The sequence below is a fragment of the Streptomyces sp. NPDC051183 genome (genome assembly GCF_040682455.1).
In the GTDB taxonomy this organism is placed as follows: Bacteria; Actinomycetota; Actinomycetes; order Streptomycetales; family Streptomycetaceae; genus Streptomyces.
This window is the reverse complement of record NZ_JBFBBA010000017.1, coordinates 1-55,865: the sequence shown is the minus strand read 5'-3', so window position 1 is coordinate 55,865 and position 55,865 is coordinate 1. Positions and strand designations below refer to the sequence as shown.

The following is a 55,865-nucleotide window of genomic DNA, read 5'->3' as shown; positions in this document are numbered from 1 at the left end:
ACAACGTGATCCCCACCCTGGTCTCGATCGTCGGCACCAGCCTGCTGCACGGCGACATGAAGCCGTACGACCGGTGCCTGATCAACCACTTCTACCAGCTGGCCGGGCGGAAGTTCTCCACCAGCGCCCGGCACGCCATCTGGGCGGCGGACATCGCCGCGTCGCCCGCGATCGGCGTGGACACCGTCCGGTACTACCTCGCCGGGGCCGATCTGGAGTCCGGGGCGGCGAGCTTCGAGACGGCGGACTTCCTTCACACGGCGAACGCCACGCTCGCCGACGGCCTCGGCAAGCGGATCGACGCCGCCTGGAGCCGGCTGCCCGAGGGGCCGCCGCAGGCGCCCGCCCCGGCCGTCGCCGACCTCCTGGAATCCCTGCTCGCCGAGCAGTCCGCGGCGCTCGACGGCACCCGTGTCTCGACCCGGCGCGCGGTCCGGGCGCTCGACCGCTGGTGCGCCGACGACGCGGTCGCCCACGCGGCCGAGGACGGCGCCTACTGGTGGCTCAAGGGCCTGTCCCTGCTGGCGTTCCCGGTGATGCCGGACCTCGCCGAGCTCGTCTGGCAGCGCCTCGGCGGCGCCGGAGAGCCCCGCGCGGCGGCCTTCCTCGCCAGGACCCCGGCCCACCGGGACCTGCCCGCGCCCGGCTTCGGCCGGGTGAGCGCCGCCGATCTCGACGCCTGCCTGCCCGACACCCTGCGACCGGGAGCGGACTCGTGACCGACCCGACCACACCGCTGTACGTCGTCCTCAACCGCTCCGGCGACGAGTTCGGCGAATACCACCGCTTCCTCGACGGCCACCCCTGCCGGACGGTGTACCTCACCACGCCCGGAGGGCTGCCCGCGCTCGACCAGGACGGGGCGACCGAGGTCCATGTGTGCGACAGCCTCGCCCACGACGACCTGCTGCCCCTCGTACGGGAGATCGCGGACCGGCACGGCACGCCCGAGGCCGTCTTCGGCCAGTCCGAGTACGACATCCTGACGGCCGCCCGGCTCTCGGCCGCACTCGGCGTCCCCGGCGGCTACGGTCTCGACCTCGTCGAGCGGTTCAAGGACAAGCCCGCCATGAAGAGCGCGGTGGGCGCGGCCGGACTGCGGGTTCCCCGGTTCCTGCGCCTCGACGACGCGCCCTCGGCGGAGGCGGTCGCGGGCGCGCTCGGCGGTCTGCCGCTGGTCCTCAAGCCGCGCGCCGCGGCGGGCTCCCAGGGAGTCACGGTCGTCCACAGCACCGACGAACTGCGCGACGCACTGGGGGGCGTCGACCCCGAGGCGTACGAGTGCGAGGAGTACGTCGAGGGGGACATTTTCCACGTCGACGGCGTCCGCCGCTCGGGCCGCCTCCACTTCGTCACCGCTTCCCAGTACGTCCACACCTGCCTGGACTACGCACACGGCCGCCCGCTCGGCTCGGTCCTGCTCGACCCGGGCCCCGAGCGCGACGAGCTCACCACGTTCGCCGACCGCTGTCTGAGGGCGCTCGGGCTGCGCGACGGCGCGTTCCATCTGGAGGCGATCCGGCGTCCGGGAGGCGAGCTGGTGTTCCTGGAGGTCGGGCTGCGGCCGGGCGGCGCGCAGGTGCCGTTCCTGCACGTCGACCTCTACGGCATCGACCTGTTCGCCGAGGCGTTCCGGGCGGCCCTGGACCTGCCCCCGCTGTGGCAGCCGTCCGAACCGGCCGAGCCCCGGGCCGGCGGCTGGCTCATCTACCCCGCTCCGCGCGAGCTGCCCGGACGGGTCGTCGCGCGCACCTCGCCCGGGCCGGCCGTCCCCGAGGTCTACCACGAGGAACTGCCCGAGATCGGCCAGGTCATGACCGGGCCCGGCAGCTACGACGAGGGCTGCGGGATCTTCCGGTTCCGGGGGCGGAGCGCCGCCGCGGTGCGCGCCGCCGTGCACACCGCGATGGAGGTGTACGGGCTGCGGACCGAGCGGGCCGAGCGGGCCGAGGGGGCCGAGGGAGCTGAGCCGCGTGGCTGAGGCGCGCCGGTACGGCGCCGTGCTGCGCGCGTGGTTCCGGGAGACCCTTCCGGCCGCCGGGAACGCGCGCAGACTCGGCGTTCTCACGCTCATCCAGTCCCTGGGGCTCGGGGTGTTCCTCACCTCCAGCGCCGTGTTCTTCACCCGGACCATCGGCATCCCCGCCCAGCGCGTGGGCCTCGCCCTGTCGGTCGCCGGGCTCTGCGGCCTGGTCTGCACCGTGCCCATCGGCCGTCTCGCGGACCGGCTCGGCGCGGGCCGGGTGCTCACCGCCAACTTCCTGCTCGCGGCCGTCGGCTTCACCGCGTACTGCCTGGTGGACGGCTTCGCCGCGTTCCTCGTGGTCGCCTGCGCCATCGCGGTCCTGGAGACCTCGGCGGGCGCGCTCCAGGCGTCGCTCACCGACGCGCTGGTGGGCGAGGCGGATCGGGTCAAGGTGAGCGCGCAGATGCGCAGCCTGTTCAACCTGGGCTTCCTCGGCGGCGCCGCACTGGCCGGAGCCGCCATCGCGGCCGGCACCTCGACCGCCCTGTACGCCACGGTGCTCGCCAACGCCGCCCTCCAGTTGGTCTCCGTCGCCGTGCTGCTCGGGATGCGGCTGCCCGGGGGCGCCGGGCCCCGTGCCACCGCCGCCGAGGCGCCGGGCGGGGTGCTGCGCAGCGCCGCGCTGCGGGACGTGCGCTATGTGGCGGTCGCGCTGGTGTGCGGCGCCCTGGAGCTGTACCACCCGCTGCTGACGGTCGGTCTGCCGCTGTGGATCGTCACCGGCACCGACGCGCCCGCGATCCTGGTGTCGGGACTGCTGATCCTGGACACCGTCCTGGTGCTGTTGTTCCAGGTCGTGGTCAGCAAGGGCGCGCGCACCCCGGCGGGAGCGGCACGTATGCTGCGCTGGGCGGGGTGGGCACTGGGGGCGTCCTGCCTGGTCTTCGCGGTGAGCGGGGGGCACGGCGCGCTCCTGGACAGCGCGGCCCTGCTGGGCGGCACGCTGGTGCTCGTCCTCGGCGAGCTGTACCAGGCGTCGGCGAGCTGGGGCCTGTCCTTCGGGCTCGCCCCGGCGGGCCGGCAGGGGGAGTACCAGGCGGTGTTCTCCCTGGGGCGCGGGCTCCAGCAGTTCGCCGGGCCGTGGCTGATGACCTCCCTGGTCGTCGGCGCGGCGGCAACCGGCTGGCTGGTCATCGCGGCGCTCTTCGCCCTGCTCGGGCTCGCCGCGCCGCCGTTGGTGCGCGGCCTGGAGAAGGCCCGCGCGCGGACGGAGCCGGCGCCGGTCTGAGCGGACCGGCCGGCGCCCGTCCGGATCACATGTGTCACACCCATACGACAGAAACAAGTAAGCGAGCACCATGACCGTACAGCGACGACACGACCCGGACGAGCGCGGCTTCGCCAGCGACAACTACGCGGGTGCGCACCCCGAGATCCTTGCGGCGATCGCCCTGGCCAACGGCGGCCACCAGGTCAGCTACGGCGCCGACGTCTACACCGAGCGCCTCCAGGAAGTGGTGCGCGGCCACTTCGGCCCCACCGCGCACGCGTACCCGGTCTTCAACGGCACCGGCGCGAACGTGGTCGCCCTCCAGACCATGCTCGACCGCTGGGAGGCCGTGGTCTGCGCCGAGTCGGCCCACGTCAACGTCGACGAGGGCGGGGCGCCCGAGAAGGTCGCCGGGATCAAGCTGCTGACGGTGCCCGCATGGGACGGCAAGCTCACCCCCGAGCTGATCGACCGTCAGGCATGGGGCTTCGAGGACGAGCACCGGGCCCGCCCCAAGGTCGTCTCGATCGCCCAGTCCACCGAGCTCGGCACCTGCTACACGCCGGACGAGATCCGTGCGATCTGCGACCACGCGCACGACCTCGGCATGCTCGTCTACCTGGACGGCGCCCGGCTCGCCAACGCCGCCGCCACCCTGGGCGTGTCCCTGCGCGAGATGACCACCGACGTCGGCGTGGACGTCCTCTCGCTCGGCGGCACCAAGAACGGGCTGCTCTTCGGCGAGGCGGTGATCGTGCTCAACGAGGACGCGGTGCGCGGCATGGCCCACCTGCGCAAGACGAGCATGCAGCTGGGCTCCAAGATGCGTTTCATGTCGGTGCAGTTCGAGGCGCTGCTCGGCGGCGACCTCTGGCTGCGCTCGGCGGCCCGCTCCAACGCGATGACCCAGCGGCTGTACGAGGCGGTGCGCGACCTTCCGGGCCTGGAGATCGCCCGCCCGGTGCAGGCCAACCAGATCTTCGCCGTCCTGCCTCCGGCCGTCACCGAGCGCCTCCAGAAGCGTTTCCGCTTCTACACCTGGGACGAGCAGGTCGGCGAGGTCCGCTGGATGACCTCCTTCGACACCACCGAGGACGACGTGGACGCGTTCGCGGCGGCGATAGCGGAGGAGCTGGCGGCGGAGCGGGGCGAGGGGCCGGCGGGCGCGCTGACCACGGCCGAGCGCGAGGAGCTGGTGCAACTGCGCCGCAAGGTCCGCGAGATGGAAGAGACGATCGAAGCGCTGGGGAAGGCACCCGCCTTCTCCGCGAACCGCAAGACGAAGTAGCCGCCGGCGGAAGCCCGGGGGGTCGGGCGAGCGCCCCGACCCCCCGGGCGGTTCCGGTTCCCACTGCCCGGCAGCACGCTGCGGGCGTCACACCCGGCCCGGGCCCGCACCGAGCAGCAGGTCAGCGCACCCTCCCCCGCGGCTTCAGGTGCGTCGGTGGCAGCTCCGGGGCGGGGATCGGGGGGCCGTCGTAGCCCTTGACCTCGCCGTAGCGGGTGCCGCTCGTCCAGTCCGCGCGGAACTGCTCGATCTCCTCGTGGGAGCGCCCGATCCAGTTCCAGAACATGACGATCTCCTCCTCGAACGGCTCGCCGCCCAGGAGCATCAGGCCCGCGTCCGAAGCCGCGCGCAGCGGGAGGTCGGTGCGGCCGCAGCCGAGGTAGAGCATCGAGCCCGGGAGGACCGGGACGCCGTCGACGTGGGCCTCGCCCGACATCGACAGGACCGCGTACTCGAAGTCCGGGTCGAGCGGGAGCCGGGTCTCGGTGCCCGCCGCGAGGGCGAGGTCCGCGCCGACGATGGGGCTGTACGCCGTACCGGGCGAGGTGGCCGTGTCCAGGGTGCCCAGGATCACGGTGGCGGTCAGGCCGGGGGCCGTGACCTGCGGCAGCTCGGCGTGGTGCTGGAAGTGCGGCTCCACGTCGCGGTGCGCGTCGGGGAGGGCGACCCACAGCTGGGCGCCGTGCAGGAAGCGGGCGTGCGTGCGCGGGCTCTCCTCGGAGTGGCTGATCCCTCGCCCGGAGGTCATCAGGCCGAGCTCGCGCGGGCGGACCGTCGCCAGGCTGCCCACGCTGTCGCGGTGCAGGACCTCGCCCTCGTGCAGCCAGCTCACCGTCTGGAGGCCGGAGTGCGGATGCGGGGCGACCTGCATGCCGGGCTCTCCGGCGATGTCGTCCGGGCCGTAGTGGTCGACGAAGCACCAGGCGCCCACCATGCGGCGGCCCAGGTTCGGCAGGAGTCGGCGGACCTCGGTGGATTCCCCCAGCTTGACCGTGCGCGGGCTGAGGAGCTCCCGTACGGGTTCGGCCACGACGAAACCGCGGCCGCCGCAGGCGGAGAGAGCGGGCTGGCGATCGAGATTGCTCATGGCGCCCAACTTAGCCCCGCCACCGCCCCCGCGTTCCGTGGAATGTTCAGCCCGACCGGCGTGTTGGAGCGAGCGGACAGCACCGGACGCACCGTCCGGGCGCGCCACCCGAACGGCGGAAGGGACGCGATGAGCACGCCGACGACCTACTTCGAGCACGGGACGGCGGCCGAGCGCTGGGCGCGGGCCCTGCTCTTCTTCGACGCGAAGGAGTACACGACGGCCGCCCGCATCCTCGACCCGCTGGCCGACGAGGTCCCGGAGCAGCTCGCGACACGGCTGCTGCTGGCCCGCGCCTACTACCACTCCGCCCAGCTCACCCGCGCCGAGCGCGAGCTGCGCGCCATCCTGGAGCGCTGGCCGGTGGAGGACTACGCACAGCTGATGCTCGGCCGCACGCTGCAGCGCCGGGGCCGCGCGGCCGAGGCCGGCCCGTACCTGCGGATGGCCGCCGCCATGGTCGGCGAGTTCCAGGACTGAACCGGTGGGCGGTCCCCGGCCCCGCTCATGCGGGACCGGGGCACCCGCTCGGTTAGCCTGGGGGCAATATGAACCGTCTGACCACGCCCTTCGGCTCCTACGAGCTCACCCGCTTCCCCCAGGACCCGCGCGACCGGCTCCGCGCCTGGGACGCCGCCGACGAGTACCTGCTGCGCCATCTCGAATCCGGTACGGGAGACCGCGGCCCGGTGGACCTGGCCGGCGCCGGGCAGATCACCGTGGTCGGGGACCGCTGGGGGGCGCTGACGACTGCGTTGTCCGCGTACCACCCGACGCAGATCACCGACTCCTCGCTGAGCCGCTCCGCCACCGCCGCGAACCTGGACCGTGCCGGGATCGGGACCGCCAAGGACACGGTGACGCTGCTCACCACGCAGGACGCGCCGCCCGAGCGGATCGACGTACTCCTCGTCCGGGTGCCCAAGAGCCTGGCGCTGCTGGAGGACCAGCTGTACCGGCTGGCCCCGCACGTGCACGCCGGGACCGTCGTCGTGGGCACGGGCATGGTCAAGGAGATCCACACCTCCACTCTGCGGCTCTTCGAGAAGATCCTGGGCCCCACCAAGACCTCGCTCGCCGAGAAGAAGGCCCGGCTGATCTTCTGCACGCCCGGGAACCCCGGGGCCGTGCACCCCACGACCCCCGGGCCGTGGCCGGTGACGTACACGGTGGACCAGGAGGCGGGGTCGGGATCCGGCCTGACGGTCGTCAACCACGCCGGGATCTTCTGCGCCGACCGCCTCGACGTCGGCACCCGCTTCTTCCTGCAGAGCATCCCGACCAACACCGATGGGGCCCGGGTCGTGGACCTGGGCTGCGGCAACGGCATCGTCGGCACGGCCGTCGCGGTGGCGGACCCGGACGCCGAGGTCATCTTCACGGACGAGTCGTACCAGGCGGTGGCCTCGGCCGAGGCCACGTACCGCGCCAACGTCCAAGGACGCCTGGACCGTGCGGAGTTCCACGTCGGAGACGGCGTGGCGATGCTCCCGCCGGGTTCGGTGGACCTGATCCTGTGCAACCCGCCGTTCCATTCCCATCAGGCGACCACCGACGCGACGGCGCTGCGGATGTTCGCGCAGTCGCGCAAGGCGCTGCGGCCGGGCGGCGAGCTGTGGGTGGTAGCGAACCGCCACATGGGCTATCACACCCACCTGAGGCGCCTCTACGGCAACAGTGAAGTCGTCGCGAGCGAGCCGAAGTTCGTGGTCCTGCGCGCGGTCAAGCGCCGGGAGCAGCAGCGCCCCATGTGACCTGCCAGTACGTCCTACACTCGGCCGGATGAGCAACAGCACTGACAGTCCTGGTCGCTACCGCCGGGAGGACGTGGCCCGGGCGGCCGGGGTGAAGGTGCGCAACCTGCGCTACTACCAGGAGCGCGGGCTGCTGCCGCCGCCCCGGCGCGAGGGCCGGATCGCCTGGTACTCCGACGACCACCTGGTCCGGCTCCGGCTGATCAGCGACCTTTTGGGCCGCGGCTACACGGTCAACGGCATCGCGGAGCTGCTCGCCGCCTGGGAGCAGGGTGGCGGGATCTCCCAACTCCTGGGGCTGGAGCGGGAGATGACCCGGGACTGGGAGCACGAGGAGCCGGTCACGATGACCCGGGCCGAACTGCGCGAGCTGTTCGGCCCGACGGTCACCGCCGATGACACCCGGCGCGCGGCCGAGCTGGGCTACGTACTGGTCGACGGGGACCGGGTCACGCATCGGAGCCGGCGGCTGCTGGAGGCGACGCTCGCGCTGGTACGGGCGGGCGTGCCGCTCGCGGCGATCCTGGACGCGGGGGACTTCGTACAGACTCAGGCGGCCGCGCTCGCGGACCGGTTCGTGGCGCTGTTCCGGCTGCACGTGATCGGCCCGGAGGGGCTGGAGCGACTTTCGGCCGCGCAGCTTCGGCACATCACGGAGGCGGTGGCGGCGCTGCGCCCGGTGGCGGGCGAGGTCGTGGCCACGGAGTTCGCGCGGGCCATGGCCCGGCGGGTGGACGCGGAGGTCGCCGAACTCCTGCGTACGGAGCAGTAGGAGTCGGCCGAAAGGGCACGCTCGAACAACCTTGCCAACCCCCATTGGCACTCTTACATTCAACTCGTCGGTAACAACGGTGCACAGCCGATTAAAGGGTTGATCTCGTGACAGATGCCCCGAACCCGAACTTACCCGATTCCACCGAGCCTTCCGGGCCCCCCGGCGGCACGGGCCGCGTCCGCTGGCGCAGGTTCGCCGTCCTGACCGTGCCCGCCGTCGCCGTGACCGCGGGTCTCGGCATCGCCCTCGCCCAGGGCGCGCTCGCCGCCTCCTTCGCCGTCTCGGGCCAGCAGTTCAAGGTGTCGGCGAAGAGCCTGGAGGGCGAGGGCTTCGCCCAGTACGGCAGCGTCGACGTCAACGCCCGCGAGGAGCTCATCCCCGTGGCCGTCACCGCCATCCGCGAGGCGAAGCTCAACAGCCTCTGCCAGTCGGTGGTCACCACCCTGCCCATCATCGGCGACATCTCGCTCAACCTCACCGCGGGCAACAAGAGTCCCGTCGAGGCGAGCAACCTGTTCGTCGACGCGACGCAGCTCTCCGGCGACGCGGTCTTCACCAACATCGAGATCGGGCGCGACGCCTCCACCCTCGACAAGGGCCCGACTGAAGCCGTGGGCATGCAGGACCTGTTCGCCCAGCAGGCGGACACCGTCAGCATCACCGATCTCCGCCAGACGGCCTGGGCGACCAACGCCGGCACCTTCAAGCTCTCCGGGCTGAGCATGAACATAGCCAAGGGCAAGAAGGAATGCTTCTGAGCCGCTGGCGGCGGTGGCGGCGCAGCAGGCCGTTCTGGGGCGGGCTCCTGGCCATCCTCGCCGGGGCCGAGATCTGCGCCCTGCCGCTGGCGCCGCTGAAGATCATGCTCCAGCAGGGAGTGGCCGGGATCCCGTCCGTCCTGATGGGCATCGTCATGATCGTGCTCGGTCTCACCGCCTGGTTCTCGCCCCAGCAGCGCAGCCTGGCCGGGGTCCTCACCACGCTGATCGCCACCGCCGCGCTGGTCCTGTCGAACCTCGGCGGGTTCCTGATCGGCACCCTGCTCGGCATCCTCGGCGGCGGCCTGATGTTCGCCTGGCAGCCGTACGCCACCCCGCGCGCCTCCGCCGAGCGGGACCCGGAAGCGCCCCCGACCACCGCACCCGCCACGCTCACCGCCACACCCGCCGCACCGCCCGCATCCGCCACACCCGCCTCCCCCACCCCGCACCACGATCCCCAAGGAGCACAGCCATGAGCCGTTCGCGCACCGCGCTCGCCCTCGGGATGGCCGCCGCCGGAGCCCTGACGCTGGCCTCGGTCTCCGCCACCGCGGCGCCGTTACCCCAGGCCGGGTCGACCACCGTCACCCCGGCCGGGCACGCCTTCAGCGCCACCCTCAGCGGGAAGGCCACTCTCAAGGCCGGATCGGTCACGGTGACCTGCTCGGTCTCCGTCGCCACCGGCACGGTGCCGGCCGCCCCGGGCAACCAGAACGCGTCCGGGCCGGTCTCCTCGCCGATCTCGCCGCCGACGTTCAGTTCCTGTACGGCCAGCCTGCCCGGCGTGACCCCCACGGTCACCACCAGCGGCCCCTGGACGGTGTCGATGCAGAACGGCTCCCCCATCGCCGCCACCATGGGCGTGCCGGTCGGCGGGCTCGTACTGAAGACGTCCGGGCTGGCCAGCTGTACCGTCGTCGCCGCGCCCACGGCCCCGGCCGGTGTCGGCGGGACCTGGACGAACGGCGCCCCGCCGAGCCTGGCCTTCACCAACGCCTCCGTGCCGGTCAAGGTCACCGGTGGTTTCGGCTGCCCGACGAGCGCGACCTCGTCCACCTTCAACGCCGTGTACAAGGTCACCGACACCACCGACCCGGCGCAGCAGATCACCGTCGGCCCCTGAGGCCCTCCCCCGCACGGCGGGGCCCGCCGGCCCCGGAGCGATCCGGGGCCGGCGGGCCCTTGCGCGCCCGAAGCCTCAGCGGTGTGCCGGGAACTCCACCACCTGCTGGTAGGTGGGCCGGTTCTGCCAGTTGACCAGCGGGTGCCCCAACCCGCCGACCGGACGCTGGACGATCGCGTCCGCGCACCACTGGTTGCCTGCCGCGCAGGTCCCGTCGGCCGGGTATACGGCCGCGGGGGTGGCGGCCGCCGCCTGCTTCAGCGTGGCGGCCATCGCGTCACGGCACGCGGAGAGCGAGCCGCCACCGCAGTAGACCTGGGACGGCGGCTCGGCCACCGGGCGGCCGAGCACCATGCGCAGGTCCTCGTCGGCGTAGCTCCACCAGCCGTACTGGAAGGCCGAGCCGGCATGCGAACCGGTGGGCCCGTGGCCCGCGTTGGGTGCCTCGTCGACGGTCAGCGAGGCGCGCAGGGCGTCGTAGAGCGGAGCTCCGAGACCCGGCTTGAACTCCGCCTCGATCAGCAGCGGCCACCAGGCGTCCATGATCCGGATGGCGTCCGCGTGGGCGTAGGTCTTCGAGCCCTGCGAGGTCTCCTTGCGCTTGGCGCCGGCCGCCTGCCACGCGGCGAGCTTGTCGATCGCCGCGGTCACCGCCGGGTCCCCGCCCGGGGCGCTGCGCAGCACCGCGAGCAGTTCGGGCAGCAGGTTCTCGGCGCGCAGGTCGGTGACGGCCGCTTCCGCCATGGCCCGGGTGAGCGAGGCGCGGGTGACCCCGCCCGCCGCGACGAGGGGCCGCACTCTCTTGTCGAGGAGGTCGCCGCGGTGGACGGCGCCCATCCCGAAGCCGGCCGCGCCGTAGCCCTTGGCCTGCTTGTTGTTCCAACTGATGTAGTAGTCCTGCCCGATGGACTGCGGGTGCTCGGCGGGCGGGGTGTAGTCGGCGGTGTTCGCGGCGGGGTCGAAGCCCTGCCACTCGTACTGCCGCTCGGCCCGCACCGGGAGGGCGGGGTCGACGCCGGCAGGGCGGACCGGGTTCGACCCGCTGTTGTAGTACGCCGCTTCGCGAGAGTCGGCGTAGAACCAGTTGAAGGCGTAGCCGATGTGCTGGGTCGCCTGCTGGAAGGTGCGGGCGTCCTTGACGTACGAGGGGTCGTTCAGCATCTGGAAGCCGATGATCGAGTCGGCTTCGTGGCGGTACGTGGAGCGCAGCGAGGTGTAGGCGACGGGCTTGGCGGCGACGGTGGCGCGGTGCGTGACGATGCCGTAGTTCGTGCGCCAGACCTGCATCCGGTAGGAGCCGTCGGGGGTGGGGTCTGCGACGGAGGACTTCCAGGCGTTGGTGTGCTCCAGCTTCTCCATGGGGGTGCAGGCGCCGCGGTACACGTACGAGGTGCTCGCCCTGGTGGGGGCGCCCCCGCCGGGCTCGCACAGTTCCACGGCGAAGGTGTCGGTGATGTCCTGGCCCGCGGAAGTGGCGCTCCAGGCGTAGTCCTGGCCGCGGCCGAGCTGGACGTACATGCTCACGCCCGCGAAGGAGGCGCCGCGGGCGCTGATGCCGGGGCCCTGGAGCTCCTGGAGCATAAGGAGTTGGGGCGCGAGGTAGCCGGTCTGCGGGCCGAACACGGCCACGGGGTGGCCGCTCGCGGTCTTCGCTCCGGAGACGAGCAGGGCGTTGGACATGCTCTGCTTGACGGGCTTCGGCGGGTTGGCGGCGGCCGCGGTGGCCGCCGCGCCGGTACGGTCGTACACGAGCGGCTCGGCGGTGACCGATCCGGCGTCGGGCAGCGCCGCGCCCTGCGGGTTCGCGGGCTTCTGGGCGTAGGGGAAGCTCGTGCCGTCGTGGACGGTCAGGACGGCCTCGGGGTCCTCGCGCTGGCGGAAGGACTCCCAGACACGGGTCCCCTCCTCCAGCCCGTACTTCTGCTGCGCGGCGAGCAGGGAGAGCGCGGCCTGCACCTCGCCGCCCCCGCCGCCGCCGAACAGGCCTCCGACGACGGAGGCGAGGGCGATCAGGTCGGTGATCTTGAAGGGCTGGATCTCACCCGCGTTGGTGATGGAGTTGATGTGGCCGGTGAGCACGTACTCGCCGGGGAAGTAGCGGCCGTTCTTGGACTGGGTGCGGTAGGTGTTGATGCCGTCGATGTAGGCCTGCGCGTCCTCCATCGCGAGGCGCCCGCGCTCGCCCTCGGTGGTGCGGATCCGGTCGACCTGGGCCTGGAGATCGGCCTCGGTGTACGGGGCCTGCGGCCAGAACTGCTGCTCCAGGCCCTGGTTGGCGAGGGCCCCGCCGGCGAAGGGGGTGAGGTCGCCGCGTCCGACGTGGCGGAAGAGGTCCATCTGCCAGAGCCGGTCCTGGGCCGCGGCGTAGCCCGCGCCGAAGGAAGTGCCGTAGCGGGTGGTGCCCTTGATGTGCGGGACGCCCGTCTTCTTGTCGCGGGTGATGGTCACGTCCGGGCGCGGACTGGCGGTGGACTCGACCTGGTCGCCCGGGACGCCGAAGGAGGCGTCGTTGAAGAAGTCGTTCACCTTGGCGTCGGTGAGGCCGGGGTAGCTCGCCACCAGGGAGTCGTAGCGGGCGAGTTGGTCGGAGGCATGGCCGGGCATCGTGCCGAAGGCCTGGTGCAGGAGGATCTGCGCGAGGGTGGCGTTGCCGTTCTGGCCGGGCGGCAGGATGTCGCTGCACCGGTTGCCGCAGTAGTCGGCGACGGGGAGCGGCACCGGGGTGTCGCCCGGGGCGGCGGAAGCGGGCGCGAGGGGGGAGAGCAGGGCGGCGCCGAGGGCGACCAGTGCGGTGGCCACGGCTGTTCCGAGGCGGGCGGTGGGACGTCGCATACGTGCTCCTCCGTGGGGCAGGAACCGGGTCACGGGGAGGGTACTGGCACGACTACCACTCAGTAAGGTGAGCGACCGTCACTTTTCGGGGTCCCTGGAAATTCCGTTGCCCTGGGCGAGGCCGCCGGGTGAAGCTCGCAGGCATGTCACAGAGCACCGATCACCATCAGCCGTCCGAATCCTGCGTGAACGTCACCGCGGAACGCCCCGCCACCTCCCGCGGCGTGTCCGACCTCTTCTCCGGCGGCCGCCTCATCGCGATCCCGCGCAAGGCCGCCCGGCGCGAGCAGTTGCTCGCCCACCTCACGCATACCCTCTTCGCGACCGACCGCGACTACTCGGAGCCCGAGGTGAACGACGCCCTGCGCACGGTGCACGAGGACTGCTCGGCACTGCGCCGCTATCTGATCACCTCGGGCCACCTCACCCGGACCCGGGACGGCAGCAGCTACCGGCGGGCGACGACCACCCGGTAGTGCGTGGTCAACCTCCCGTCGTCGCCCAGTACGTGGAAGGCGACCACCGGCGGCTCGTCGAGGTGCACGTACTCGCTCGCACCGGCCGCCGCCTCCCAGGGCAGCTTGCACGTGGACACCACACCCGGCGCCACGAGCAGCGGCCGCCCGGCGAAAGTGGTCGCCGCACCCGTGTGGGCGTGCCCGCACAGGAACGCGGTCAGGTGCGGGTGCCGCTCGGCCAGCGCCGCCAGCCGCTCCTCGCCGAACTGCCGGACCCTGTCGACGTACGGGATGTGCAGCGGAACCGGCGGGTGGTGGAAGGCCACCAGGACCGGCACGTCGCGCGGCGTCCCCTCCAGTACCGCGTCCAGCCGGCTCAGCGTGGAGTCCTCCAGGAAGCCCCGGTGCTCGCCGGGCACGGAGGAGTCGCACGCCGCGAGTACGAAGCCGTTCCCGCGCAGCACCCGGTCGACCGGGGCCCGGGACGCCTCCCGCTCCCCCAGCAGGCCCCGCCGGAAGGCCGCGCGGTCGTCGTGGTTGCCGGGGCACAGGGCCAGGGGATGGCGGGAGTCGAGGATCTTGCGGGCCTCCTCGTACTCGGCGGCGGTCGCGTGGTCGGTTATGTCGCCGCTGACCAGCACGGCGTCGAGGTCGTACGGGAGCCCGTCCAGGTACTCCATGACGGCGCGGGTGCGCCCGGCGGCCCGGCTACCGCCGTCGAGATGGGTGTCACTGAGGTGGGCGATCACGATCACGAGTGGTGACTCCGTTCATCACTGTCGGTGTGTCACTGGTCCTACTGGTCCTGCCAGTAGAACAGCAGCGAGTGAACGTCCAACGGGTCGCGCCTGCCGAAGCAGTAGACCCCCAGCCCGGTGACATGGACCGCGCCGAGCTCGGCGTCGATCCAGCGGAAGCCGGCCGACTCGAGGGCGCGGCGGACGGCCGGATTCTCGTCGTGATCGGCGGCGAACCGGCCGAGGGTGCTGATCCACACCTCACCCTCACCCTCGCTCTCGCTCTCGCTCTCGCTCTCGCCGTAGCCGATCACGTCGTACGTACCGTCCCCCTGCCGGTCGGCCTCTCCGCAGGAGACCGGCGCCTTCGGAGCGAGCCCCGCGGCGGTGAGCGCGGCCACGGCCCGCAGTAGCTGCTCGGCGTGGTCGAAGGCCGGCGGCGCCTCGGCGACACAGTCGCGCAGCCGCTCTGGATCGGTCAGGAGCGTGTGGGCGAGGTGGGCGACGCCCCGGTCGGGGTCCGCGAGCGCGTCGGCCACGTCCTCGCCGGCGCGGTGGCGCATCCGGACGCCGAAGGCGCGGCAGGCGTGCATGGTGCGGTTGTGCTCTACGGGGAGCGGTGGACGCGGGCGAGGACGAGAACCGTGTCGTCGGTCGGCGGGGTGGGCAGCAGGCTCGCCAGGATGCGGTCCGCCATTTCTTCCAACGGCCCCGGGGATCCACCCAGTTCGGCGCGCAATGCTTCCAGGCCGGCCTCGATGTCCCGGCCGCGCGCCTCGATGAGGCCGTCGGTGTACAGGGCGAGGGTCGCGTTCCCGGGGAGTTCGATCTCGGTCGTCCTGAAAGGGAAGCCACCGACGCCGAGGGGAACTCCCAGGACTTCGTCGATGGTCTCCACCGTGCCGTCCGGCCGGAGTATCAGGGGCGGGGGGTGGCCGGCGCCGGCGATGCGGGCGCGGCCGGTCTTCGGGTCGTAGACGATGTACAGGCACGTCGCCAGCTCGATGCCGGCCTCCTGTGCGCATGCGTCGAGCTCGGTGAGCAGGTCGGCGGGCTCGCTGTCGTGCCTGGCCAGGGCCTTGGTGGTGATGCGGAGACGGCCCATGGAGGCGGCAGCCGACACTCCGTGCCCCATCACGTCGCCCACCACGAGAACGACCCGGCCGTCGGGCAAGTTGATCACGTCGTACCAGTCGCCGCCGACCTCGGTGATCCGGCTGCCGGGCACGTACCGGTGGGCCACGTCCACGTACGGGCTGGTCGCCAACGCGCTGGGCAGCAGGGCCCGCTGCAGGGTGAGGGCGATGTCCTGGACGCGGCTGTACAGACGGGCGTTGTCCAGGCAGATCGCAGCGCGTGAGGCGAGCTCACCGGCAAGGCTGACATCGTCCCGGGTGAAGGCCGGCCGGTCCCGGGACCGGCCGAACATGGCGATTCCCTGGACGGTGCCCCTGGCGACGAGCGGGGCGACGAGGACGCAGGCCAACCCGCTCTCGGCGAAGAGTCGTGCGCGTGACTCGATGAGCACGGTCCGGGCCAGGAACTCCTCGTTCACCACGGCGGAGATGGCACGGCCGGTCCTCAGCATGTCGTGGATGACGGAGCCGGGCGGATACCGCACTTTCTCCACTCCGCTCACGAGCTCGGTGGCCGGCGGGGGCAGGATCGTCCCGGAGGCGATCCGGCGGGTGAACAGCGGCCGCGCCGGGTCAAAGACCTCCGCCTCGTCCATCCATTCCACGACTTCGACCACGGCGCCGTCGCAGAAGTCCGGCATCGACGCGTCGACCAGCTCCTGAGCCGTGAGGTTCACGTCCAGCGTGGTCCCGATGCGAGTGGAGGCCCCGTCCAGCAGAGCCAGCCGCCGACGGCTGGCGGTGGCCTCCAGGATGGCCTGTTCCCGGTCCGTCACGTCCACCATCAGCCCGCCCACTCCGGGGCGCGAGCCGACCGCCTGGCTCAGGGGGAAGAAGCTCACCGACCGTACTTGGTCACGGTCCGGATGCCCGCGCGGGCGCATACCCACCAGCGCCCCCACAACCGGTGCTCCGCCCAGGGCGACGGCCCGGAGCATGCGCTGGTACTCACCGCCGTCGGACATGACCATGACTTCGTCCATGCGCCGCCCGAGGTGCGCCTCGATCGCAAGGCCGTCCATGTCGGCGAGTGCCTGGTTGAGGTGGACGTACCGCAGGTCCGGGTCGAGCATCACCAGGCCGATGGGGCAGGTCGCGAAGAGGGCATCGAGGAAGGCGAGGTTGGTCTTGACCCGATCGAGCTCGCCGCTGCGGCTCGCCAGGATCATCACCACCGGGGGCCCGCCGGCTCCGGTCACGGAAAAGACCCGAAAACCGCATTCGAAGAATGTTCCGTCACGATGCCGTGCCGTCAGCCGCCCCCTCCAGTACCCGAGGGTCCGGCCCCGCTCCGTCAGCCGGGCGCAGGATTCGGAGCTGCTCCGATCGCCGTCGGCGAAGAGAACGGCGCCGGGCTTCGACAGGACGGCAGTGGAGTCGTACCCGAAGAGGTCCCGCGCGCCGGGCCCCCAGTAACAGATCGTGTCCCCGTCGTCGACACCGAAGACGGCCACGGGCACGTGCTCCAGCAGCGTCCCCGGCTCGGACCAGAACGGGCCGTGAACATTCTCGCCCCCCGGCAGAGCCGATGGCACGAGACGTCCCCTTCCACCCGCCGGTCCATCCATTATGCGGGCACCATCGGCGGCGCGCGGCGGAAGCGTGCCGTGGCGAAGACGGACCGTCGGCGGCGAGCAGCCTGATGCGCTGCGGCGCAGGTGAGCCGAGCGAGCAGGCCGCCTACCGGCGTGCCAGCGGTCGATGACGCGGGAGAGTTGCCGGAGGGGCTCTCGGCCGTCGCCACGGCGATGCCCGGGGAGCGCTCGCGGAGCCCGCCGCCGTGTCCGCGCCCACGAGCAGCATCGGGAAGCCGCGCGCGATGCCGGCTGGAGGCCGTCGGAGCCGCGGGCGGTGTCCACGAGGGCCGCGCCCGGTGCCACTCGTACGGTCAGGCCCGCGAGGGTCATAGCTGTCCCCGGTAGGCCTCCAGCAGCCTCAGCCAGACCTCGCTGATGGTCGGAAAGGCCGGGACCGCGTGCCAGAGCCGCTCGATCGGCACCTCCCCCGCGACCGCGATGGTGGCCGCGTGCAGGAGTTCGGCCGCGCCCGGGCCGACGAAGGTGGCGCCGAGCAGGATCTCTCGGTCGAGGTCCACGACCATGCGGGCCCGGCCGCGGTACCCGTCGGCGTACAGCCCGGCGCCCGAGACCTTGCCGAGGTCGTGGTCCACGGCGCGGACCCGGTGGCCCGCCAGCTCGGCCTCCGCGAGGGTCAGGCCCACGGCCGCGGCCTCCGGGTCGGTGAAGACCGCCTGCGGGAGGGCCTGCGCATCGGCGGTCGCCGCGTGGGCGCCCCAGGGGGCCGTGTCGAGCGGTGTACCGGCGGCGCGAGCGGCGATGGCGGCGCCCGCGATGCGGGCCTGGTACTTGCCCTGGTGGGTGAGGAGTGCCCGGTGGTTGACGTCACCGACCGCGTAGAGCCAGTCGTGTCCGGGGACGCGGCATCCGTCGTCCACCGCGATCCAGTCTCCGGGGGTCAGCCCGACGGTGTCCAGCCCGATGTCCTCGGTCCGCGGCGAGCGGCCGGTGGCCATCAGCAGTTCGTCGCCCTCCAGGCTCTCGCCGCCGGCCAGCACCACCGTGACCGGCCCGGTCGGCCCGTCCCGCACGACGGCCTCGACCTCGACCCCGGTACGGACCACCGCGCCGGCCTCGCGCAGGGCCTCGGCGACCAGTTCCCCGGCGAAGGGCTCCATGCGCGGCAGCAGCCGGGGGCCCCGTACGAGCACGGTGACCTCGGAGCCCAGGGCCTGCCAGGCCGTGGCCATCTCGGCGGCCACGACCGAACCGCCGACGATCAGCAGCCGGCCGGGCGACGCCTGCGCGGAGGTGGCCTCGCGGCTGGTCCACGGCCGAGCCCCGGAGATGCCGGGCAGCTCGGGGACCACGGCCCGGGTGCCGGTGGCGACGACCACGGCGTGCCGGGCGGAGAGCACGTGGTGCTCCCCCTCGGGGCTGGTGACGGCGACCTTGCGGACCCCGTACAGCCGGCCGTGGCCGCGGTAGACGTGCGCCCCGATGGAGTCCAGCCAGTCGACCTGACCTTCGTCCTTCCAACTGCCGGTCCAGTAGTCCCGGTGCGCGAACACCGCAGCCGTGTCCAGCGCCCCGCCGACGGCCCCGGCGAGGCCGGGCACCCGGCGCGCGTCGGCCCTGGCCAGGGCGGGGCGCAGCAACGCCTTGCTCGGCACGCAGGCCCAGTACGAGCACTCACCGCCGATGAGCTCGCTCTCGACCAGGGCCGTACTCAGCCCCGCGGCGCGGGTCCGGTCGACGACGTTCTCGCCGGCCGGCCCCCCGCCGAGCACCACCACGTCGTACTCCACGGCTCCAGTCATACGGGCCAGTGTCACCGGCGGCCGGGGGCCCGTCACGTACTCAGGCGTCCGGCGTGCCGGGGCCGGGGTCCTCGGGCTGCTGCTGCGCGGCGATCTTGGTTCGCACCTCGTCCATGTCCAGGGCGCGGGCCTGTGCGATCAGGTCCGTGAGCGCCGCCTCGGGCAGCGCGCCGGGCTGGGAGAAGATGGCCACCTGGTCCCGGACGATCATCAGCGTCGGGATCGAGCTGATCTGGAAGGCGCCGGCCAGCTCCTGCTGGGCCTCGGTGTCCACCTTGGCGAAGACCAGGTCCGGATTCGCCTCGGCGGCCTTTTCGTACACCGGGGCGAACTGCAGGCAGGGGCGGCACCAGCCCGCCCAGAAATCGATCAGAACGAACGGGTTTTCGCTCACCGTCTGATCGAAGTTCTCCTTGGTGAGTTCGACAGTAGCCACGGTTCTCCAGACCTCCTGAAATGCTGCTTGTGCTCCTTGAACGAACGACCCGCCCGCAGCATTCCTGGCGGGTCAGAACGGGTGACCGCCCGGCGCGGCGCGCACCGTGGTCCAGCGCAGCTCCGTGAAGGCGTCGAGGTTCGCCTCGCCGCCGAAGCGGGCGCCGGTGCCCGAGGCGCCGACCCCGCCGAAGGGGGCCACCGCCTCGTCGTTCACCGTCTGGTCGTTGATGTGGACCATGCCCGTCGGGATACGGCCCGCCAGATCCAGCCCGCGCGCCGCGTCCCGGGTCACGATCCCGAGCGCGAGACCGTACGGGCCGGCCGCGGCCAGCGCCGCCGCCTCCTCCTCCGTCGCGAAGGACCGTACGGGCGCCACCGGGCCGAAGACCTCCTCGGCGTAGGCGGGGGTGTCGTCCCCGACGCCCGCGAGCACCGTCGGACGGTAGAACAGGTCCCGGTGCGTGCCGCCCGCGACGAGCTTGGCGCCCTGCTCGGTACTGGCCTCCACCAGCGCGTGCACCCGCTCCAGCTGACCGGCGTCGATCAGCGGCCCCAGGTGCACCTGCTCGCGGTGCGGGTCCCCCACCGCCAGGGCCTCGGCCCGCGCGGCGAGCCGCTCGACGTACTCGTCGTACAGCGAGGCGTGCACGAGGTGACGGCCCGCCGTCATGCACACCTGGCCCTGGTGGAAGAAGGAGCCCCAGGAGGCCTGCGCCACGGCGGCCTCGACATCGGCGTCCCGGAGTACGACGAGCGCCGAGTTCCCGCCCAACTCCAGGTGCGCGCGGGTGAGGTGACGGCCCGCCAGCTCGGCCACGGAGCGGCCGCTCGCAGTGGATCCGGTGAACGAGACCACCCGGACCAGGGGGTCGGCGACGATCGCGGCCCCCGTCTCGGCCCCGCCGGGCAGCACCTGGAGCAGCCCGGCCGGCAGGCCGGCCGCCGCGAGAACGGCGGCGAGGGCGAGGCCGCCGCACACCGCGGTACGAGGGTCCGGCTTGAGCAGCACCGCGTTGCCGAGCGCCAGCGCCGGCGCGACCGAGCGGACCGCGAGGACCAGCGGGACGTTGAACGGGGCCACGACCCCGACCACCCCGGCGGGCACGCGCCGGGTGAAGGAGAGCCGGGGCTCCTCGCTCGGCAGCACCTGCCCGGCCGGGCGCGAGGCCAGTGCGGCGGCCTCGTAGCACTCCTGCGCGGCGACGTGGAGCTCGAAGGCGGCCTTGCCGGGGATCGACCCGGACTCCCGCACCAGCCAGTCCCGCAGCTCGTCGGCGTGTACGGAGAACAGGTCCCCGGCGCGGCGCAGCACGGCGGCGCGCTCCAGGTGGGTGGCCCGCGCCCAGTCCCGCTGCGCGGCCCGGGCCCGTACGGCGGCCTCCGCGACGTCGGCGGGGGCGGCCAGGTCGATGGTGGCCAGGGTGCGGCCGGTGGCGGGTTCGACGACCGGGGCGGTGCCGCCGGTGAGGGTGGGTCCGTCCTGCCAGAGCGTCGGATCGAGGAGTGGCATGGCGCGGGGCCTCCGGGTGGGGATGGGCGGGCATGGGGCGGGGGCGGCACGCGCCATCGTGCCAGACCGGAGGCGCCACTTCTGTTCAGTTATTGGGCAGTTGACGGTTCATCATGACTGGAAACGATCGACCGGGCGTGCGGATGCGCCCGGCCGTGCGGATGCGCCCGGCACGGACCGCACGCGCCCTGGACGGCCTTCAGCGTTCGAGAACCAGGGCGATGCCCTGTCCGACGCCGATGCACAGCGCCGCCATGCCCGTTCCGGAGCCCGCCGCCGCCAGCTGGTGCGCCACCGATCCGGCCAGCCGGGCACCCGAGGCGCCGAGCGGGTGGCCGATCGCGATGGCCCCGCCGCGCGGGTTGACGACCTTCGGGTCCAGCTCCGGCCACGCCGCGAGGCAGCCCAACGCCTGGGCCGCGAAAGCCTCGTTGAGCTCGAAGGCCGTCAGGTCGGCCAGACCTCGGCCGGCCTTGGCCAGCGCCCGGCCGACGGCCTCCACCGGGCCCAACCCGAAGAGCTGCGGCTCGATGCCGGTGACGGCCGACGCGCTGATCCGGGCCAGCGGCTCCCGGCCGGTGGCCGCCAGCCCCGCCTCGTCGGTCAACAGCAGCGCGGCGGCGCCGTCGTTGAGCGGGGAGGCGTTGGCGGCCGTGACCGTGCCGCTGCCGTCCGTCCGGAAGGCCGGCTTGAGGCGGGCCAGCGCCTCGGGCGTGGACCCCTCCCGGATGGACTCGTCCCGTACGAGGTCCACACCGGGGTACGCGACGACCTCGTCGTCGTACAGCCCGGCGGCCCAGGCGGCCGCGGCCTTGTGGTGGCTCTCCAGCGCGAAGGCGTCCTGCGCCTCGCGGGTGATGCCGTGCTTGTCCGCGATGAGCTCGGCACCCTCACCGAGGGAGCCGGTCCACTCGGCGGGCATGCGCGGGTTGGTCATCCGCCAGCCGAGGGTGGTGGACCACATCTGCTGGTGACCGGCCGGGAAGGCCCGTTCCGGCTTCTGGACCACCCAGGGGGCGCGGGTCATCGACTCGACCCCGCCCGCGATGGCGACGGAGGCGTCCCCGAGCGCGATGGCCCGGGCGGCCTGGATCACGGCCTCCAGGCCGGACCCGCAGAGCCGGTTGACGGTGACGCCGGGCACGGTCGCCGGCAGGCCGGCCAGCAGCACCGCCATCCGGGCCACGTCCCGGTTGTCCTCGCCCGCGCCGTTGGCGTCGCCGAAGACGACGTCGTCGATGCGGGCCGGGTCCAGTTCGGGCGTACGGTCCACGAGCGCGCGCACCACGTGGGCGGCCAGGTCGTCGGGCCGGACCCCGGCGAAGGCGCCGCCGAACTTCCCGATCGGGGTGCGGACTGCGTCGACCACGTAGACGTCGCGGACGGTGCGGACGTCGTGGACGGTGCGGATGCTCATGGGGGCTCTCCTGGGCGGATCCGTACGAGCGGCGGCGCCTCGGTACCGGTGTCGGCACCGGCAGACGCCCCCGGGCACGCCCGGTGGGGCGCGCCCGCAGTCTCCGTCCGGCCGTCACCCGCTGTCAACGGGCTCCTGCGGCGCCGGGTGGGGGCGGGGCAGCCGACCGGGTCAGGTCGATTCGCGGTGGAGGGCGACCGCCGCCATCAGGTCGTGGCGTTCGGTGACCTCGCCCGGCTCCCGGACCGCCTGGTCCACGAGGGACGCCAGGTGGTCACCGGTCGGCAGCTCGATCTGCACCGTGCTGAGCCGCGGCCGGAGCAAACGACCGATGAGCAGGTCGTCGGCCCCGATGACGGCGACGCCCTCGGGGATGCGCAGTCCCGCGTCGAGGAAGGCCCGCATCAGCAGCATCGCGTACTCGTCGTTGTACGCGAACACCGCGTCCAGGCCGAGCGAGCTCCAACGGGCCGCGAGCGCCGCCGCCGACTCCTCCGAGTACGCCATCGGGGGCGCCACCACCCCGGCTCCCGCGGCGGACCGGGCTCCCGCCAGCCGGGGCACGGAGAACAGCTCCAGGCCCTCCTCCTCGGGGACCACCACACCGATCCGCCGCCGGCCCCGCTCCACCAGGTGCGCGGCGGCCCGGACGCCGACCTCCGTCTGGTCCATGACCAGGGCGTGTGCCCCGGGGACGCTGGCCGGACCCATCGTTATCACCGCCCGGGCGCCTGCCCGCTTGAGCGTGGCGACGTTGTGCGCGGAGAGGGTGATCTCGCCGAGGGAGATCACCGCGACCGGCCGCAACTCGGCCCAGGCGCGCGCCGCCTCGTCACCGCTGAGGCCGAGGCTGCCGTACTGGACCACGGTGTAGTCGAGGCGGCGCAGGGCCCACTGGAGCTCGTTGAGGAAGGCGCTGTACAGCGGCCCGATGGGCACGTGGGAGGTGGGCAGCAGCACGATCCGGGTGTGCCCGGCGCGCAGGCTGCGGGCGGCGGCGTGCGGAACGTACCCGAGCTCCTCGGCGGCCTGGCGCACCTTGCGGCGGGTGGGCTCGCTGATGCGTACGGCCTCGGCGTTGTTCAGGACGTAACTGACCGTCGCGCGCGAGACGCCCGCCAGTCGGGCCACGTCGGCGCTGGTCGGCACGGGGGGCGGGGTGAGGGGCTGTGTTGGCCCCGCGGGCTGCTTCGGCGGCTTCGGCGGCTTCGATGACTGTGACATTGCGGTGGCATCTTTCCAGACCGGTTGCGCCCAGGGGCTAGCGGATGGCCGGAAACGAATGCTACACAGTGGTTACACGAGCCATTGACACGTGTAACCACTGGTCGTCACGGCGTCAGACCTCCCATCGGAGGTGCCTGCGCACGTGTCCAGCCGTGCCGCCGCCCCGTCGCGTTCCGTCGCACCCCCGCCGTCGCGACGGGGTGGCGCGCACCTCTTTCCTCTTTCCTCCCTCCTCCTGCCGCCCTTCCGCCCTCCTCCTTCCGCCCTTCCGCCCTTCCGCCCTTCCGCCCTTCCGCCCTTCCGCCCTTCCGCCCTTCCGCCCTTCCCCCATTCCGCCTCCCGCCTCTCCCGTCTCCCGTCTCCCGCCTTCGTCTCTGGCCTTCGTCGCCCGTCGCTCGCTCCCGCTCCCGCTCCCGCTCCCGCTCCCGCCGTAAGCGGTCGTACCGCTCGTCCTCGCCGTGCATCCGCCATGTCACCCGCACGAGAACATGCCCAGGAGGGCACCGTGCACCCGCGAGCGGCGGCTCCCGGCCCGCCCACCGATGCCCGTGAAGGCGCAGCTCGCCGCCTTCACCAGCGCCCTCAAGGACCACGACTTCCGCTGGGCGTTCATCGGACGGGCCCTGCTGATCCTCGGATACTTCGCGGTGACCGGCTACCAGCTCTACATCCTCCAGGACCACACCGTGCTGCCTGACGGCATGAAGCCGGAGGAGGCGGTGGCCGTGATGATGCCGCTGACCAGCGTGGCGATGGTCCTCTCCACCGTGGTCGGCGGGTACCTCTCCGACCGGTTCGACCGCCGCAAGCTCTTCGTCGGCGCCTCGGCCCTGCTGTCGGCCGTGGCGCTGGTGATTCCGGCGGTGTCGACCAGTTGGAGCGCGATGCTGGCCTTCGCCGTCGTCAACGGGCTCGCCTTCGGCTGCTACATGGCCGTGGACACCGCCCTCGTGACGATGGTGCTCCCCAAGGCGGAGGACGCGGCGCGCGACATGGGCGTGCTCAACATCGCCAACGCCGGTCCGCAGATCGTCGCGCCGTTCATCGCCTCGGTGATCGTCTCCCTCAGCGGCGGGTACACCGCGCTGTTCGTCGTCGCGGCCGTCCTGGCGGTGGCGGGGGCGCTGGCGGTGAAGCCGATCAGGAGCGTGCGGTAGGGCCGCCTCGGCGGCCGGGCATACCGCTACCGGCCGCCCGTCAATCCCGTCTGCGGCAGATCTTGAGTGAACTTCCCTCCGGCTCCGGGTACTTGTCCTGCGATTCCCTTCCGATCTTGTAGAGAAAGGCACCACCGTGCAGCTCCACACCGAGACCTGGGGCGAGGGCGACCGCGTCGCCCTCCTGATCCACGGCATCATGGCCGACCACCGGACCTGGCGCCGGGTGGGTCCCGCACTCGCCGACCGCGGCTACCGCGTCATCGCCGTCGACCTGCGCGGCCACGGGGCGAGCGGCCGCGGCGAGTACAGCCCCGAGCTGTACGCCGACGACGTGGTCGAGACCCTGCCGGTCGGCGCCGAACTCGCCATCGGGCACTCCTTGGGCGGCCTGACGCTCTCGCTCGCGGTGGCGCGCCTGCGGCCGGAGCGGGCGGTCTTCTCGGACCCCGGGTGGTACCTGACCAGCCCCGATCCCGATTTCGGGCTGGAGGCGCTGGCCCGGTTCAAGGCGGCGCCCAAGGAGCAGATCCGTGCGATGAACCCGCGCTGGGAGGAGGCCGACGTGGACATCGAGTTGGAGACCCTCGCGGTGTGGGACGAGAGCACCGCGCTGAGCCTCGCCCCGCTGATCGGCGTGGACCTGATGCCGACCGCGCCGGTCGTGCCCTCGCTGGTACAGCTCGCCGACCCCAGCTTCCTGATCACCGAGGAGCGGGCGGCGCTCCTCAAGGAGCGAGGCTTCGAGGTCCGTTCGGTTGCCGGGGCCGGTCACACCATTCACCGGGACGACTTCAGCGGCTTTATGGCGTCCTTGGAGGGATGGATCTAGTAGGTCTCGACCGGGCCCCTTTAGCGTCTCTTTCTACCGAGCGGTAATGGGGAGGTTCCGGTGTCGGTTACTTCGATTTCTACTGTTTCTGTTGGCTCTACTGATTCCGTTGGTTCCGTTGGTTCCGTTGGCTCCGTTGGCTCCGTTGGTTCCGTTGGTTCCGGTTCAACGGGCTTGGTTCCTTCTAGTCCATTCGTTTCGAGGCCCTCGTCCGCCTCCATGCCGTCCGGGCTGGTGGAGATGGCGGCCGCACTCGCCGAAGGCAGCGTCACCGCACGGCAGTTGACCGAGCGGGCGCTGCGCCGGATCGCCGCCGCGCAGCCGGAGCTCAATGCCTTCCGGATCATCCGCACCGAGGCTGCTCTCGCCGAGGCCGATGCGGCGGACCGACGGCTCGCGGCCGGTGAGCGGCTGCCTCTGCTGGGCGTGCCGATCGCCGTCAAGGACGACATGGACGTGGCCGGGGAGCCGACCGCGTTCGGCTGCGGCGGAGAGTTCGAGCCGAAGGCCGAGGACAGCGAGGCGGTACGAAGGCTGCGCGCGGCCGGGGCGGTCATCATCGGCAAGACCCAGACCCCGGAACTGGGCCAGTGGCCGATCACCGAGAGCCGCGCCTTCGGCGAGACCCGCAACCCCTGGAACCCCGGCTACACGCCCGGCGGTTCCTCGGGCGGCTCGGCCGCAGCCGTGGCCGCCGGACTGGTCCCGGCCGCACTGGGCTCCGACGGAGCGGGGTCGATCCGGATCCCCGCGGCCTGGACGCACCTGATCGGGGTGAAGCCGCAGCGCGGACGCATCTCCACCTGGCCCGAGCCCGAGGCCTTCCACGGCCTCACGGTCAACGGTGTGCTGGCCCGGACCGTCGCCGACGCGGCGCTCCTGCTCGACGCCGCGAGCGGCCCCCACGCGGGCGACCTGCACCGCCCGCCGAGCATCTCGGCGGTGGAGGCGACCCGCCGCGCACCGCGCCGGCTGCGGATCGCGCTGTCGTTCGGCATGCCGTTCACGGCTACGCCCAAGTTCCTCGATCCCGAGGTCCGTTCGGCGGTGGAGCGGCTGGCCGGATGCCTGGAGTCCCTGGGCCACGAAGTCGTCACCGAGGACCCCCGGTACGGCCTGATCGGCCTGAGCTTCGTGCCCCGCGGAACCGGGGGCGTACGCGAGTGGGCCTCCCGGGTCCCGGACCCCGCCCTGCTGGACCCCCGCACCCGGGAGTCGGCGCGCACGGGCCGACTGCTGGGCGGCCTGCCGCTACGGCTGTCCCGCCGGGCGGAGGAGGGCCTGCGCAAGCGGGTGGGCCGGATCTTCGGACGGTTCGACGTGGTGCTCACCCCGACCACGGCCACACCCCCGCTGCGGATCGGGGCCCTGGCGGGGCTGGGAGCCATGGCCACGGACCGGGCGACGATCGCCGCGGCCCCGTACGCCTGGACCTGGAACGTCCTGGGCTGGCCGGGAGTCAACGTCCCGGCGGGCTTCACCACGGACGGCCTCCCCCTCGGGGCCCAACTCCTGGGCGGCTACGGCTCGGAACCCCGCCTGCTGAGCCTGGCCGCGGAGCTGGAGGCCGCGGAGGGCTGGGCCACCAGGTGGCCGGGGGTGGGGGTGGGGTGATGTCCGGTGCCTCGCCTGCTCGGTGGCGTTGACGGGGTCCGGGGGCGTCCCGTCAGTCCACTGTCCTTCCGGGCCGGGCCGGTCCCTCAAGGGCGCTCCCTGCGGTCGCGTCGCTTCGCGATGGCCTTCGGCCACCCTTGACCGACCGACCCGTCCCGGAATGCCAGAAGCCTGCCGGGAAGCCCCCGAAGGAATGGCCGGGTTCCATCGAGTTCAGGGACGGCCCCCGCCAGGGACCCGCGAGTTGGCTCTCGGGGCGGCCTGACCCCTCCCCGGGCCGACCAGATCAGCCTGGCGGGAGGTCAGGCGCCCCAGATCGCTACGCGCTCCTCCCGGCCAAGCGTCTGCGACCCGTCTGAGGCTGGGAATTGGCCACCGACTCCGCGTCACGGGCCGTTCAGGGTCTGCCTCACCTCGTCGAGGGTTCTGGTGAACCGCCCGCCGTACGCCTGCGCCTGCTGGCTCTGCCAGTGCGGGCCGCCGTTGTATCGGGCCGCCAGCTCCTGGTACTGCTCGGGGGTCATCTGTTCCGTCGGGACCAGCGCGAACTCGCTCTCCGCCTTCAACTGCGCCAGGTACTCCGCCGCGATGTAGATGTTGGTGCTCGGATCCAGGGTCGCGTTCTTGATTTCGATCCGCTGCTCCCTTGTCAGGTTCAGCGGGTCGTAGCCGAGCACCTCTGCCGAACGCCGGATCTGGATCGCGATCGGCCCCATCGAAGTCGCGTCGGGCTCCCCGCTCAGTCCGTAGTGGTCGGCCACCGCGTCGACCACCGGCCAGGCCCAGGCGGGAATCTGGTCCTGGGTCTGCCGATAGTCGTCGACGAACCTGTCCACGATCTTGGGAGCGCCCTCGACCTCCTGCCATGCGATGCCCGCCAGCACATCCGGCGGAATCCCGGTGGATGCGGCCGCGTCCAGCAGGTAGCCCCGGTTGGCCAGGATCCATTCCCGCCGCTTCTGATCCGAGTCGGATCGCGTCCACTGATTGTGGTCGTTGTCCATGGCCGGGGGCAGTCCCAGTCCTTCGATCCGGGCCCTGATCTGAGCGAGTTTCGGAGAGACCTTGTCGTCGTACGGGCGCTCCAGGAAGACGTCCGCCTTCGGCCCGGTCCCGGGCAGCTGAACGTTCGGGTCCATCCATGCCTGCACCGCCTCGTCGCGGGCGGCCGGGAAGCCGGCGAGGAGGGTGGCCGGGTCCTGGATGTTCCCCCTGTACACGGGAACCGACCGCTGCGCTTGTGTCAGACCGGACTTGCACACCGCCCGCGCGTCCTGCTCGATGCGTTTGGCGTCCCCGTACGCTTGCCGGGTCTGCGTGTAGTAGCTCTCCGCCTCGTCCCGGATCGAGTCCACGTCTATGGTGGCTTCGGCGATGGAATCGAAGAGGCCGGTCTTCTTCCGCAGGTCTTCCCACTGCCGCAGTGGCTCGGCCGCGCGCGCTTGCTGCGTGATGGCGCTCGCCACCCGGGCCATCGTCTGGGACAGCCGCCCCTCGGTGTACAGCCCGTCCTCGTACCGGCGCTTCGCGACCGACAGGGTGTCGGAGTACGCCACGAGCGCCTGCCAGGCCGTCTTGTAGGCGTCGGCGAGGCTGGTGATCATGTCGTGGGCCTGTTCGAGGAACCGCCCGTACGCGTCCGCGGCCCGGCTGTCCCAGTCGTTGCCCGACGCCGCGGTCATGCTGCCGTCCACGGAGGCGAGCAGCCTGTGCATCCGGCAGAACTCCTCGCCGTTCTGCTCGACGAGCCCCGGATTGCAGAACTCGAGGTACTCCACGTCCTCCCGGTACGTCACGGCCTCGGCGCCCATCTCTCGTGGGCGGGGACGTACGTGCCGTGCGTCACGACGGCATCCAGGGCGGCCGCGACCTGTGCGTCGACCGCCGCGTAGTCACCCCCGGCGGTGCGGAGCTTGGTGGAGAGGGCCGCGATCAGCGAAACGGCGTTCAGGAACTGGTCCCTGCTGTCGCGCGCGAACATCTGCACGGCGGACCCGACCTCGTAATGGGCTCTGGGCGGGCGGGCCAGGACGGAGAGTTCCGTGTCGGGCCGGCCCCGGTGCAGCAGCACCGCGACCTCCAGAAGGAGGTGGGAACTTCCGTCCAGTGAGGCGGGGGTGACCCCGTACCAGTCACTGTTGACCGTCATGCTGCCCTCCAGCCGATCGAGGATGCGTACGGAGCGGCCGAGCACTTCGTAGTGACGCACGGGGCGGGCTCGGTTGCACCGTGCGGGGCGCTCCATCGACCGGTTTCCGGTGCTGTTCCGCGCCTGTTGGCCGGAAGTCCTCCGTAGGTGGACCGCGCGGGTGTCTCCCGGCCCGGTAGCCTCGGGCGGATGACGGCACTTTCACACCACGGTTCCGGTCCCATCGAGCAGCCCGGGCGGGACGGTAGCGGCGCGACCGCCGAGGCCGATCCGCATGCCATCGGGCCCGTGCAGACCTCGTACGCCCCCGATCGCGACGGGGATCCCGACCCGGGCGAGATCGTGTGGACCTGGGTTCCCTTCGAGGAGAACGACGGGCGGGGGAAGGACCGGCCCGTGCTCGTCGTCGCCCGGGAGGCGGGCGGGACGCTGCTCGCCGTACAGCTCTCCAGCAAGCGGCACGACCACGACCGGGAGTGGGTCCCCATCGGGACCGGGCCCTGGGACGGTGCGGGCCGGGAGTCCTGGGTGGACGTGGACCGGGTGCTGAGGGTCCACGAGACGGGCATGCGGCGCGAGGCGTGCGCGCTGGACCGCGGACGGTTCGATCTGGTCGTGGGGCGGCTGCGGGAGCGCTACGGCTGGCGGTAGCCCGCGGCGAACGCGTGCTCGAACGCCTCCCGCGTCCGCGGGTTGCGGTCGAGCACGCCGAACACCACCCGCTCGAACAAGCCCGCGAAGCGCCCCGCCAGCAGGGACCGGAAGGCCTCCGCCACCTCGGCCGGGTCGTTCTGGAAGACGCCGCACCCCCAGGCGCCCAGCACCAGCCGCCGGTACCCGTGCAGCGCCGCCACCTCCAGGACGAGTCCCGCGCGGCGGGCCAGGGCGGCCGGGATCTCGGCCACCCGTTCCGGTTCCTGGCGCCGGATCGTGCCCGCGTTCGGCGCCGGGGAGGTGAGGAAGCCGACGCGGAACGGCGCCTCCAGCAGTTCGCCCCGGTCGTCACGGAAGACGGGTACCCCGGGCGAGTGAATCACCCGGTCGGTGTAGAAGGTGCTGCGCTCCGCGCGGTGGGTCTCGTAGTACTCCGGAGCCTCCAGCAGGGTCTCGTACAGGGCCGAGGCGCGGCAGAGCGCCTCCTCCTGAGCCTTGGCCCCGCGGACGTAGCCGCCCCCGGGATTGCGGGCCGAGGCGAAGTTCAGCACCGCCACCGGGGAGGCCTCGGGCCAGTCGGCGGCGAGCCTACGGGCTGCGACCGTGCTGCTCTCGTCCGTGACCTCGACGGCCGTCGTTCCGTGCGCCGCAGGTAGGTTTTCGCCTGGAATAGGTTGGTTTGGTCCATATATTCTGGTTCCTGCCTTGGCTTCCGCCACGGCGCCGGCGAGCGACAGCTGCCGTCCCGACCGCGTCCGGTACCCCCCGGCCGCCACGATCTCCGCGTTGTCCCGCGCGATCTCGCGCAATCTGCTGCTCATACCGTGATCTTCCGCACCATCGGCGGGCGGCAGCAAGGGAATTTGTGCCTGAAGGGACGGGTAGGCACGGGTGATGTCACGGCCGACGACGGAAGACGAGGACCCGGTCATGTCCCACGACCCACCCGCGCCCCACGCACCGCCGCGCACCGACCACACACTGCTCACCGAGACCACCGCCGAGGACCTGATCCACGGCATCTGCTTCAAGACGGGCCCGCCCCGCCTCCTCGGTGCCGAGCTCGAATGGATCGTGCTCGACGCCGAGCAGCCCGGGCACCCCCTGCCCCATGAGCGGCTCGCCGCCGCGCACGACGCGGCCCGCGCCCTGCCGCTGCGCTCCCGGGTCACCGTCGAGCCGGGCGGCCAGCTGGAGCTCAGCTCGGCCCCCGCCGCCTCCCTCACCGAGTGCGTGGACGCACTCCAGGCCGACCTCACCGCCGTACGGGCCACCCTGCGCGCGCAGGGCCTGATCCTGCGCGGCCTCGGCCAGGACCTGCGCCGCCCCTACCGCCGGATGCTGACCAGCAGCCCGCGCTACGAGGCCATGGAGGCCTACTTCGACCGCACCGGCCCGGCGGGACGGGCCATGATGTGCGCCACCGCGTCCGTGCAGGTCTGCGTGGACGCCGGCCAGGAGGAGCCGGGCCCGCTCGGCCACGGCCCGCGCTGGCGGCTCGCGCACCTCCTGGGCGCGGTCCTCGTCGCCGCCTTCGCCAACTCCCCCGCGTACGAGGGCCCGTACGCCGGCTGGCGCTGCGCCCGCCAGGGGATCTGGAGCGACCTCGACACCCGGCGCGCGCTCGCCCCGCCGCTCGACGCGGAGCCGCGGGCCGCGTGGACCCGGCAGGTGCTGGACACCGAGGTGATGTGCATACGGGCCCCCGACGACCGGCCCTGGACGGCGCCCCCGGGGCTGACCTTCCGCGACTGGCTCCGTACGGGCCGACCGCGCCCGGCCACCGCCGAGGACCTGGACTACCACCTGACCACGCTGTTCCCTCCCGTGCGCCCCCGCGGCCACCTCGAACTGCGCATGATCGACGCGCAGCCCGGCGACGACGGCTGGCTGGTCCCGGTGGCCGTCGTGCACGCGCTCTTCGACGACCCGGAGGCCGCCGAGGCCGCGTACCGCGCCGCGAAGGCACTGGCCGACACCTACGGGCCGCACCCCGCGCCGCGCAATCCGCTGTGGCGCTCGGCCGCCCGCCACGGCCTGGCCGATCCGGAGCTGCGCGCGGCCGCCAGGGTCTGCTTCCGGGCCGCGGCCGAGGCGCTGCCCCGGCTGGGCGCGAGCGTTCATGTCCGGGACACCGTCGCGGAGTTCGCCGCCCGCTACGTACTGCGCGGCCGATGTCCGGCCGACGACCCGCCCCCGTACCGGCCGGCCGGCGAGGAGGCGCTCGCATGACCACCGAACCGGAACCGCTGCGCGAGCGCGCCGTGCGGGCCCTGACCGAGGCGCGGGCCCGGACCGCCGGGCTCACCGACCCCGTGTCCGACCAGGACCTGACCGCCCAGCACTCCCCCCTCATGTCGCCGCTGGTCTGGGACCTGGCGCACATCGGGAACATGGAGGAGCTGTGGCTGCTGCGCCACGTAGCCGGGCGCGAGTCGATGCACCCGGAGATCGATCCGCTCTACGACGCCTTCGAGCATCCCCGTGCCGAGCGGCCGAAGCTGCCCCTGCTGGGGCCCGAGGAGGCCCGCCGGTACGCAGCCGAGGTGCGCGGCAGGGTCTTCGACCTGTTGGAGCGGACTCCGCTGGAGGGCACGGAGCTGCTGGCCGACGGCTACGTCTTCGGGATGATCGCGCAACACGAACAGCAGCACGACGAGACCATGTTGATCACCCATCAGCTGCGGCAGGGCGCGGCGGTGCTGACGGCCCCGGATCCCGATCCCCCGCAGGGTCCCGGGGTGTCGGCGCCCGAAGTGCTGGTGCCGGGAGGCCCGTTCACGATGGGGACCTCGGCCGAGCCGTGGTCCCTGGACAACGAACGCCCCGCCCACATCCGGGAGATCGGGCCATTCTGGATCGACACGACGCCGGTGACGAACGCGGCGTACCAGGGGTTCATCGCGGACGGCGGCTACCGCGAGGAGCGCTGGTGGGCCGCGGAGGGCTGGCAGCAGATCCGCCGGGGCGGGATCGAGGCCCCGCTGTTCTGGCGCCGCGAGGCGGGCGAGTGGCTGCGCCGCCGCTTCGGGGTCAGCGAGCCGGTGCCGGGCGACGAGCCGGTGCTGCACGTCAGCTGGTACGAGGCGGACGCCTATGCGCGCTGGGCGGGGCGCCGGCTGCCGACGGAGGCGGAGTGGGAGAAGGCCGCGCGGTTCGATCCGGCGACCGGGCGCTCCAGGCGCTACCCGTGGGGCGACGCCGATCCCACCCCCGCGCACGCCAATCTGGGCCAGCGCCATCTGCGCCCGGCCCGTGCGGGCAGCTATCCGGCCGGGGCCTCCCCGCTCGGGGTGCGCCAGCTGATCGGCGACGTGTGGGAGTGGACCTCCTCCGATTTCCTGCCCTATCCCGGGTTCCGGGCGTTCCCGTACCGCGAGTACTCGGAGGTGTTCTTCGGCCCCGAGCACAAGGTGCTGCGCGGCGGCTCCTTCGCGGTGGACCCGGTGGCCTGCCGGGGCACGTTCCGCAACTGGGACCTGCCGGTGCGCCGGCAGATCTTCTCTGGGTTCCGGACCGCGCGGGACGGTGGTGCCTGATGTGCCGTCACCTCGCCTATCTGGGGCCGGTGGTGCCGCTCGGCCGGCTGCTGAGCGATCCCGAGCATTCGCTGGTGCGGCAGTCCTGGGAGCCGCGCCGGCAGCGGTACGGCACCGTCAACGCCGACGGCTTCGGCATCGGCTGGTACGCGGAGGGCGATCCGGTGCCCGCTCGCTACCGGCGGGCCGGGCCGGTCTGGGGAGACCTCACCTTCGCCGACCTCGCCCGGGTGGTGCGCAGCGGCGCGCTGCTGGGGGCCGTACGGGACGCCACGCTCGCGGGGGCGGACGGGGAGGCGGCAGCGGCGCCCTTCGCGTCCGGGCAGTGGCTGTTCAGCCACAACGGGGCGGTGCGGGACTGGCCGGACGCGGCGGCCCGGGTGGCGGCCGCGCTGCCGCCCGAGGAGTTGCTGGCGCTGGCCGCCCGGACGGATTCGGCGCTGATCTGGGCGCTGGTCCTGCACCGGCTCCGGGGTGGCGACGATCTCGGTCGGGCACTCGCCGGGCCCGTGGCGGAGCTGGCCGGGGCCTCGCCCGGCTCGCGGCTCAATCTGCTGCTGACCGATGGCACGGCCGTCGCCGCCACCGCCTGGGGGGACTCGCTCTGGTACCTGGCCGACGTACCGGGGCAGCGCACGGTGGTGGCGTCCGAGCCGTACGACGACGACCCGCGCTGGTGCGAAGTACCCGACAGGACTCTGCTGACCGCCACCCGGACGAGGGTCGAACTGACCCCCCTCAAGGAGGCCGCATCGAAGGAGAAGAAGCCCCGTGAGTGACTTTCTGCTGACCCGGACCCTCGACGAGCGCGCCGCGGACACGGCTCTGCGCCACGACGTGCTGACCGGGCTGACCCGGTCCCCCAAGGAGCTGCCGCCGAAGTGGTTCTACGACGCCCGGGGCAGTGAACTCTTCGAGGAGATAACCCGGTTGCCCGAGTACTATCCGACGCGCGCGGAGCGGGAGATCCTGCTGGAGCGGGCCCGGGAGATCGCCTCGGTGAGCGGTGCGCGCACGCTGGTGGAGCTGGGCTCCGGTTCCTCGGAGAAGACCCGGCACCTGATCGAGGCGATGCCCGCGCTGGACACGTACGTGCCCGTCGATGTGAGCGAGAGCGCGCTGAAGGGTGCGGCGCAGACGCTGATGGCGGAGCATTCGGGGCTGCGGGTGCACGCGCTGCTGGCCGATTTCACCAAGCCGTTGCGGCTGCCGGACTCCCCCGGGCCGCGGCTGGTGGTGTTCCTGGGCGGCACGATCGGCAATCTGCTGCCGGCGGAGCGTGCCGTGTTCCTGGCCGACGTACGGGCGATGCTCGCGCCCGGGGACGCGCTGCTGATGGGTACGGACCTGGTGAAGGACGAGGCCGTGCTGGTGGCGGCGTACGACGATGCGCAGGGGGTTACGGCCGAGTTCAACAAGAACGTACTGGCCGTCATCGACCGGGAGTTGGGGGCGGACTTCCACACCGCCGACTTCGCGCACGTGGCGGTGTGGAATCGGGAGCGGGAGTGGATCGAGATGCGGTTGCGGGCCCGGTCGCAGCTGCTGGTGAAGGTCCGGGCGCTGGATCTGGAGGTGCCCTTCGCTGCGGGTGAGGAGATCCTGACGGAGATCTCCGCGAAGTTCCGTCAGGAAGGCGTACGGAGGGAACTGGCTGCGGCTGGGCTGGAGTTGACCCAGTGGTGGACCGACGCGGCCGGGCGCTTCGCGCTGTCCCTGTCGGTCGTGGACGGTGCGGGCGGCTCGCCGCACACGGCCGCCTGAGCCGCGGCCGCGAGGTCCCGCCGGTCGGCGTGGCGCCCCGGCGGGATCCGCGGCAGCAGCCGGACCTCGGCCCGTATCCCGCGGGCCCGGGCGATCCGCCACAGCGAGGCGGTCAGCGGATCGTCCCCGACGAAGGCGGGCGCCCCGGCGAGGCGGCCGCAGCCCGGCCCGTCCCCGTACGGCCCGTCCCCGTCGGCGCCGCCCCCGCCCCCGTCCAGCCGGTACGCGAGCCGTACGGGCTGTACGGGGACCCGCGCGTCCAGCGCCGACTGGAAGGCGGCCCGCCGGAAGGTCCCCTGGGCGCGCCCGCACCAGGTGGAGCCCTCGGGGTAGACGGTGATCCGGTCGCCGTCCAGCAGCGCGCGGGTGAGGGTCTCGACGGTGGCGGGCAGGGCCCGGATCCGGTCGCGTTCGATGAAGAGGGTCCCGGCCCGCCCGGCGAGCCGCCCGAGCACCGGCCAGCCGCGGATGTCGCTCTTGGCCAGCATCCGGCAGGGCAGCACGGCGGCGACGAGCGGGATGTCGAGCCAGGAGATGTGGTTGGCGACGATCAGGCGGGCGCCGTCCGGCCCGGGGCTCCCGTGCACGGTGATCCGTATCCCGAAGGCGCCCAGCAGCGCGGCGGCCCAGGCCCGTACCACGGCGTGCCGGGGGCGTCGGGGCAGGAGCCGGACGGGCGGGGCGCCCAGGATCCCGAGCAGGATCAGGGCGACGGCGGCGGTGAGCCGGAGCACCGCGCGCGGTACGCCCGCCGTGCGCCCCTCGTGGCCGGTGCAGGCCTCGGGGGTGCAGGGCGAGGTGGGCAGCCAGGTGCTCATGCGCCCGGGACGAGCGAGAGGAAGTGCTTGAGGTAGCGCGGGTTGGTGCGGCGCAGGGAGAGCAGGACGTACAGGTCGGCGCAGCCGAACTCGGCGTCGAGGGCGGGCTCCCCGCAGACCCAGGCGCCCAGGCGCAGGTACCCGCGCAGCAGCGGGGGCAGCTCCATGCGGTCGGGGAAGGTGATGCCCTCGGGGCTCCAGGGGAGGTGCGGGGTGACACGGTACTCGGCGGGGGCGAGGCTGCGGGTGAGGACGTTCTCGCGGGTGGCGGCCGCGAGGACACCTCCGTCGGCGAGCGGTATCGAGCAGCAGCCCGCGAGCCAGTTGTGTCCGGAGCGGTCCATGTAGCGGGCGAGGCCGGCCCAGATCAGGGCGATGACGGCGCCGTTGCGGTGGTCGGGGTGGACGCAGGAACGGCCGACCTCGACGAGGTCGGGGCGGATCGGGGCGAGGGCGGAGATGTCGAACTCGCCCTCGGAGTAGAGCCGTCCGGCGACGGCGGCGCGCTCGGGGGGCAGGATCCGGTAGGTGCCGACGACCTGCTCGGTCTCCTCGTCGAGGACGAGGAGGTGGTCGCAGTACGCGTCGAAGGCGTCGGAGTCGAGGCCGGGCTCGGGTCCGTCGAGGCGTGCGCCGAGCTCGCCGGCGAAGACCTGGTGGCGCAGTCGCTGGGCGGCGCGGACCTCGTCCTCGTCGCGGGCCAGCCGCACGGCGTAGCGGGGAGCCGGGGCGGTGGCGCCGGACGCGGAGGAGGAGAGGGACGCGGAGGAGAGGGACGGGGAGGCGGAAGAGGCGGTGACGATGGCCTGAACCGGCCGCAGGGGGGATTCTGCGGCCGGCGACAGGGGGGCGATGGTCATGACGGCTCCTGATCCGGGCACGGAGTGCCGGGCCAGCAGGTGTGCGGCCCGGCTCCTTTACTTCTTCCGTGACTGGCTGGATTCGACATGGCCGCTTTGCGGCCCTCGGATGTGCGGACGCTGAACTCGGCGGACGCCCCGGCGGGCCGTGGAGGTCAGCGGTCGGCGCTGAGGACCGCGCTGATCGTGTCCGAGGCCGTCTGTGCGGCCTGCTTGGGGTCCTGGCCGGTGAGCACGGCCGTCATGAACGGCTTGATCGGGTTCTTGGCCTCGACCTCGGCCCAGCGGGCGGACTTCGGGGTGGCCCGGCCCTGGGCGGCGCCGGGGGCCATGATGGCGGCGCCCTCGTTGCCCTCGACGACGTGCGCGAGGGTGGTCTTGTTCGGTACGTAGCTCATCGTGCGGGCGAGCTCGGTCTGCCACCGCTCGCTGACCAGGGCCGTGATCAGGTTGACGGCGCTCTTCCGCTGCTTCGTCCGCGCGGGGATGATCAGGTCGGAGCCGCCGGTGAAGACGGAGCCGACCTTCTCGGAGGTCTTGCCGGGTATCGGGAAGAAGCCGAGCTTGCCCTTGAGGTCGGGGTTGGCGGCCTCGATCGCGGCGGCCTGGCCGGGCGGGGCGATGATCTGCGCGGTCCGGCCGCGGGCGAAGACCTCGGACTGCGGGGGCGTCTCCTCGTCGGCGTCCTTGGGGCCGTTGCCCAGGGCCTGGAGCTGCCGGTAGAACTCCATGCCCGCCAGGGCCTTCTCGTCGTCGAGGGTGCCGACCCACTGGCCGCTGGTCTCGACGGCGAGTTCGCCGCCCTCGTCCCAGACGAAGCCGGCGAGGACGTACCAGTTCTGCCCGGCGAGGTAGATGCCCTGCTGGTCGCCCTTGTCGAGCTTCTGGGTGGCCTGGATCCACTCCGCGCGGTTCTTGGGCGTGGTCTTGATCCCGGCGTTCGCGAAGAGTTCCTTGTTGTAGATCACCACGCGGTTGGCGGCGTACCAAGGGATGCCGTACTGGGCCCCGTTGACACTGCCGGGGTCGGCGAGCCCCTTGAGCCAGTCCTTGCTGCCCCACTCGCGCAGGCCTTCGAGGGTGAGTTCCTCGATGCCGCCGGTCTCGACGTACTGGGCGACCTGGGTGTTGCCCACCTCGATGACGTCGGCGCCTTCCCTGGCCGTCCCGCTCAGGACGGCGTTGACCTTGTCGCCGATCCCCGTCCACTCCTGGATCTTCACGTCGAGGTCGACGCCCGGGTGCTCCTTCTCGAACGATGCGGTGAACCTCGTGACGAAGTCCTCCGAGGCGCTGCCCTTCATCAGCCAGAGGGTCACCTTCTGCGGTCCACCGGCCGAGCCTGCCAGCTGGCTGCAGCCCGTGAGGGCGGTCGCGGCCGCAAGGGCGGTACACACGGCGATGAAGCGCATCTTCACGAGGGTCACCTTCTGGGGTTCGATCTCAGATGGCTTGAAATTGGCATAGACCAATGGGGCGGTCAAGACCCTTTCACTCGGGATTGCTGTCCCAAAGTTCGCGGACCAGGACTTACTGGGGCACCTTGGAACAAGGCAAAAGCCACCCAGCGTCGGGAGACCTCCATGTCCAATCACACGTACCGGGTCACCGAGATCGTCGGCACCTCCCACGAGGGCATCGATCAGGCCATCCGCAACGGCGTCGCCCGGGCGGGCGAAACGCTCCACAACCTTGATTGGCTTGAGGTGACCCAGATCCGCGGGCACATCGAGAACGGCGAGATCGCGCACTTCCAGGTCGGCCTGAAGGTCGGATTCCGCCTAGACGGCGAAGCCTGAGGCGGACCCGGCCGGACCGGGGGCCTCAGGTACGGCCCTCACCCTCCTGGGCGGTCTTGAGCTCCGGCGCGTCCGCCGCCCAGTCCGCAAGGACCACCCGGAAGCCGGCCGCCCTGGCCGCCTCGCACACCAGCTCGTCGTCGTCCACGAGCATCCGCACCTCCCGGCCCCGGGAGATCCGCTTCAGCACCTCCAGCTTCGTGGTCCGGGCAGGCCGCCGGTCCTGGTTGCCGCGCATCAACAGCCGACCCTCCGGCAGCCCGTGCCGGGTCAGCCATTCGGCCGTGTCCGCGCGGCACCGCTCCGGACGGCCGGTCAGGTACACGACCTCGCAGTCGGCGGCGCTCGCCACGGCCAGGGCGATCCCGCGGGCCAGCGGCGGATCGGACGGGGCCGCGCCGAAGAAGCCCTCCCAGTCGCGGGGCCGGCGCTCCAGGAAGTGCTGGCGGTGGTCGGTGTCGGACAGGGTGTTGTCGATGTCGAAGACGGCCAGCGGCCGACGGCTGTTGATCTCGCTCATGGCCCCCAGCGTAGGCGCGGGAATCACCACGGCTTCGGGGCGTTGAGGACTGTGTGATCCCGAAACTCTCGATACTCGACCGGTCCCGCACCCGCGAGGGCCACCCGGCCGCGCAGGCCCTGCGCGACACCGTGGAGCTGGCCCGCAGGGCGGAGGAGCTCGGCTACCACCGCTTCTGGGTGTCGGAACACCACAGCGTGCCCGGAGTCGCGGGCTCCGCGCCGACCGTGCTGGCCGCCGCCGTCGCCGGAGCGACCCGGCGGATCCGCGTCGGCACCGGCGGGGTGATGCTGCCCAACCACCAGCCGCTGGTGGTCGCGGAGCAGTTCGGGGTCCTGGAATCGCTGTACCCCGGACGGATCGACATGGGGCTCGGCCGCTCCGTCGGCTTCACCGGCGGGATCCGGCGCGCCCTGGGCCGCGACACGGGCGACGCCGACCGCTTCGAGGAGCAGTTGGCGGAGCTGCTGGGCTGGCTCGACGGCACCCAGCGGGCGCACCCCGAGGTGCACGCCCGGCCCGCCGAGGGGTTGCGGATCCCGGCCTACGTGCTGGCCACCGGTGAGGGGGCCGGGATCGCGGCGCGCGCCGGGCTGCCGCTGGTGGTGGGCGATCTGCGGGCCCGCGCCCGGGTGGCGGAGATCGTCGAGCGCTACCGCAAGGAGTTCCGGCCCTCCGTCGCGGGACCGGAGCCGTACGTCGTCGTCTCCGGGACGGTCGCGGTCGCCGCCACCGCCGAGGCCGCCCGGCGGATGCTGGTCCCCGAGGCCTGGTCCCTCGCGCATTCCCGCACCCGGGGCACCTTCCCGCCGCTGCGCCCCGCCGAGGAGGTCGAGGCCCTGGCCATGACCCCCAAGGAGCGGGAGCTGTACGAGGGCGCCCTCGCCGGGCACGTCCACGGTACGCAGGAGCAGGTCGCGGCGGCGCTGTCGGAGATCGCGGAGCTGACCGGGGCGGACGAGCTCCTGGTCACCACCTCCACGTACGACCGCACGGCCCTGCTGGAGTCCTACGAGGGGCTCGCCCGCGTCGCCGGGCTCGGAGCGCCCTAAACTAGGACGAATGCACGAGTCCACGCACGATGCTCCAGCCGGCCCCACCCCTCCCGCAGGTCCCGCCGGCACCGCAGGAACCACCGGCACCGCCGCGCACGACCCGTACGTACGGGTCCGCGGCGCCCGGGAGCACAATCTGCGCGGGGTCGACGTGGACATCCCGCGCGACGCGCTGACCGTGTTCACCGGGGTCTCCGGTTCGGGCAAGAGCTCGCTCGCCTTCGGCACCCTGTACGCCGAGGCCCAGCGCCGGTACTTCGAGTCAGTGGCGCCGTACGCCCGCCGCCTGATCCACCAGGTCGGCGCGCCGAAGGTGGACTCCATCACCGGGCTGCCGCCCGCCGTCTCGCTGGAGCAGCGGCGCTCCTCCCCCGGCTCGCGCTCCTCGGTCGGGACGGTGACCCTGCTGTCCAACTCCCTGCGGATGCTGTTCTCGCGGGCCGGCACCTACCCTCCGGGGGCCGAGCGGCTGGACTCGGACGCCTTCTCCCCCAACACCGCGGCCGGTGCCTGCCCTTCCTGTCACGGGCTCGGCCGGATCCACCGCACCAGCGAGGAACTCCTCGTCCCCGACCCCGGCCTGTCGATCCGTCAAGGGGCCATCGCCGCCTGGCCGGGAGCCTGGCAGGGCAAGAACCTGCGGGACATCCTGGAGACGCTCGGCCACGACGTGGACGCGCCCTGGCGGGAGCTGCCCGCCGAGGAACGGGAGTGGATCCTGTTCACCGAGGAGCAGCCGGTCGTGACGGTCCATCCCGTGCGGGAGGCCGACCGGATCCAACGGCCCTACCAGGGCACGTACATGAGCGCCCACCGCTATGTGATGCGGACGTTCTCGGACAGCAAGAGCGCCACCCTGCGGGCCCGCGCCGAGAAGTTCCTCACCGATTCCCCGTGCCCGGTGTGCGAGGGCCGGCGGCTGCGCCCGGAGGCACTGGCGGTGACCTTCGCGGGCCGCACCATCGCGGAGCTGGCGGCGCTTCCGCTGACCGCACTGGACACCGTACTGGCGGGCTCGGGCGCGGACGTGCCCGGCGGGGACGAGGCCGCCCGGGTGCTCGGCGAGGACCTGCGGGCGCGGATCGCCCCCGTCACGGAGCTCGGGCTCGGCTACCTGAGCCTGGACCGCACGGCGCCCAGCCTGTCGGCGGGAGAGCTGCAGCGGCTGCGGCTGGCGACGCATCTGCGGTCGGGGCTGTTCGGGGTGGTGTACGTGCTCGACGAGCCGTCGGCGGGGCTGCACCCGGCCGACACCGAGGCACTGCTCGGCGTACTGGACCGGCTCAAGGCCGCGGGGAACACCGTGTTCGTCGTGGAACACCACCTGGACGTCGTGCGGCACGCCGACTGGCTGGTGGACGTCGGGCCGCTCGCCGGGGAGCACGGCGGACGGGTGCTGCACAGCGGGCCGCCGCAGGACCTGGCCGGGGTCGCGGGGTCGGCGACGGCTCGCCACCTGTTCGCGGAGCGCGAGCGCGGGCAGGGGGGCGGGGCGGTAGTTCGGACGGCGACCGGGGTCGTACGGCTCAGCGGTGTCGACCGGCACAACCTCCGTGACGTTTCGGCGGAGTTCCCGCTCGGCGTGTTCACGGCGGTGACGGGGGTTTCGGGTTCGGGCAAGTCCACGCTGGTGGGGCAGGTGCTCGCGCGGGAGGTCGCCGAGCGGCTGACGGACCCCGGGTTCCCCGTACGGCGGCTGGTGGAGGTGGACCAGAAGCCGATCGGCCGTACCCCCCGCTCGAACCTGGCCACGTACACGGGGCTGTTCGACGTGGTCCGCAAACTCTTCACCGCGGCGCCGGAGTCGAAGGCGCGCGGCTGGAAGGCGGGCCGGTTCTCCTTCAACGTGCCGGGCGGCCGGTGCGAGACCTGCCAGGGCGAGGGCTTCGTCTCGGTGGAGCTGATGTTCCTGCCCAGTACGTACGCCCCCTGCCCCGAGTGCGCGGGCGCCCGGTACAACTCCGAGACCCTCCAGGTCCGTTACGCGGGGCTGAACATCGCCGAGGTCCTCGGGCTGACGGTGGAGTCGGCGGCGGCCTTCTTCGCCGAGGTCCCGGCGGCGGCGCGGAGCCTGCGCGCGCTGGAGGAGATCGGCCTGGGGTACCTGCGGCTCGGCCAGCCGGCGACGGAGCTGTCGGGCGGCGAGGCACAGCGCATCAAGCTGGCGACGGAGCTCCAGAGGCTGCGCCGCGACCACACCCTGTACCTGCTGGACGAGCCGACGACCGGGCTCCACCCGGCCGATGTGCAGGTGCTGCTGAGGCAGTTGCACGGGCTGGTGGACGCCGGGCACTCGGTGGTGGTCGTGGAGCACGACATGGCGGTGGTGGCGGGCGCGGACTGGGTCGTGGACCTGGGCCCGGGCGGTGGCGCGGACGGCGGCCGCGTGGTCGCGGCGGGCACCCCGGCCGAAGTGGCCCGCACCCCCGACAGTCGTACGGCGGGCCACTTGGCGCGTGCGGTCGCCTCCCTCAACGGCGGGTCGGGGAGTGGCGGTTCCCGGAACGGTGCGTCGCTTCAGGCGGCAGGCTTGGCGAAGCTGCCGTAGCCCTGCCAGTCGAGCACCACGCACTGCTCGTCGCCGAGTACCCAGGCGTCGTGTCCGGGGTCGATCTGGATGAAGTCCCCGGTCTGTATCTCGGCGCTCTCGCCGTCGTCCATGACGATCTTCATCCGGCCGCTGATGATGTAGCCCACGTGGGCGGCCTGGCAGCTGTCGGTCCCGGCGATGGGCTTGATGTGCTTCGACCACTGCCAGCCCGGCTCGAACACGGCCCGGCCCACCGGTCCGTGGGCAGTGTCCACGAGGTCGAGCTTGCCCTTGCCGTCTTCGAACGGACGTGTCTCATCCGCGGAATCGAAGGGCTTGCGCACGATTCCAGCCATGATCGTCTACCTCCCGGGCACACTGCCTGCCCCGAGTCCACTTCTCAGCGTACGCCGATACCGCCCGGTCGCCCTGCTCACGCGTCGCCCGGCAGCAGGTGCTGCGGTACCTCGCGGAAACTCCACGTTCCCCGTTGCCGGGTGAACATCCACACCAGGTCGTAGCGGTCGGGCCAGGTGGCGGGCACGCCGAGGACCCCCTGCGCGCCCAGGGCCCCGATCAGGCGGGGGATGCCGGTGTGCTCCCAGCAGACGAGTACGGGCATGGAGGCGGCGAGCACGGCCCGGCCGAGCGCCGGTTCGGCGCCGACGGCGAACTCGGCACGGACCGGCGTGCCCAGCGCCGCGGCCAGCACCTCCACGGTCTGGCGGCACCGGGCGGGCGCGCCCGCCTTGCCTCCGGCGGCGAAGACGGCCCCGGGGCGGGGCAGTGCGGCGCCGCGGGCCGGCGGGAAGAGGGCGGGGAGTTCCTGGGCCCGGCGGCGGCCCCGGCCGGCCAGGAACCCTGGGTCCTCGTTGCCCTCGTCGTCCTCCCCGATGTCCCCGGCGTACGGCTTCTCGGCGTGCCGGATCACCATGACCAGGGCGTCCTTGGCGGCCGCCGGGCCGGGGGCCGGGCTGCGAGGGTGCTCCTGCGCGGCGCAGCCGGCCGCCGCGAGCGGGGCCAGGGCGGCTGCCAGCACGGTACGGCGTCGCGGTCCGCGCTCGGCGGGGGCATGTGGCATGGGCCCACTGTCGCCCGCGCCCCGGTCACCGCCTGGGACGGCGCGGCGTACCGCCGGCACGAGCGCCCGGTCGGCCCATACGGTCGGCCCGTACGGTCATCCGGTCGGACCACGGCGCGCCGCGCGACCCGGGCGGGCTGCGGCTCAGCCCTTGCGGACCGCCCTCAGCCACTCCTTGTTCATGGCGGCGATGGACGGGAGCGGGATCCCCTTGGGGCAGGCCGTGGCGCACTCCCCCGTGAGCGTGCAGCCGCCGAAGCCCTCGGCGTCCATGGTCGCCACCATGTCCAGGACCCGGGTCTCCCGCTCGGGTGAGCCCTGCGGGAGTGCGCCCAGGTGGTTGACCTTGGCCGAGGTGAAGAGCATGGCCGAGCCATTGGGGCAGGCCGCCACACAGGCTCCGCAGCCGATGCACTCGGCGTGCTCGAAGGCGCGGTCGGCATCGGCCTTGGGCACGGCGGTGGCGTGCGCCTCGGGGGCCGAGCCGGTCGGGGCGGTGATGTAGCCGCCGGCCTGGATGATGCGGTCGAAGGCTCCCCGGTCCACCACGAGGTCCTTGACCACGGGGAAGGCGGCTGCCCGCCAGGGTTCGACGTCGATGGTGTCGCCGTCGGCGAAGGAGCGCATGTGGAGCTGGCAGGTGGTGGTGCGCTCCGGGCCGTGGGCATCGCCGTTGATGACGAGGCTGCACGCGCCGCAGATGCCCTCGCGGCAGTCGTGGTCGAAGGCGACCGGGTCCTCGCCGCGCAGGATGAGGTCCTCGTTGAGGGTGTCGAGCATCTCCAGGAAGGACATGTCCTTCGAGATGCCGTCGACCTCGTACGAGGCCATCGTGCCGGGGGCGTCGGCGCTCTGCTGGCGCCAGACGCGCAGGTTGAGCTTCATGCGTAGCTCCGCTGGGTGGGGTGGACGTACTCGAAGACGAGGTCTTCCTTGTGCAGGACGGGGGCGGCGCCGGTGCGGACGAACTCCCAGGCCGCGGCGTAGGAGAACTCCCCGTCGCGCCGCTCGGCCTCGCCCTCCGGGGTCTGGGACTCCTCACGGAAGTGACCGCCGCAGGACTCGGCGCGGTGGAGTGCGTCGAGGCACATCAGCTCGGCGAGTTCGAGGTAGTCGACGATGCGGTTGGCCTTCTCCAGCGACTGGTTGAACTCCTCGCCGGTGCCGGGGACCTTGATGCGCCGCCAGAACTCCTCCCTGATCTCGGGGATCCGGTCGAGGGCCTTGCGCAGTCCCTCCTCGGTGCGGGCCATGCCGCAGTACTCCCACATGAGTTCGCCGATCTCGCGGTGGAAGGAGTCGGGGGTGCGGTCGCCGTCGACGGCGAGGAGCCTGTCGAGCCGCTCGCGGGTCTCCCCTACGGCCGCCAGCGCCTCGGGGTGGGTGTCGTCGACGGCTTCGCGGTGCGGGTGGCGCGCCAGGTAGTCGTTGATGGTCGAGGGGAGGACGAAGTAGCCGTCGCCGAGGCCCTGCATGAGGGCGGAGGCGCCGAGGCGGTTGGCGCCGTGGTCGGAGAAGTTGGCCTCGCCGATCGCGAAGAGTCCGGGGACGGTGGTGTGGAGGTCGTAGTCGACCCACAGGCCGCCCATCGTGTAGTGCACGGCGGGATAGATCCGCATGGGGACCTCGTACGGGTTCTCCGCGGTGATCCGCTCGTACATCTCGAAGAGGTTGCCGTACTTCTCCGCGACCTGGTCCCTGCCCATGCGGCGGATGGCGTCGGCGAAGTCGAGGTAGACGCCCTGGCCGCCGGGGCCCACGCCGCGGCCCTCGTCGCAGACGTTCTTGGCGGCGCGGGAGGCGATGTCGCGGGGCACGAGGTTGCCGAAGGAGGGGTAGATCCGCTCCAGGTAGTAGTCGCGCTCCGCTTCGGGGATCTCGGCGGCGGGGCGGGTGTCGCCCTTGGCCTTGGGGACCCAGATGCGGCCGTCGTTGCGCAGGGACTCGCTCATCAGGGTGAGCTTGGACTGGTGGTCGCCGGTGCGCGGGATGCAGGTGGGGTGGATCTGGGTGAAGCAGGGGTTGGCGAAGTACGCGCCGCGCCGGTGCGCCCGCCAGACGGCGGTCGCGTTGGAGTTCATGGCGTTGGTGGAGAGGTAGAAGACGTTGCCGTAGCCGCCGCTGGCGAGGACGACGGCGTCGGCGTAGTGGGTGTCGATCCGGCCGGTGACCAGGTCGCGGGCGACGATGCCGCGGGCCACTCCGTCGACGGTGATCAGGTCGAGCATCTCGGTGCGGGCGTGCATCTCGACGTTGCCGGCGGCGATCTGGCGGGAGAGTGCCTGGTAGGCGCCGAGGAGGAGCTGCTGGCCGGTCTGGCCGCGGGCGTAGAAGGTGCGGGAGACCTGTACGCCGCCGAAGGAGCGGGTGTCGAGGAGGCCGCCGTACTCGCGGGCGAAGGGCACGCCCTGGGCGACGCACTGGTCGATGATCTCCACGGAGATCTGGGCGAGGCGGTGGACGTTGGACTCGCGGGCGCGGAAGTCCCCGCCCTTGACGGTGTCGTAGAAGAGGCGGTGCACGGAGTCGCCGTCGTTGCGGTAGTTCTTGGCGGCGTTGATTCCGCCCTGCGCGGCGATGGAGTGGGCCCGGCGCGGGGAGTCGGAGAAGCAGAACTGGACGACGTGGTAGCCCTGTTCGGCGAGGGTGGCCCCGGCGGCGGCGCCGGCCAGGCCGGTACCGACGACGATGATCCGGTGCTTGCGGCGGTTGGCGGGGTTGACGAGCTTGGCCTCGAAGCGGCGGCGGTCCCACCGCTCGGCGATCGGGCCCGAGGGGGCCTTGGTGTCGGCGATCGGCTCGCCGGTGGTGTAGGCCGTGTAGTCGGCGTGGTCGGTGTATGTGCTCATGTCAGCTCACCACTCCGGTCATGACGGCGACGGGGACGGACGTGAAGCCCGCGAAGAGGACGAGGGCGAGTGCGTTGGCGAGGAACTTCAGAGTCCGGTCGCGTCGGGCACTGCCCTGGCCGAGGGTCTGGGCGGCGCTCCAGAAGCCGTGGCGGACGTGCAGCCCGAGGGCGGCCATCGCGACGAGGTAGATGGCGTTGCCGTACCAGGTGGAGAAGGTGGCGAGGACGTTCTCGTACGGGTGGCCGGCCCAGGCGCGCTCGTTGACGGTGAGCGTGGTGAGGTCGAGCAGGTGCCACACGATGAACAGGGCGAGGATGATGCCGCCCCAGCGCATGGTGCGCGTCGCGTAGCTCGCGCGGCGCCGCTTGTGGGCGTACTTCACCGGGCGTGCCTTGATGTCGCGGCGGCTGAGCTGGTAGGCGCAGACCCCGTGGGCGATGACGGCGGCGACCAGGACCACGCGGAAGATCCACAGGGCCCACTCGTGGTGCAGGAAGGGCGAGCCGAGGGTGCGCAGCCAGTGGGCGTAGCCGTTGAACTCCTCAGGGCCGAAGAAGATCTTCAGGTTGCCGAGCATGTGCACGACGAGGTAGCCGAGCATGACCAGTCCGGAGACGGCCATCACGGACTTCTTGCCGACGGAGGAGTCCCAGAGTGTGCGGGTGCTGGACGGCCGTCGATCCGTCCGCGTTGCCAGTGCCATGCCGACGACGGTAAGGACCAAGGTCCTGAAAGGTCCAAGACATGATGGGGCTGATCTCGATAGGCATTGGCTATGTAGGGGGCTAGCCTGGGACCATGCAGTTCCAGCAGCTGGTGTACTTCGTGGCCGTGGCCGAGACCCGGCACTTCACGCGCGCGGCGGAGCGGGAGCACGTGGCCCAGCCTTCGCTCTCGCAGCAGATCAAGGCGCTCGAACGGGAGCTGGGCGCTGAGCTCTTCAGCCGGGCGCGCGGCAACATCACGCTCACCGACGCGGGCGAGGCCCTGCTGCCGCTGGCCCGGCGGATCCTGGCGGACGCGGACACCGCAAGGCTGGAGGTGCAGGAGCTGGCGCAGCTGCGGCGCGGCCGGGTCCGGCTGGGCGCGACGCCGAGTGTGTGCACCGGTCTGCTGCCGGGCGTGCTGCACGCCTTCCATTCCGCGCACCCGGGGATCGAGCTGCTGATCGAGGAGAGCGGTTCGCTGGATCTCGTACGGGAGCTGGCGCGCGGGGCCCTGGACCTCGCGCTGATCGCGCTGCCGCTGCCGCCCTCAGCGCCGGCGCTGACCACGGTGGAACTGCTGACGGAGGACCTGGTGGTCGTCTCGTCGGCGGCGCTCCCGCCCCCGGCGGGCGGCGGGGCGCTGACGGTGTCGGCGCTGCGGGACGAGCCGATGGTGATGTTCCGCCACGGCTACGACCTGCGGGACCTCACCGTGGCCGCCTGCCGGGCCGAGGGGTTCGAGCCGGTGTTCACGGTGGAGGGCGGTGAGATGGACGCGGTACTGGGCTTCGTACGGGCGGGACTCGGCATCGCGGTGGTGCCGGCCATGGTGGTGGACCACGCCGGCCCCGGTCTGCGGGCCACCTCCCTGGCCGGCTCCCCCCTGCGGCGCACCATCGCCCTGGCGCACCGCACGGACGTGGCTCCGCCGCGCGCGGCCCGTGAGCTGAAGCGCATGCTGGTGGGCTGACCGGACCCCTTCGGACCCCCCGGACCCCGGGGGCGCCTCCGGTCGCGGCTCTAGGGACGTATGGACAGGGTCCGGCCGAGCCCGTCGGCCAGCATGCCGAAGGCCAGGTCGGCGTCGGCCACGGCGGCCGGGTGGGCCTCGTCGGAGCTCTGGCCGGATTCGATGCGGCGCCAGTTCTCCCAGCCCAGCTCATGGCGGACATCGATCAGTTGCCGGGCGGCGAGCCGCGCTACGAGCGGCGGGGCCGACTCCGCTTCGAGTACGGCGGCGAGCAGCTCCACCTCCCGGGCCGTGTAGTGGGCCATCCGCGATCCGAGGCTGGGGGTGGTGTGGAGCAGCCGCTCGAAGGCCAGGACCTGCGGGTGGTCGCAGATCCCGGTGATGGCGTCGCGCTCGCCGAGGGCCCCGATGAAGTGCGCGTGGAGCGCGGCCACCGGGCCCTGCCCCGCGGGCCGGTCGCGCACGATGCGCGCCGCCTCGTCCTGGTGGTCGGCGAACCGGTCCAGGACCAGGTCCTCCTTGCTCGGGAAGTACCGGAACAGGGTGGGCTTGGAGACCTCGGCCGCCGCGGCGACGTCCGCCACGGAGACGGCATCGAAGCCCCGCTCCAGGAACAGCTCCAGCGCCGTGGCCGCCAATTGGCGGCGCGTGCGGAGCTTCTTGCTCTCTCGCAGACCCGTCTTGTGGTCCGTGTGCACCGTGTCCATGCGTCCACCGTACCACGGATGCGTGACCAGGTTATTTTTTTAACCGGGTTGCTTTTTTTCGATGAAGCCGCTTTCCTTGAGTCATCGACGATGAGACGAAGAGAGGACCTCCGATGACCGACGGACAGACCGACGTGCGGACCGACGTACTGATCGTGGGCTCCGGCCCGACCGGACTCACCCTGGCCTGCGACCTCGCCCTCCGAGGCGTCGCCGTCCGCGTCCTCGACGCGCGCGCCGCCCCGCACCGCGAATCCCGGGGCAAAGGACTCACCCCGGGCAGCCTGGAGGCCTTCGCCCGGCTCGGCGCCGACGGGCCGATGGCCGCCGTCGGCACTCGCGGGGTGGTCCTGCGCAAGTACTTCGACGGAGCCCCCGTCCAGGACACACCGTCGGGTGACGGCCTCCTCATCGGCCAGTGGCAGGTGGAGGAGGTCCTCCGCGCCCGGCTCGCCGACCTCGGCGTCCGGGTCGAGTACCGGGCCCGGGTCACCGGCATCAGCCAGGACGCGGGCGGGGTCGGCGTCCGGCTGGCGGACGGCCGCCTGATCCGCGCCGGGTACGTCGCCGGATGCGACGGCGGCCGCAGTACGACCCGCCAACTCCTCGGGATCCCCTTCGAGGGGCACACCGAGGAGGCGGACACGATGGTGCTCGGGGACGTCACGGCGGCGGGGCTGAGCCGGGACCACTGGCACCAGTGGTTCACGTCGGACGGCGGGGGGATCCTGCTCTGCCCGATACCGGGGAGCGAGGTGTTCCAGCTCCAGGCCTCCCCCGAACTGGACGCGCAGGGCCGGCCGATACCGCCCTCGCTGGAGGGCTTCCAGCGGCTCTTCGACCGTCACGCGCGGGTACCGGGGATCCGGCTGGCGGACGCCACCTGGATATCGGCCTGGCGGGTCAATGTCCGGATGGCGGCCCGGATCCGGGAGGGCCGGGTCTTCCTCGCCGGGGACGCGGCGCACGTCCACCCGATAGCCGGCGGGCTCGGCATGAACACCGGCGTCGAGGACGCGGTCGCCCTCGGCCGGACCCTGGCCGCCGCGCTCGCCCGGCCCGCGGATCCCGGCGTACTCGACGGGTACGAGGCGGAGCGCCTGCCCGCGGCGGCCGCGGTGCTGGCCGACACCGCCGAGCGGCACGGGCGGGTCCTGGCCGCGGTGCGCGAGCCGGGCCGGGGGACGGAGGCAGGGCTGGACTGACCCGGCGGGCCGCCGGCCCCGCCCCCACCCCCGGGCTCGCCGGCCTGGCGGGGCCGGGCGGTGCGGCGGGGCCGTCGGTCAGGCGGGGCCGTCGGTCAGGCGGGGCCGTCGGTCAGGCGGTGGGCACGGCGTCCGCGAGCAGGAGGGCGTGTATGCGGTCGGGGGCGCCGGGGCGGGCGTAGTACCAGCCCTGGGCCGTGTCGCAGCCGAGGGCACGGAGCTGGGCCGCCTGGGCGCCCGTCTCCACTCCCTCGACGGTGACGGCGAGTTCGAGGCTGTGGGCCAGGGCGACTATGCCCTCCACGATCTTGACGTCGACCGGGTTGGCGGGCTGCTGCTGCATCCCCTGGGTGAATGAGCGGTCCAGCTTCAGGACGCTGACGGGGAGGCGGCGCAGATTGGCCAGGTTGGAGTAGCCGGTACCGAAGTCGTCGAGGGCGATGTCCACGCCCAGGGCGGCGAGTCGGCGCAGGGGTTCGAGGAGTTCGTCGTCGGCGCCGATCAGGGCCGACTCCGTGACCTCCAGGCACAGTGCGCCGGGGGCCAGGCCGGAGTTCTCCAGGACCGCCACCGTGTCGGCGACCAGGCCGGGGTGGTGGAGCTGGGTCGGCGAGAGGTTCACGTTGATCCGCAGGGCCGAGCCGCCGTGCTGGCGCTGCCACTTCCGGGCCTGGCGGACGGCCTCCTCCAGGACCCAGCGGCCGAGCGGCACGATCAGCCCGGTGCGCTCGGCGAGCGGGATGAAGCGGTCCGGGCCGAGCACCCCGTACTGCGGGTGGGACCAGCGCACCAGCGCCTCAGCACCGTGCACGCTGCCGTCGTGCATGTGCACCAGGGGCTGGTACTCGATGAAGAACTCGCCGCGCTCCAGCGCCGCCGGCAGGGCGTTGGTCAGGCCGTGCCGGGTGATGGCGCGGGCGTCGGCCTCCGCGTCGGCGAACTCGAAGCGGTTGCCGCCGGCCGCCTTGGCCCGGTACATGGTGATGTCGGCGCTGCGCAGGACCTCGGCGGGGGTGCGCTCACGGGCCGGTCCCTCGACGATGCCGATGCTGCCCCGGACCGTCAGCTCCCGGCCCTCCAGCCGGATGGGCGCGGCCAGGGCGGAGAGGATGCGCACCGCGAGCTCGGTGGCCTTCTCCTCGGTGTCGGAGCCGGTGGTCAGTGCGACGAACTCGTCGCCTCCGAGCCGGGCGACGACCTCGCCGGGGCCGGTCGCACAGCTCTGCAGCCGGTCCGCGACCTCCACGAGCAGCCGGTCGCCCGCCGAGTGGCCGAGGCTGTCGTTGACCGCCTTGAAGCCGTCGAGGTCCAGGTAGCACAGGCCGAAGCGGGCACCGCCGGCCCCGCTCAATGCCTTCTCCAGCCGCTCGAAGAACAGCGTCCGGTTGGGCAGCCCGGTCAGGGCGTCATGGGTGGCCTCGTAGCGCAGGCGCAGGTTCAGCAGCCGGCGCTCGGTGGTGTCCTCCATCAGCGCCAGCTGGTACTGCGGAACGCCCTCGGTGTCGCGCAGCAGCGAGACCGTCAGGTTGGTCCACAGCACGGTCCCGTCGTGCCGGTAGTACGGCTTCTCCACCCGGTAGCTCTCGCGTTCGCCGCGCACGAGCTCCTCGTACATCCGCCAGACGTGCGGGTGGTCGTCGGGGTGGCCCCACTCGTTGACGTTGCGGCCCCGGACGTGGCCGTCCATGCCGCCGAACATCTGCATCAGCGCGTCGTTGACCTCCAGGACGTTGCCCTCCAGGTCGGCGATGCCGATCCCGACGGCCGCGCCCTCGAAGACCGCCCGGAAGCGCTCCTCGCTCGCGTGCAGCGCCTGCTGGGCGTCGATGCGGGCGGTGAGCGCGGAGCGGGCGATGGCCTCCTGCTCCCTCAGGGTCCGCTCGCGCAGCGCGCGGGCGAAGCCGGCGGCGATCGCGTGCTGGAGCCGGGCACAGCGGGAGCGGTACTCCTCGGTGCCGTCGACGCCGGGGCCGTCCGGGCCGCAGTAGAGCACCAGGTACGACTCGACGACTCCGAGGGTGCCGGCCAGCGCCTCGGGGTCGGTGCAGTGCACGGCGACGAGTTCGGCCCCGACCCGCTGGGCTACCCCCGCGTCGAAGGGCCGGGCATGCAGGGCCTCGACGAGGGTCCGGGTGAGCGGTACGAGGTGCCGCTCGAACTCGACCCGGGTGAGCGAGGTCGCCGTCACGGGGAAGATCGCCCGCCCCCAGATGGTCGCGAACCGCCCGATCCGGTCCTCGAGGCCACCGCCGTGCGCGGCGGCCTCGGCGGCCTCCGGGGCGGCTGCGCCCCGGGGCCCCGCAGCGCCCGCCGCGGGTGCGGCCGGGCCCGCGGTCTGTGCCGGAAGTCTCACGCCTTGCGTCCCGCTCCGGCGAACCCCGAGAAGGCGTACGGGTCCTCCTGCACTTCGCCGTCCTGTGGGTCCTCGGGGCCGTCGGGCCGCCAGTTGGGCATGGCCACGACGCCGGGTTCGATCAGTTCGAAGCCGTCGAAGAAGCGGGTGATCTGCTCGCCGGTGCGCATGACCAGCGGGTTGCGGATGTCCCGGTAGACGCCCACGGCGCCGCCCGCGACGTCCTCGGAGAGCGGGATGCCCTCGTACGAGGCGTGCGTGAGGATCAGCATGCTTCCGGGGGCCAGCGCGTCGCGCAGCTCGGCGACGAGGGCGTAGGGATCGTCCGCGTCCTCCAGGAAGTGCAGGACGGCGACCAGCATCAGGGCGACGGGGCGGTCGAAGTCGAGCAGCCGGGCGGCCTCGGGCGCGGTCAGGATGTCGCGCGGCTTGCGCAGGTCGGCGGCGACGACGGCGGTGCGGTCGTCGCCGGCCAGGACGGCCTGGCTGTGCGCGACGGCCACCGGGTCGTGGTCGACGTAGACCACGCGGGCCTCGGGGCTGGCGGCCTGGGCGATCTCGTGGACGTTGCCGAAGGTGGGGATGCCGGAGCCGATGTCGAGGAACTGCGTGACGCCCTCGGCGACCGCGTGGCGGACGGCCCTGCGCATGAATGCCCGGTTCGCCTGCATGATCTTGGGCAGGCCCGGCATGAATTCCATGGCCCGACGGGCGGCCTGGCGGTCGACCTCGAAATTGTGGGAGCCGCCCAGGTAGTAATCGTAGATGCGGGACACGCTCGGCACCGATATGTCGATGCCTGGCGGGGCCCAGGCGGGTCGCTCCATCGGGTTCTCCAAGCCGTAGTCCTGCGGTGGTCCGGTCGGGGTCGGACTCCTGTCCGAGCCGAATGTACTGATCATTGCCCAACGGAGCGAGCGAAAGCGGAAATTGGCCATCCGTTCTTCGTCACACACCAAAGGCCTGTACCGCAGCGCGCTCGAAGAATGATCGAAACCGACAAATACCTTTTGGGAATTGGGCGATAGCGGGTCGGATCCCACCCGGAGATGGCTCAAACCTCTACGGTCTGCACTCCACCCGTTCAGGCGAACCGCGACCGTCCCCCGCGTGCACCGGCGCGCGCGGCCCCATGATCCCCGGGTGAACAGAGCCTCTACCAGGCGCCTGCTGGCGGTCCCGGTCCTGCTGTGGGCGGCCCTGGCCGCCACGCCGGCCGTGGCCGATAGCAGCACCTACCCGACGATCGGCGCCGACGAGGTCGCGGCTGCCGTCCGGGCGTACTCGGCCACCGGCGCAGGCGGGCCGGCCGCCGCCCGGGGTGGCGGACATCACGGCGACAGCGGGAACGACGGCCGCGGTCGCGGCCCCCGGCACGGCCACGGACACAGCGACAGCGGAAACGGCGGCCACGGCCATGGGGGCCACGGTCACCCAGGAGGTCATCACGGCGGCCCGCACTGCCCGCCGCCGCCTCCCCCGCCGTGCCCTCCCAAGCCCACCCCGACCCCGACGCCCACCCCCACTCCGACCCCGCCCAAGCCCACGCCCACCCCGCCGCCACCGCCTCCCCCGCCACCGCCTCCGCCCGAGCCGGCGCCGAAGCCACCCGCACCGGCCCCGCCGAAACCCGCTCCCGCCCCGGCCGCGCCCCGCGTGTACCGGGCACCGGCTCCGCCGCCACCACCGCCGCCCACCGCCGCGGTGACGCCTCCGCCCGCGCCGATGAAGCCGGTGGCCCGGCCGACGTACCACTTCGAAGCCCGAAAGCCGGTGGAGCGCCACATCTCACCGGTGACCTTCACCTTGATGACCGCGGTTCCCGCGGTGCTCGCGATCGTCGCGCTGCGCCCGCGCTAGACCCGCCCGGACCGTTACCCATTGGGAGTCATCTTGTCGGAATGGCTCGTCCTGACCATTGCGATGGCCGCGGCGTGCGCCGTGGTGCTGTCCATCACCTTCGTCAACCACCGCCGGATCGGGGAGAACGACGATCCGAGCGAGACCCCGGACGTCATCGAGTACATGACGATGATGATCGGGGTGATCTACGCGATCGTCCTGGGCCTGGCGATCGCAGGCGTCTGGGAAGCCCGCGGCGCCGCCCAGGAGTACGTGCGCCAGGAGGCGCAGGCCCTGCACGAGATCAGCGTCCGCTCCGAGGTCTATCCCGCCGAGGTGCGCAAGAAGATCCGGTCCGACGTGGACGCGTACGTCAGCTACGTCGTGGAGACGGAGTGGAAGGAGATGGCCGAGAACGGCGATCTCACGGACCGCAGCGGGGAGTTGCTGGAGCGCATCCGGCGTGACGTGACGGACTACGAGCCGCAGACCGACCACGAGGGGCAGGCGTACCAGCCGCTGGTGGACCAGGCGGCCGTCGTGGACGACGCGCGCAACGCGCGCGGCCAGAGCGCCGGAGCCACGATGCCGGGCGTGGTGTGGTTCGGGCTGATCGCGGGGGCGCTGGTGACGGTGGGGCTGATCTTCACCCTGCAGATCCGCCGCTCGTTCCGGGAACTGCTGCTGGCGGGTCTCTTCAGCGCGCTCATCGCGTTCCTGCTGTTCCTCATCTGGGACTTCGACGCGCCCTTCGGGCGGGGCATCGCGGCCACCGCAGAGCCGTTCTTCGCACAGTTCCCGCACCTGGGCCTGGAGGACTGACACCGCCGCGACCCGTACGCGGGCCGTACGCCGACGGCCGCGCGCAAACCGGGGACGGGCCTCCCGTCCCCGGTTCGGCCCATCGCCATGCCCCATTCGCCCGTTCCTGATCGCGGGTCACGGCGCCCGCGCCTAGCGTGGCGGACATCGAGGCGCACGACCCCCCACGTGCGGAAACCCGTTCCGCGGCTGCTCCTCGGGGATCCGGAGAATGAACCATGGGTGCGATACGTTCCTCCGCCACCGCCCTGTTGAGCGCAGGCGCCGCAGGCGCCGCCCTCGCGCTCGGCGTCCTCGGTGCTCCCGTCTCGTCGGCCGCCCCGCTGCCCGTCACCTCGTTCGGCTTCGCCATCACCCCCTCGACCGTCGCCCCGGGCGGCCAGGTCGTGCTCTCCGTCACCGGCTGCAACGCCGCCTTCGCCACCGCCTCCTCCGGCGTCTTCGACACCGTGAGCATTCCGCGGGGCCAGACCGTGCGCGTCACGGTGGACCGGGACGCCCGGCGCGGAGCCCTGTACTCCGTCTCCTTCACCTGCAACGGGGAGACCGGTTCGGCCGACCTCACCATCGCGGGCGCCACCAGCAGGCCGACGACGAACTCCACCACCGGGGCACGTACCGGAACGAGCAACGGAACGACCAACGGAACCGGCACCGGCACCGGGGCCTCGCGCGGTGCCACCCTCGGTGTCCGCGGCGGCCTCGGCGGCAGTGTGGCCGGGCTGGACCCCGTGGAGCTCGGCGCGGGCGCCGGGCTCGTCCTCGCCGCCGCGGGCGGTACGACGTACGCCCTGCGCAGGCGCGGCGCCCGCCGCAACCACTGACGCCCACGGACCCACCGCAGCGGCCGCTCCCGCAACCACTCCCGCAACCCCCCGGAAAACCGCCGGTCGCCCCGAGTCCTGGCCAGGACTCGGGG

The 55,865-nt window shown here is 72.6% G+C and carries 50 protein-coding genes and 2 pseudogenes (1 of these 52 running past the window's edge); 27 read left to right on the top strand and 25 right to left on the bottom strand.

All coding sequences use genetic code 11. The annotated features are described in order from the left end of the window. From AB0M99_RS17180 to AB0M99_RS17165, 4 genes are all read left to right on the top strand, one after another. Positions 1-719, top strand: partial view of a class I tRNA ligase family protein gene (locus tag AB0M99_RS17180; protein ID WP_365921100.1) — the 3' end only. The gene continues 913 nt to the left of window position 1, outside the view; 719 of the gene's 1,632 nt are visible here — the last part of the coding sequence; the start codon falls outside the window, past its left edge; its stop codon occupies positions 717-719. Next, complete coding sequence (locus tag AB0M99_RS17175) at positions 716-1,981, top strand: hypothetical protein (protein WP_365921098.1); 1,266 nt, start codon at positions 716-718, stop codon at positions 1,979-1,981. Before AB0M99_RS17180 ends, AB0M99_RS17175 begins: the two co-directional genes overlap by 4 nt. Next, positions 1,974-3,254, top strand: coding sequence for an MFS transporter (locus AB0M99_RS17170; protein WP_365921096.1), 1,281 nt, complete (start codon positions 1,974-1,976; stop codon positions 3,252-3,254). The genes AB0M99_RS17175 and AB0M99_RS17170 overlap by 8 nt, the downstream gene beginning before the upstream one ends. Positions 3,255-3,324: 70 nt before the next feature. Next, positions 3,325-4,524 carry a low specificity L-threonine aldolase gene (locus AB0M99_RS17165; protein WP_365921094.1) on the top strand — a complete coding sequence of 400 codons (1,200 nt, stop codon included), beginning with the start codon at positions 3,325-3,327 and terminating at the stop codon, positions 4,522-4,524. Positions 4,525-4,645: 121 nt separating this feature from the next. On the opposite strand, the gene AB0M99_RS17160 is transcribed toward AB0M99_RS17165, so the two are convergent. Further along, a complete protein-coding gene (locus tag AB0M99_RS17160) occupies positions 4,646-5,611 on the bottom strand; it encodes a pirin family protein (RefSeq protein WP_365921092.1) in 966 nt (321 codons plus the stop codon). Positions 5,612-5,740: 129 nt separating this feature from the next. Here AB0M99_RS17160 and AB0M99_RS17155 point away from each other — a divergent pair, with 129 nt between their 5' ends. The 6 genes from AB0M99_RS17155 (at position 5,741) to AB0M99_RS17130 (ending at position 10,024) form a co-directional block, all read left to right on the top strand. After that, positions 5,741-6,091 (top strand): tetratricopeptide repeat protein, encoded by a 351-nt coding sequence (locus AB0M99_RS17155; RefSeq protein ID WP_365921090.1) that lies wholly within the window; start codon positions 5,741-5,743, stop codon positions 6,089-6,091. Positions 6,092-6,168: 77 nt separating this feature from the next. Next, entirely contained in the window at positions 6,169-7,365 is a 1,197-nt protein-coding gene (locus tag AB0M99_RS17150; RefSeq protein WP_365921276.1) for a methyltransferase, read from the top strand. A gap of 28 nt (positions 7,366-7,393) precedes the next feature. Beyond that, a complete protein-coding gene (locus AB0M99_RS17145; protein WP_365921088.1) occupies positions 7,394-8,137 on the top strand; it encodes a MerR family transcriptional regulator in 744 nt (247 codons plus the stop codon). 203 nt (positions 8,138-8,340) lie between these two features. Continuing rightward, complete coding sequence (locus AB0M99_RS17140; RefSeq protein WP_365921274.1) at positions 8,341-8,898, top strand: DUF6230 family protein; 558 nt, start codon at positions 8,341-8,343, stop codon at positions 8,896-8,898. Continuing rightward, positions 8,889-9,377, top strand: coding sequence for a DUF6114 domain-containing protein (locus AB0M99_RS17135; RefSeq protein WP_365921086.1), 489 nt, complete (start codon positions 8,889-8,891; stop codon positions 9,375-9,377). Before AB0M99_RS17140 ends, AB0M99_RS17135 begins: the two co-directional genes overlap by 10 nt. Further along, entirely contained in the window at positions 9,374-10,024 is a 651-nt protein-coding gene (locus AB0M99_RS17130) for a hypothetical protein (protein ID WP_365921084.1), read from the top strand. Before AB0M99_RS17135 ends, AB0M99_RS17130 begins: the two co-directional genes overlap by 4 nt. Before the next feature lie 75 nt (positions 10,025-10,099). On the opposite strand, the gene AB0M99_RS17125 is transcribed toward AB0M99_RS17130, so the two are convergent. Then, positions 10,100-12,856: a penicillin acylase family protein gene (locus AB0M99_RS17125; protein WP_365921082.1), complete on the bottom strand. Its 2,757-nt coding sequence runs from the start codon at positions 12,854-12,856 to the stop codon at positions 10,100-10,102. A 143-nt stretch (positions 12,857-12,999) separates the two neighbouring features. Here AB0M99_RS17125 and AB0M99_RS17120 point away from each other — a divergent pair, with 143 nt between their 5' ends. Beyond that, a complete protein-coding gene (locus AB0M99_RS17120; RefSeq protein ID WP_365921080.1) occupies positions 13,000-13,332 on the top strand; it encodes a DUF2087 domain-containing protein in 333 nt (110 codons plus the stop codon). Here AB0M99_RS17120 and AB0M99_RS17115 read toward each other — a convergent pair. The 8 genes and pseudogenes from AB0M99_RS17115 to AB0M99_RS17080 all read right to left on the bottom strand — a co-directional run bounded on the left by AB0M99_RS17115 (position 13,305) and on the right by AB0M99_RS17080 (position 23,038). Further along, positions 13,305-14,069 carry a metallophosphoesterase gene (locus tag AB0M99_RS17115; protein WP_365921078.1) on the bottom strand — a complete coding sequence of 255 codons (765 nt, stop codon included), beginning with the start codon at positions 14,067-14,069 and terminating at the stop codon, positions 13,305-13,307. The two genes, AB0M99_RS17120 and AB0M99_RS17115, sit on opposite strands and share 28 nt — an antisense overlap. Before the next feature lie 41 nt (positions 14,070-14,110). Beyond that, positions 14,111-14,644, bottom strand: coding sequence for a hypothetical protein (locus tag AB0M99_RS17110; protein ID WP_365921076.1), 534 nt, complete (start codon positions 14,642-14,644; stop codon positions 14,111-14,113). 14 nt (positions 14,645-14,658) lie between these two features. Next, positions 14,659-16,722, bottom strand: coding sequence for a SpoIIE family protein phosphatase (locus AB0M99_RS17105; RefSeq protein WP_365921074.1), 2,064 nt, complete (start codon positions 16,720-16,722; stop codon positions 14,659-14,661). Positions 16,723-17,090: 368 nt separating this feature from the next. Next, complete coding sequence (locus AB0M99_RS17100) at positions 17,091-18,524, bottom strand: NAD(P)/FAD-dependent oxidoreductase (protein ID WP_365921072.1); 1,434 nt, start codon at positions 18,522-18,524, stop codon at positions 17,091-17,093. 40 nt (positions 18,525-18,564) lie between these two features. Continuing rightward, a pseudogene (locus tag AB0M99_RS17095) lies at positions 18,565-18,966 on the bottom strand (thioredoxin family protein); the annotation flags it as partial. A gap of 66 nt (positions 18,967-19,032) precedes the next feature. Beyond that, on the bottom strand, positions 19,033-20,472 hold the full coding sequence (locus AB0M99_RS17090; RefSeq protein ID WP_365921070.1) for an aldehyde dehydrogenase family protein: 1,440 nt from the start codon (positions 20,470-20,472) through the stop codon (positions 19,033-19,035). A gap of 199 nt (positions 20,473-20,671) precedes the next feature. Next, positions 20,672-21,889 (bottom strand): thiolase family protein, encoded by a 1,218-nt coding sequence (locus AB0M99_RS17085; protein ID WP_365921068.1) that lies wholly within the window; start codon positions 21,887-21,889, stop codon positions 20,672-20,674. Between the two features lie 171 nt (positions 21,890-22,060). Continuing rightward, positions 22,061-23,038, bottom strand: a complete 978-nt coding sequence (locus AB0M99_RS17080; RefSeq protein ID WP_365921066.1) for a LacI family DNA-binding transcriptional regulator — start codon at positions 23,036-23,038, stop codon at positions 22,061-22,063. Between the two features lie 620 nt (positions 23,039-23,658). On the opposite strand from AB0M99_RS17080, the gene AB0M99_RS17075 reads away from it, so the two are divergent. The 3 genes from AB0M99_RS17075 (at position 23,659) to AB0M99_RS17065 (ending at position 26,719) form a co-directional block, all read left to right on the top strand. Further along, a complete protein-coding gene (locus AB0M99_RS17075; protein WP_365921064.1) occupies positions 23,659-24,273 on the top strand; it encodes an MFS transporter in 615 nt (204 codons plus the stop codon). A gap of 136 nt (positions 24,274-24,409) precedes the next feature. Next, positions 24,410-25,105, top strand: coding sequence for an alpha/beta hydrolase (locus AB0M99_RS17070; protein WP_365921062.1), 696 nt, complete (start codon positions 24,410-24,412; stop codon positions 25,103-25,105). Positions 25,106-25,324: 219 nt separating this feature from the next. After that, entirely contained in the window at positions 25,325-26,719 is a 1,395-nt protein-coding gene (locus AB0M99_RS17065) for an amidase (RefSeq protein ID WP_365921060.1), read from the top strand. A gap of 386 nt (positions 26,720-27,105) precedes the next feature. Here the strand turns inward: AB0M99_RS17065 and AB0M99_RS17060 are convergent, their stop codons facing one another. Further along, positions 27,106-28,530, bottom strand: coding sequence for a hypothetical protein (locus AB0M99_RS17060; RefSeq protein ID WP_365921058.1), 1,425 nt, complete (start codon positions 28,528-28,530; stop codon positions 27,106-27,108). After that, on the bottom strand, positions 28,512-28,928 hold the full coding sequence (locus AB0M99_RS17055; protein ID WP_365921056.1) for a hypothetical protein: 417 nt from the start codon (positions 28,926-28,928) through the stop codon (positions 28,512-28,514). The genes AB0M99_RS17060 and AB0M99_RS17055 overlap by 19 nt, the downstream gene beginning before the upstream one ends. A 129-nt stretch (positions 28,929-29,057) precedes the next feature. Between AB0M99_RS17055 and AB0M99_RS17050 the strand changes: the two genes are divergently transcribed. Beyond that, a complete protein-coding gene (locus AB0M99_RS17050) occupies positions 29,058-29,519 on the top strand; it encodes a type II toxin-antitoxin system PemK/MazF family toxin (RefSeq protein WP_365921054.1) in 462 nt (153 codons plus the stop codon). Here the strand turns inward: AB0M99_RS17050 and AB0M99_RS17045 are convergent. Further along, positions 29,504-30,343: a TIGR02452 family protein gene (locus tag AB0M99_RS17045; RefSeq protein WP_365921052.1), complete on the bottom strand. Its 840-nt coding sequence runs from the start codon at positions 30,341-30,343 to the stop codon at positions 29,504-29,506. The two genes, AB0M99_RS17050 and AB0M99_RS17045, sit on opposite strands and share 16 nt — an antisense overlap. Before the next feature lie 109 nt (positions 30,344-30,452). Between AB0M99_RS17045 and egtA the strand changes: the two genes are divergently transcribed. From egtA to egtD, 4 genes are read left to right on the top strand one after another with little or no spacing between them, the layout of a single operon-like run. After that, the gene (gene egtA, locus AB0M99_RS17040) at positions 30,453-31,754 is read left to right on the top strand and encodes an ergothioneine biosynthesis glutamate--cysteine ligase EgtA (protein ID WP_365921050.1); all 1,302 of its coding nucleotides are present in this window, start codon (positions 30,453-30,455) and stop codon (positions 31,752-31,754) included. Next, entirely contained in the window at positions 31,751-33,061 is a 1,311-nt protein-coding gene (gene egtB / locus AB0M99_RS17035) for an ergothioneine biosynthesis protein EgtB (protein ID WP_365921048.1), read from the top strand. Before egtA ends, egtB begins: the two co-directional genes overlap by 4 nt. Next, positions 33,061-33,840: an ergothioneine biosynthesis protein EgtC gene (egtC, locus tag AB0M99_RS17030; protein WP_365921047.1), complete on the top strand. Its 780-nt coding sequence runs from the start codon at positions 33,061-33,063 to the stop codon at positions 33,838-33,840. Before egtB ends, egtC begins: the two co-directional genes overlap by 1 nt. After that, the gene (egtD, locus tag AB0M99_RS17025) at positions 33,833-34,825 is read left to right on the top strand and encodes an L-histidine N(alpha)-methyltransferase (RefSeq protein WP_365921045.1); all 993 of its coding nucleotides are present in this window, start codon (positions 33,833-33,835) and stop codon (positions 34,823-34,825) included. Before egtC ends, egtD begins: the two co-directional genes overlap by 8 nt. A gap of 242 nt (positions 34,826-35,067) precedes the next feature. On the opposite strand, the pseudogene AB0M99_RS17020 reads toward egtD, so the two are convergent. The 3 genes and pseudogenes from AB0M99_RS17020 to AB0M99_RS17010 all read right to left on the bottom strand — a co-directional run. Next, positions 35,068-35,643: pseudogene (locus AB0M99_RS17020) on the bottom strand (1-acyl-sn-glycerol-3-phosphate acyltransferase); the annotation flags it as partial. Further along, positions 35,640-36,503, bottom strand: coding sequence for a GNAT family N-acyltransferase (locus AB0M99_RS17015; protein ID WP_365921043.1), 864 nt, complete (start codon positions 36,501-36,503; stop codon positions 35,640-35,642). The gene AB0M99_RS17015 and the pseudogene AB0M99_RS17020, both read right to left, overlap by 4 nt. A 155-nt stretch (positions 36,504-36,658) precedes the next feature. Beyond that, a complete protein-coding gene (locus tag AB0M99_RS17010; RefSeq protein ID WP_365921272.1) occupies positions 36,659-37,915 on the bottom strand; it encodes an extracellular solute-binding protein in 1,257 nt (418 codons plus the stop codon). Positions 37,916-38,086: 171 nt separating this feature from the next. On the opposite strand from AB0M99_RS17010, the gene AB0M99_RS17005 reads away from it, so the two are divergent. After that, positions 38,087-38,302 carry a dodecin gene (locus AB0M99_RS17005; RefSeq protein WP_365921041.1) on the top strand — a complete coding sequence of 72 codons (216 nt, stop codon included), beginning with the start codon at positions 38,087-38,089 and terminating at the stop codon, positions 38,300-38,302. A 25-nt stretch (positions 38,303-38,327) separates the two neighbouring features. On the opposite strand, the gene AB0M99_RS17000 is transcribed toward AB0M99_RS17005, so the two are convergent. Beyond that, positions 38,328-38,822: a hypothetical protein gene (locus AB0M99_RS17000; protein WP_365921039.1), complete on the bottom strand. Its 495-nt coding sequence runs from the start codon at positions 38,820-38,822 to the stop codon at positions 38,328-38,330. Positions 38,823-38,875: 53 nt separating this feature from the next. On the opposite strand from AB0M99_RS17000, the gene AB0M99_RS16995 reads away from it, so the two are divergent. Both AB0M99_RS16995 and AB0M99_RS16990 read left to right on the top strand, forming a co-directional pair. Then, on the top strand, positions 38,876-39,874 hold the full coding sequence (locus AB0M99_RS16995; RefSeq protein WP_365921037.1) for an LLM class flavin-dependent oxidoreductase: 999 nt from the start codon (positions 38,876-38,878) through the stop codon (positions 39,872-39,874). Between the two features lie 10 nt (positions 39,875-39,884). Next, entirely contained in the window at positions 39,885-42,425 is a 2,541-nt protein-coding gene (locus tag AB0M99_RS16990; RefSeq protein ID WP_365921035.1) for an excinuclease ABC subunit UvrA, read from the top strand. Here AB0M99_RS16990 and AB0M99_RS16985 read toward each other — a convergent pair. From AB0M99_RS16985 to AB0M99_RS16965, 5 genes are all read right to left on the bottom strand, one after another. Further along, positions 42,395-42,763: a cupin domain-containing protein gene (locus tag AB0M99_RS16985; protein WP_365921033.1), complete on the bottom strand. Its 369-nt coding sequence runs from the start codon at positions 42,761-42,763 to the stop codon at positions 42,395-42,397. The two genes, AB0M99_RS16990 and AB0M99_RS16985, sit on opposite strands and share 31 nt — an antisense overlap. 77 nt (positions 42,764-42,840) lie before the next feature. Continuing rightward, entirely contained in the window at positions 42,841-43,488 is a 648-nt protein-coding gene (locus AB0M99_RS16980) for a hypothetical protein (protein WP_365921031.1), read from the bottom strand. A gap of 144 nt (positions 43,489-43,632) precedes the next feature. Continuing rightward, positions 43,633-44,373, bottom strand: coding sequence for a succinate dehydrogenase/fumarate reductase iron-sulfur subunit (locus AB0M99_RS16975; protein ID WP_365921029.1), 741 nt, complete (start codon positions 44,371-44,373; stop codon positions 43,633-43,635). Continuing rightward, positions 44,370-46,337, bottom strand: a complete 1,968-nt coding sequence (locus AB0M99_RS16970; RefSeq protein WP_365921027.1) for a fumarate reductase/succinate dehydrogenase flavoprotein subunit — start codon at positions 46,335-46,337, stop codon at positions 44,370-44,372. The genes AB0M99_RS16975 and AB0M99_RS16970 overlap by 4 nt, the downstream gene beginning before the upstream one ends. Before the next feature lies 1 nt (position 46,338). Further along, a complete protein-coding gene (locus AB0M99_RS16965) occupies positions 46,339-47,043 on the bottom strand; it encodes a succinate dehydrogenase cytochrome b subunit (RefSeq protein WP_365921025.1) in 705 nt (234 codons plus the stop codon). A 95-nt stretch (positions 47,044-47,138) separates the two neighbouring features. Between AB0M99_RS16965 and AB0M99_RS16960 the strand changes: the two genes are divergently transcribed. After that, on the top strand, positions 47,139-48,017 hold the full coding sequence (locus tag AB0M99_RS16960) for a LysR substrate-binding domain-containing protein (protein WP_365921023.1): 879 nt from the start codon (positions 47,139-47,141) through the stop codon (positions 48,015-48,017). 50 nt (positions 48,018-48,067) lie between these two features. Here AB0M99_RS16960 and AB0M99_RS16955 read toward each other — a convergent pair whose 3' ends face one another. Next, complete coding sequence (locus AB0M99_RS16955; protein WP_365921021.1) at positions 48,068-48,724, bottom strand: TetR family transcriptional regulator; 657 nt, start codon at positions 48,722-48,724, stop codon at positions 48,068-48,070. A 113-nt stretch (positions 48,725-48,837) separates the two neighbouring features. Here AB0M99_RS16955 and AB0M99_RS16950 point away from each other — a divergent pair, with 113 nt between their 5' ends. Next, entirely contained in the window at positions 48,838-49,929 is a 1,092-nt protein-coding gene (locus tag AB0M99_RS16950; RefSeq protein ID WP_365921020.1) for an FAD-dependent monooxygenase, read from the top strand. A 112-nt stretch (positions 49,930-50,041) separates the two neighbouring features. On the opposite strand, the gene AB0M99_RS16945 is transcribed toward AB0M99_RS16950, so the two are convergent. Beyond that, the gene (locus AB0M99_RS16945) at positions 50,042-52,159 is read right to left on the bottom strand and encodes an EAL domain-containing protein (RefSeq protein ID WP_365921270.1); all 2,118 of its coding nucleotides are present in this window, start codon (positions 52,157-52,159) and stop codon (positions 50,042-50,044) included. Between the two features lie 119 nt (positions 52,160-52,278). Next, positions 52,279-53,109 carry an SAM-dependent methyltransferase gene (locus AB0M99_RS16940; RefSeq protein WP_365921018.1) on the bottom strand — a complete coding sequence of 277 codons (831 nt, stop codon included), beginning with the start codon at positions 53,107-53,109 and terminating at the stop codon, positions 52,279-52,281. A gap of 877 nt (positions 53,110-53,986) precedes the next feature. Between AB0M99_RS16940 and AB0M99_RS16935 the strand changes: the two genes are divergently transcribed. The 3 genes from AB0M99_RS16935 to AB0M99_RS16925 all read left to right on the top strand — a co-directional run bounded on the left by AB0M99_RS16935 (position 53,987) and on the right by AB0M99_RS16925 (position 55,770). Beyond that, a complete protein-coding gene (locus AB0M99_RS16935; RefSeq protein ID WP_365921016.1) occupies positions 53,987-54,142 on the top strand; it encodes a hypothetical protein in 156 nt (51 codons plus the stop codon). A gap of 33 nt (positions 54,143-54,175) precedes the next feature. Continuing rightward, positions 54,176-54,946, top strand: a complete 771-nt coding sequence (locus tag AB0M99_RS16930; protein WP_365921014.1) for a hypothetical protein — start codon at positions 54,176-54,178, stop codon at positions 54,944-54,946. Between the two features lie 218 nt (positions 54,947-55,164). Beyond that, a complete protein-coding gene (locus tag AB0M99_RS16925; protein WP_365921012.1) occupies positions 55,165-55,770 on the top strand; it encodes a hypothetical protein in 606 nt (201 codons plus the stop codon). Positions 55,771-55,865: the final 95 nt, after the last annotated feature.

What these genes read in the sequence shown, in the direction of transcription:
- AB0M99_RS17165 (WP_365921094.1), top strand. Translation starts at nt 3,325, where the DNA reads ATGACCGTACAGCGACGACACGACCCGGACGAGCGCGGCTTCGCCAGC.
- AB0M99_RS17160 (WP_365921092.1), bottom strand. Translation starts at nt 5,611, where the DNA reads ATGAGCAATCTCGATCGCCAGCCCGCTCTCTCCGCCTGCGGCGGCCGC.
- AB0M99_RS17155 (WP_365921090.1), top strand. Translation starts at nt 5,741, where the DNA reads ATGAGCACGCCGACGACCTACTTCGAGCACGGGACGGCGGCCGAGCGC.
- AB0M99_RS17145 (WP_365921088.1), top strand. Translation starts at nt 7,394, where the DNA reads ATGAGCAACAGCACTGACAGTCCTGGTCGCTACCGCCGGGAGGACGTG.
- AB0M99_RS17135 (WP_365921086.1), top strand. Translation starts at nt 8,889, where the DNA reads ATGCTTCTGAGCCGCTGGCGGCGGTGGCGGCGCAGCAGGCCGTTCTGG.
- AB0M99_RS17130 (WP_365921084.1), top strand. Translation starts at nt 9,374, where the DNA reads ATGAGCCGTTCGCGCACCGCGCTCGCCCTCGGGATGGCCGCCGCCGGA.
- AB0M99_RS17125 (WP_365921082.1), bottom strand. Translation starts at nt 12,856, where the DNA reads ATGCGACGTCCCACCGCCCGCCTCGGAACAGCCGTGGCCACCGCACTG.
- AB0M99_RS17120 (WP_365921080.1), top strand. Translation starts at nt 13,000, where the DNA reads ATGTCACAGAGCACCGATCACCATCAGCCGTCCGAATCCTGCGTGAAC.
- AB0M99_RS17110 (WP_365921076.1), bottom strand. Translation starts at nt 14,644, where the DNA reads ATGCACGCCTGCCGCGCCTTCGGCGTCCGGATGCGCCACCGCGCCGGC.
- AB0M99_RS17100 (WP_365921072.1), bottom strand. Translation starts at nt 18,524, where the DNA reads ATGACTGGAGCCGTGGAGTACGACGTGGTGGTGCTCGGCGGGGGGCCG.
- AB0M99_RS17090 (WP_365921070.1), bottom strand. Translation starts at nt 20,472, where the DNA reads ATGCCACTCCTCGATCCGACGCTCTGGCAGGACGGACCCACCCTCACC.
- AB0M99_RS17085 (WP_365921068.1), bottom strand. Translation starts at nt 21,889, where the DNA reads ATGAGCATCCGCACCGTCCACGACGTCCGCACCGTCCGCGACGTCTAC.
- AB0M99_RS17075 (WP_365921064.1), top strand. Translation starts at nt 23,659, where the DNA reads ATGCCCGTGAAGGCGCAGCTCGCCGCCTTCACCAGCGCCCTCAAGGAC.
- AB0M99_RS17065 (WP_365921060.1), top strand. Translation starts at nt 25,325, where the DNA reads ATGCCGTCCGGGCTGGTGGAGATGGCGGCCGCACTCGCCGAAGGCAGC.
- AB0M99_RS17060 (WP_365921058.1), bottom strand. Translation starts at nt 28,530, where the DNA reads ATGGGCGCCGAGGCCGTGACGTACCGGGAGGACGTGGAGTACCTCGAG.
- AB0M99_RS17050 (WP_365921054.1), top strand. Translation starts at nt 29,058, where the DNA reads ATGACGGCACTTTCACACCACGGTTCCGGTCCCATCGAGCAGCCCGGG.
- AB0M99_RS17045 (WP_365921052.1), bottom strand. Translation starts at nt 30,343, where the DNA reads ATGAGCAGCAGATTGCGCGAGATCGCGCGGGACAACGCGGAGATCGTG.
- egtA (WP_365921050.1), top strand. Translation starts at nt 30,453, where the DNA reads ATGTCCCACGACCCACCCGCGCCCCACGCACCGCCGCGCACCGACCAC.
- egtB (WP_365921048.1), top strand. Translation starts at nt 31,751, where the DNA reads ATGACCACCGAACCGGAACCGCTGCGCGAGCGCGCCGTGCGGGCCCTG.
- egtC (WP_365921047.1), top strand. Translation starts at nt 33,061, where the DNA reads ATGTGCCGTCACCTCGCCTATCTGGGGCCGGTGGTGCCGCTCGGCCGG.
- AB0M99_RS17015 (WP_365921043.1), bottom strand. Translation starts at nt 36,503, where the DNA reads ATGACCATCGCCCCCCTGTCGCCGGCCGCAGAATCCCCCCTGCGGCCG.
- AB0M99_RS17010 (WP_365921272.1), bottom strand. Translation starts at nt 37,915, where the DNA reads ATGCGCTTCATCGCCGTGTGTACCGCCCTTGCGGCCGCGACCGCCCTC.
- AB0M99_RS17005 (WP_365921041.1), top strand. Translation starts at nt 38,087, where the DNA reads ATGTCCAATCACACGTACCGGGTCACCGAGATCGTCGGCACCTCCCAC.
- AB0M99_RS17000 (WP_365921039.1), bottom strand. Translation starts at nt 38,822, where the DNA reads ATGAGCGAGATCAACAGCCGTCGGCCGCTGGCCGTCTTCGACATCGAC.
- AB0M99_RS16990 (WP_365921035.1), top strand. Translation starts at nt 39,885, where the DNA reads ATGCACGAGTCCACGCACGATGCTCCAGCCGGCCCCACCCCTCCCGCA.
- AB0M99_RS16985 (WP_365921033.1), bottom strand. Translation starts at nt 42,763, where the DNA reads ATGGCTGGAATCGTGCGCAAGCCCTTCGATTCCGCGGATGAGACACGT.
- AB0M99_RS16980 (WP_365921031.1), bottom strand. Translation starts at nt 43,488, where the DNA reads ATGCCACATGCCCCCGCCGAGCGCGGACCGCGACGCCGTACCGTGCTG.
- AB0M99_RS16975 (WP_365921029.1), bottom strand. Translation starts at nt 44,373, where the DNA reads ATGAAGCTCAACCTGCGCGTCTGGCGCCAGCAGAGCGCCGACGCCCCC.
- AB0M99_RS16970 (WP_365921027.1), bottom strand. Translation starts at nt 46,337, where the DNA reads ATGAGCACATACACCGACCACGCCGACTACACGGCCTACACCACCGGC.
- AB0M99_RS16965 (WP_365921025.1), bottom strand. Translation starts at nt 47,043, where the DNA reads ATGGCACTGGCAACGCGGACGGATCGACGGCCGTCCAGCACCCGCACA.
- AB0M99_RS16960 (WP_365921023.1), top strand. Translation starts at nt 47,139, where the DNA reads ATGCAGTTCCAGCAGCTGGTGTACTTCGTGGCCGTGGCCGAGACCCGG.
- AB0M99_RS16955 (WP_365921021.1), bottom strand. Translation starts at nt 48,724, where the DNA reads ATGGACACGGTGCACACGGACCACAAGACGGGTCTGCGAGAGAGCAAG.
- AB0M99_RS16950 (WP_365921020.1), top strand. Translation starts at nt 48,838, where the DNA reads ATGACCGACGGACAGACCGACGTGCGGACCGACGTACTGATCGTGGGC.
- AB0M99_RS16940 (WP_365921018.1), bottom strand. Translation starts at nt 53,109, where the DNA reads ATGGAGCGACCCGCCTGGGCCCCGCCAGGCATCGACATATCGGTGCCG.
- AB0M99_RS16925 (WP_365921012.1), top strand. Translation starts at nt 55,165, where the DNA reads ATGGGTGCGATACGTTCCTCCGCCACCGCCCTGTTGAGCGCAGGCGCC.